Raw genomic sequence first — 56,776 nt, 5'->3', positions numbered from 1 at the left:
CGTCTATTCGTTCAACGAGTCGAAGCTCGTCACCGTGTGGTCGGGCTTCTCGTTTCGCTGGTATGCGGCGCTCGTGCAGGACGACGAGCTGCTGACGGCCGCGTGGCTGTCGCTGAAGATCGGCGTGCTGACCGCGTTCGCGTCGGTGTTCATCGGCACGTGGGCCGGCTTCGTGCTCGCGCGGATGGGGCGCTTTCGCGGCTTCGCGCTGTTCAGCGGGATGATCAACGCGCCGCTCGTGATCCCCGAAGTCATTCAGGGGATCTCGCTGCTGCTGCTGTTCATCGAACTGGCGAAGTGGATCGGCTGGCCGGCCGAGCGCGGCGTGTTCACGATCTGGCTCGGCCACGTGATGCTGTGCATCTCGTACGTCGCGATCATCGTGCAGTCGCGCGTGCGCGAGCTGAACCCGTCGCTGGAAGAGGCCGCGCTCGATCTCGGCGCGACGCCGCTGAAGGTGTTCTTCACGATCACGTTGCCGCTGATCTCGCAGGCGCTGATCGCGGGCTGGCTGCTGTCGTTCACGCTGTCGATCGACGACCTCGTGCTGTCGGCGTTCCTGTCGGGCCCCGGCTCGACGACACTGCCGCTCGTCGTGTTCTCGCGCGTGCGTCTCGGCCTGAATCCGGAGATGAACGCGCTCGCGACGCTGTTCATCGTCGCGGTGACGGCCGGTGTCGTGATCGCGAACTTCGTGATGCTGCGTCAGGAACGCAAGCGGATGGCGGGTTACGCGGGCTGACGGACAGGCCGCGGCCGCGATGAAAAACGCCCGGTGCCGACGAGTCGGGCCGGGCGTTTCGTTTGGCGACGCGTGCGCGGCACCGCCGGTGGCTCATGCGCCGAACGCGGCTTTCGCCAGCAACCCGAGCGCAACGCACACGAGCACGGCCGCGAAGCCGGCCTGCACGTGCCGCGCGGCGAGGCGGCGCGACGCGCCGCGGCCGGCGGCCATGCCGAACGCGGTTGCGACGGTGAACCACAGCGTCACGTCGAGCGGCGCACGTGTGCCCGACACGAGCGTCGCGAGCACGCCGCCCGTGCCGACCAGCGCGATCACCATCAGCGACGTCGCGACCACGCCGTGCATCGATACATTCGTGAACTTGCGCAGCATCGGCACGATCACGAAGCCGCCGCCGACGCCGAGCAACCCCGTCATCAGTCCCGTCATCGCGCCGGTCGACGCCAGCGCCACGACGACCGGCCAGGACCACACCAGCCGGCCCGTATCGGGATTCACGCGGCCGACGCACAGCGGCGACGCGTCGGCGTCGCCGGCCGCCTGCCGCAGCGCCTGCCGCAACAGGCGGCCGGCGACGACCAGCATCGTCAGTGCGAACAGCGTGAGCAGCAGGCGCTGCGGCAACATGTGCGCGAGCCGTACGCCGAGCGTGGTCAGCGGCACGCCGGCCACGGCCATCAGCAGCGCCGCGCGATAGCGCACGAGCCCGCGGCGGAAGCCTTCGAGCGCACCGAGCGCGGCACTGCCTGCTACCGCGACGAGCGCGACGGGCGTGGCCTGCTGCATCGGCCAGCTCATTCCGACGACGAGCGCGGGCACCGCGAGAATGCCGCCGCCGGCGCCGGTCAGCCCGAGCACGGCGCCGACGAAGCCGCCCAGTACGAGGGAAATCAGCATGACGTCATCGCGCTCCGGTCAACGTGCGACGGCGGGCTTCGCGAGCCATTCGCGGCCCTTGAGCATCGCCTTCCAGTAGAGCGGCGGCAGCACGCGTTCCTTGAGCAGCCACGCGAGCCGCGACGGGCGCTTGCCGTCGATCAGCCACGCGGGGAAGGTCGGCGCGACCTTGCCGCCATACAGGAATTCGGCGAGCACGATCTTGCCGCGCTCGACGGTGAGCGGGCATGAGCCGTAGCCGTCGTACGCGGCATCGCCGTGCGCGCGGCCGAGCGACGCGAGCAGGTTGTGCGCGACGACGGGCGCCTGCTTGCGGGCGGCGGCGGCCGTTTTCGCATTGGTCGTGTTGGTGACGTCGCCGAGCGCGTAGACGTCCGGAAACTGCCGGTGCCGCAGCGTCGCCGGATCGACGTCGATCCAGCCGGCCGCGTCGGCGAGCGGGCTCGAACGCACGAAGTCGGGCGCCTTTTGCGGCGGCACGACGTGGATCATGTCGAACCCACGCACGACGGTTTCCTTGCCGCCGTCCGGCAGCGTGCGCGCGAACGTCGCCTGGCGTGCCGGGCCGTCGATCGCGACGAGGTTGTGGCCGAACGACAGCGCGATGTCGTAGCTTTTCACGTATTCCATCAGCGCCGGTACGTAGTCGGCGACGCCGAACAGCGCCGCGCCCGCATTCAGGAATTCGACGTTCGCGGCGTCGAGCCGGCCCGCGCGCCGCCAGTGGTCGCACGACAGGTACATCGCCTTCTGCGGCGCGCCCGCGCACTTGATCGGCATCGGCGGCTGCGTGAACAGCGCATGGCCGCCGCGGAACGCGCGCACGAGTTCCCACGTGTACGGCGCGAGAGCGTAGCGGTAGTTCGACGTGACGCCGTTGCGGCCGAGCGTGTCGGCGAGGCCGTCGATCGCATGCCAGTCGAGCTTGAGTCCCGGGCACACGACGAGCTTGCGGTAGCCGATGCGGCGGCAGCCGTCGAGCACGACCGTGTGCGCGTCGGGCTCGAAGCCCGCGACGGCGGCCTGGATCCGGTGCACGCCTCGCGGCAGCACGTCGGTCATCCGGCGTGCGGTGGTTTCCGGCTGGAACACGCCCGCGCCGACCATCGTCCAGCCCGGCTGGTAGTAGTGGACGTCGGCCGGATCGATCACCGCGATGTCGAGCGACGCGTCGCGCGCGAGCAGGCTCGACGCGACCGCGATGCCGGCCGCGCCCGCGCCGACGATCACGATGTCGTGCCGTGCGCCGACGACGGGTGGCGCGGCTTGCCGCCCGCCCGGTGCGATGCGCGACGCGATTCCGCTCAGGTCGTAGCCGGCCGCGCCGGCCGTCGCGATGATGTCGTTCAGCGGCCGCAGACCCGCCTGCGACAGCGCCCACAGCGTGGCCGAACGCGTGCCGCTGCGGCAGTAGGCGAGCACCGGGCCGTCGAGCGACGCGAGCAGCGCGCCGAACTGCGCGGCCTGGTCGTCGGTGACCTTGCCGGTATCGACCGGCAGGTAAAGCACGTCGATGCCGAGCGGCGCGGCCGCCGCGCGGATTTCGGTGACGGTCGGCTGGTCGGCGCCTTCGCCGTCCGGCCGGTTGCAGACGATCGCGCGGATGCCGGCCGCGTGAAGCGCGGGCAGGTCGGCCGCGGTGATTTGCGGCGAGACCGACAGCGTGTCGGTCAGCTTGCGGATGGAGGTCATGTCGGGGTCTCGGTTGGGGCAGCGCGTGCGGCTCAGATCGCGTCGAGCGGGATCTTCAGGTAGCGCACGCCATTGTTCTCGGGCTCGGGCAGGTGGCCGGCACGCATGTTGACCTGCACGGACGGCAGCATCAGCACGGGCATGTCGAGCGTCGCGTCGCGTGCGGTGCGCATCGCGACGAAATCGTCCTCGGTCACGCCGTCCTTCACGTGCACGTTCGCGCGGCGCTGCTCGGCCACCGTCGTCACGAACTGCACGTCGCGGCCGCCCGGCTGGTAGTCGTGGCACAGGTACAGGCGCGTGTCGGGCGGCAGCGCGAGCACACGCGCGATCGAGCGGTACAGCGTGCGTGCGTCGCCGCCGGGGAAGTCGCAGCGGGCCGTGCCGTAGTCGGGCATGAACAGCGTGTCGCCGACGAATGCCGCGCGCTGCGTCGCGTCGTCGACGCAGTAGGTCATGCACGCGGGCGTGTGGCCCGGCGTGTGCAGCGCGCGGATCGTCAGCGCGCCGAGCGCGTGCGTGTCGCCGTCGTCGACGAGCCGGTCGAACTGGCGGCCGTCTTCCGCGAAGCCGGGACCGGCGTTGAACAGCGTGCCGAACACGTGCTGCACGCGGCGCACGTGCGAACCGATCGCGATCCGGCCGCCGACTCGCGCTTTCAGGTACGGCGCGGCCGACAGGTGGTCGGCATGCACGTGCGTTTCCAGCAGCCACTCGACGGTTGCGCCGAGTTCGGCGACGCGGGCGATCAGCCGGTCGGCGCTGGCCGTGCGCGTGCGGCCGGATGTCGGATCGTAGTCGAGCACGCTGTCGATCAGCGCGCACGCGCGGCTGTCGGTATCGAGCAGGAGATAGCTGACGGTGTGGGTCGCCGGGTCGAAAAAGCCTTCGACCGACAGGGCGGGGGCGTTGCTCACGGGGTGTCCTCGATCGGGTTCTGCATCTGCAATCGCGATCTTTACTTCAAGAAGCGTGCCAGCCAGCGGTGCGGCATCGGCCGATCAGGCAGGGGCTTGATTCGGCTCGGGTTTTCGGTGCGTCGGCGGCCTCGTGATGGTGGCAGCGACACCCGGTGGCGGACGAAGACTGCCACAACTGGCAGTGTCGTGGCAGAATTGGCAGTCCGCCTGGCAGTCCGCCCGGGCGCCTCTTCACCGAGCGAGCCTCCGCATGCATCCGCACGACACCATTCCGATCGTTCCCGCGCCGCGTCGCGACGCGCTGCCGGACGTGCGCGCGCTCGTCGCTTATCTCGAGCAGGACCCGCAGCCGATGATCGTGGTCGATCCCGACTACCGCATCCTCGCGGCGAACGAGGCGTACCGGCGCCAGTTCGGTGTAGCCGGCGTCGAGCACGTGGGCCGGCACTGTTTCCAGGTTTCGCATCACTACGACGTGCCGTGCGACCAGGCCGGCGAGCATTGCCCGATGAAGCAGGCGCTCGAATCGCGCGGGCTGAACCGCGTGCTGCACATCCATCACACGCCGCGCGGCCCCGAGCATGTCGACGTCGAGCTGCGGCCGATCTTCGATGCGGACGGCAACGTGATCGCCTATGTCGAGCGGCTGACGACGGTGCGCAGCGCATCCGCGCAACCGAGCGCGGAGGGGCTCGTCGGCGGCTCCGACGCCTTCAATGCGGCGCTCGGCGCGCTGCAGCGCGTCGCGCCGTCGACGCTGCCGGTGCTGCTGCTCGGCGAATCGGGCACCGGCAAGGAACTGTTCGCCCGCGCCTTGCACGAGGCGAGCGATCGCGCGATGGGGCCGTTCGTCGTCGTCGATTGCTCGGGGATCGCCGAGACGCTGTTCGAGAGCGAACTGTTTGGTTACGAGAAAGGCGCGTTTACGGGCGCGAACCAGCGCAAGCCGGGCCTCGTCGAAACCGCGCAGGGCGGCACGCTGTTTCTCGACGAGATCGGCGACGTGCCGCTGCCGATGCAGGTGAAGTTGCTGCGGCTGATCGAGTCGGGCACGTTCCGGCGCGTCGGCGGCGTCGAGGCGCTGCGCGCCGATTTCCGGCTCGTCGCGGCCACGCACAAGCCGCTGCGCGAGATGATCGACGACGGCCGGTTCCGGCAGGATCTCTACTACCGGATCAACGCGTTTCCGATTCCGCTGCCGGCGTTGCGCGAACGGCAGGGCGACGTCGCGCTGCTGGCCGAGTCGATCCTGCGACGGATCGCGAATGCGCGCGGCAAGGCAGGCGACGCGAATGCGCGGCCGTACAGGCTGACCGAACACGCACGCGCGTGCCTCGACGCGTATGCGTGGCCCGGCAACATCCGCGAGTTGCGCAACGTGCTCGAACGCGCGTGCCTGTTCGCGGACGACGGGACGATCCGGGTCGAGCATCTGCCGGCCGAACTGGTCGCGGCAGCGGCGGCGCCGCAAGATCCCGCGGCGGACGCGCGCGACGTGCCGGACGCGGAACTCGTGCGTATCGCGCGTACGTTCGGCGGCACGCGCAAGGCGCTTGCCGAGCGGCTCGGGATGAGCGAGCGGACGCTGTACCGGCGGATGAAGGCGCTCGGCGTAGGTTCGCGCGAGCGTTGAGCACGCATGTCGCACGCGGCTGGCAACGGTACGCGGGTTTGCCGATAATGACGTATTCCCGTTCCGCCTCTTCGCCGATGAACCGACGCTTCCTTTCGCCTTGCCTGTTTCTTGCGGCCGCCGTCTCGTGCAACCCGGCCCAGGCCGCCGACTATACGTGGACCGATGCGGCCGGCGCGCACGCGGTGACGCTGGCCAGGACCGAGTCCGGCGACGATGTCGAGCTGAAGGTGGCGGCGACGCTCGACGGCCATCCCGACTGGACGGTGCGCGACTACGTGAAGGCCTGTCCGGTCGACGTGATCCTCGACGTCGTACCGAAGTCGATCGAAATGCGCGATCTGCTCGGCAACGGCCGCAAGCAGTTCCTGTTCGCGTACAAGATCGGCTGCCGCGGCGACGTCAGTGCCGATCAGGTCAAGTATTTCCTGGTGGACGCCGGCACGAAATACGTGCTGCGCGGCGAGGAAACCGTGACGGTCAACGGCAAGTTCGTCGACGGCGGCGCGGCGCCCGTGCCGAACGCGGACCTGAAGGCGCAGCCCGTGCTTCTGCGTTACATGACGAAGCGCTGGCGCGGGATCAGCGCACGCAACGACTAGGCCGGCGGCCGATGCGTGCAGGGTGAGCGGGCGGTACACCGCGGCCCGTCCGCCGCCCGCCTCGTCATGCGCTCAGCGCACGGGCGCCAGTTGCGCCATCGCTTCGCGCACGAAACCGAGCAGCGTCTCGTCGGTCCACGAATCCTTCGTCAGCGCCGGCTCGTTCATCAGCGCCGCGCGGAATTTCGCGTGCGTGGCCGGATCGTGGCCCGCGTAGCTGCGGAACAGTTCGAGCCAGCGCTGCGCGAGCGCGCGGCCTTGCGGCGAATCGGGCCGCGTGCCCGCGTCGATCGCGTCGCGCACGTCGGCCATCAGTTGCGGCCATTCCATCGCACGTTCGGCGTAGTGCGCGCGCATGAAGCGGATGTCGTCCGGCGCGAGGTACTTCTCGAAGAGCCGCATCTTCGTTTCCGACGATGCGCGCAGCACGTAGTCGCGCAGCGCGGTCGAGATGCCGATCTTCGACTGCATCGCCGGTTCGTGCTCGTGCATCCGGTTGAGCTTCGCGAGCAACCGCGGATCGTTGTTCGTGTCGCGCACGAGCAGCGCCATCCAGCGTGCGGCGAGCGCACGCACGCGCTCGTCCTCGGCGGGCACGCCCGCGTCGTACAGCGCACGGACCTCGGCGACGAGCGCGATCCATTCCGCGTCGCCCGTCTGGCTCTTCCGGTACATCGGCATGCGCGCGAGTTCTTCCTCGGAGAAATATTTGTCGTACACGGTCATCAACTCCAGTGTGGTGAGCCAATCGGCCAGTTCCGGCTCCGTGCCCGCCGCGAGCTGCGCATGCAGGTTCACGAGCCGCTCGCGCAGCTGCGCTGTCTGCGCCAGCTGACGGTCGAGCAGCGCGATCTGCTTCGCGACGAGCTCGACGAGCGGGGTGCCGGGCTGGTTCAGGTGATCGCCGATTTCGGCGAGCGACAGGCCGAAGCGACGCAGCGCCTGGATCTGGTGGAGCCGGGCGATGTCGTGGCGGTCGTACAGCCGGTAGCCGTTGTCGGCGCGCGCCGAAGGCGTCAGCAAACCGATTGCGTGATAGTGATGAAGCGTGCGGACGGTCAGTCCGCTGCGTTTCGCCAGTTCTCCCACTTTCAGCCGCATTCGTTCCTCCGTTCGGTGCGCACACTGGAGTCTCGAACGTTACGCTACGTGAGGGTCAAGCGGAAGATCGGCATTCGGCGGCCGGACGCGTGCGGGGTCGCCGCACGCGGCCGGCCGAAGGGGCCGGTCATGGCGTCGAAGGGGCGGTATCGGGCGCGGCGGCGTGGGCCTGCTGGCCGGTTGCGGCATCGCCGGCCGTGCTGCCGGTCTTGGCGGATGGGTCGCCGTTGCCGGCCGGCGGCGTGCCCATCGCCTGGTACAGCCGCGCGGTATCCGCGAACCGCGCGCCGGTCGCGCGGATCTCGTCGAGCCGCGCGTTGCGGTACTGCAGCTCGCTCGCGCGCGCGGCCGACGGCGGCAGCGCGCCGAGCCGCACGCGGGCCGCCGCGTCGTCGTATGCGCCGCGCGCGGAAAGGGCGGCACGCGACGACGCATCGAGCGCTTCCGCATCGTGTTCGAGCGCCGCCAGTGAATCGGCGACGTTCTGGAACGCGCCGAGCACGGCCTGCTTGTACTGGTCGACCGCGGCCTCGTAGGTCGCCTTCGCCGCACGGCGCTGCGCGAGCAGCGCGCCGCCGTGGAAGATCGGCTGGCTCAGCGACGCGCCGACGTTCCAGATCGCGCCGGCGCCCGACAGCATCGTCGGCCAGCTGAAGCCGCCTCGTCCCATCGCGGCCGACAGCGACAGCTGCGGGAACATCTGCGCGGTCGCGAGGCCCACTTCGGCCGCGGCTGCCTTCAGCCCCGCATCGGCCGCCTGGATGTCCGGGCGGCTTTTCAGGAGGTCCGACGGCACGACGACGGGCACCTGCTCGGGCAGATGCAGATCGGCGAGCGCGAGATCCGCCGGCGGCCGGTCGGGCGTGCGGCCGACCAGCACCGCGAGCGCATGCCGCGCCGAGTCGCGCTGCTGGCGCAGCGCGGGCAGGCTCGCCGCGAACGTGTCGGCGCTTTGCCGCGCGTTCAGCGCGTCGCTGCGCGACGCCGAGCCGAGCGCATAGCGGCGTTCGGCGTCGTGCGCTTGGTCGTTCGCGAGCGCGACGAGCCGCTCGGTCGTGCCGATCTGCGCGTTGAGCACCGACACGGTGATCGACGCGGTGACGATGTTCGCGGCCAGCGCGCGCCGCGCGGATTCGAGCTGGAACGCGCTGACGTCGACGCGTTTCGCGAGCGCGCGGTTCGCGAAGCGCGACACGCCGAACAGGTCGATCGTATAGCTGGCCTGCAGTTGCCCGACGAACGTGTCGTACAGCAGCGTCGGCGCGCCGAGCGCGGGAATCGGCACGCCGAGCGCGCGCTGGCGTGTCGCCTGGGCGCCTGCGTCGATCGACGGCAGCATCGAGCTGCCGATCTGCCCGCGCAGCTGTTCGCGCGCGGCGTCCAGCGAATGCGACGCCGCGCCGAGCGTCGGGCTGTTGCGCAGCCCTTCGTCGACGAGCGCGTTCAGCGCGTCGGAGCGGTACTGCTTCCACCAGTCGGGCACCGGCTGTGCGCCGACTTCGAACTGTTGTGCGACGCCTTGCGCGGATACGGTCTGCTGTACTTGCGGCACGGTGCCGTAGTGCGCGGGCGACGGCATCGCGGGCGGCTCGCCGCTCGGCGCGAACCACGCGCAGCCCGCGAGCGGGCCGGCGAGGCTCGCCACCGCGAGCACCCGCACGGCTTTCGTTTTCAGGTTCATCGATTCATCCATGGTCAGGCTCCCGACGGCGCGGCCGATGCGCTGCCGCCTGGCGGCGGGCCGTCCTGCGGGTCGCGTTCGTCGCGCTTCACGCGGAACCACGTCGCGTACAGCGCGGGCAGGTAGAACAGCGTCAGCACGGTCGCGCTCGTGATGCCGCCCATCAGCGCGGTCGCCATCGGCCCGAAGAAGTTCGAGCGCAGCAGCGGGATCAGCGCGAGCACGGCGGCCGCGGCCGTCAGCGTGATCGGGCGGAACCGCCGCACGGTCGCGCCGATGATCGCGTCGATGCGGCCGTGGCCCACCGCGATGTCCTGCTCGATCTGGTCGACGAGGATCACCGAGTTGCGCATGATGATCCCGAACATCGCGATCACGCCGAGCATCGCGACGAAGCCGAACGGCTGGCCGAACAGCAGCAGCGTCGCGACCACGCCGATCAGCCCGAGCGGCGCGGTCAGCACCACCATCAGCACGCGCGAGAAGCTCTGCAGCTGGATCATCAGCAGCGTGAACACCGCGATCGCCATCAGCGGCATCTGCGCGTTGATCGACGCCTGCGCCTTCGCGCTTTCCTCGACCGAGCCGCCGATGTTGATCTGATAGCCGACCGGCAACTGCGCGCGCAGCGCGTTCAGCTTCGCGTCGACCGCATGCGTGACGTCGATGCCCTGGGCACCGGCGCGCACGTCCGACTGCACGGTGAGGGTCGGCTGGCGGTCGCGTTCCCACACGACGCCGTATTCGAGCGTCGGCGTGAAGCGGCCGAGCGAGCCGAGCGGCACGGGGCCGTTCGGTGTCGGCAGCGCGAGGCCCGCGAGCTTCGCCGGATCGACGCGATCGGCCTTCGGCGCGCGCAGGTCGACCGCGATCAGCTTGTCGCGCTCGCGATACTGCGTGACGGTCGTGCCGGACAGCGTCATCGCGAGGAAGCTCGATACGTCCTGCGACGTGACGTTCAGCTCGCGCGCCTTCTTCTGGTCGATCTCGAAGCGCACCGAGCGCTCGGCCGGCTCGTCCCAGTCGAACTGCACGTTGACCGTGCGCGCGTCGCCGCGCATCGTCGCCGCGACCTTCTCGGCGATCGAGCGCACCGTCGCGATGCTGTCGCCGCTCACGCGGAACTGCACCGGATAGCCGACCGGCGGGCCGTTCTCGAGCCGCGACAGGCGCCAGCGCACGGCCGGGAAGCGGTCGCGCAGCGTGGTTTCGAGCCAGGTCGCGAGTTTTTCGCGATCCTCGACCGATTTCGCGGTGATCACGAACTGCGCGAAGTTCGGCAGTTGCAGCTGCTGGTCGAGCGGCAGGTAGAAACGCGGCGCGCCGCTGCCGACGAAGTTCACCGAATGGTCGATCTCGGGGCGCTTGTCGATCGCCTTCTCGAGGCGTTCGGTTTCGCGCAGCGTTGCCGCGAACGACGCGCCTTCGGGCAACCGCAGGTCGACCAGCAGCTCGGGCCGGTCGGAGCTCGGGAAGAACTGCTGCGGCACCAGCGAGAAGCCCATCAGCGACACGACGAACAGCGCGCCGGTGATCAGCAGCACGACGAAGCGCCGTTCGATGCACCACGCGATCCAGCCGCGCAGCCGGCGGTAGAAGCGCGTGTCGTAGATGTCGTGTTCGTGATCGTCGGGCAGGTGCGCCTCGTGCGCCTGGCGCTTGCGCTCGGGCAGCAGGTGGTAACCGAGCAGCGGGATCAGCACGACGGCGGCGAACCACGACGCGATCAGCGCGATCGCGGACACCTCGAAGATCGAGCGCGTGTATTCGCCGGTGCTCGATTTCGCGAGCGCGATCGGCAGGAAGCCCGACACGGTCACGAGCGTGCCCGTCAGCATCGGGAACGCGGTGCTCGTGTACGCGAACGCGGCGGCGCGTGCGCGGCTGTAGCCCTGTTCGAGCTTCACGGCCATCATTTCGACCGCGATGATCGCGTCGTCGACGAGCAGCCCGAGCGCGAGCACGAGCGTGCCGAGCGACACCTTGTGCAGCCCGATGTCGAACAGGTACATGAAGAGGGCGGTGACCGCGAGCACGACCGGAATCGAGATCACGACGACCATCCCGGTGCGCAAGCCGAGCGACACGAGACTCACGACCAGCACGATCGCGACGGCTTCGGCGACGGCTTCGAGGAAGTCGTCGACCGAATGCGACACCGCGTGCGGCATGCTCGACACTTCGGTCAGCTTCAGGCCGGCCGGCAGTTGCGCCTGGAGGTCCTTCGATTCCGCGTCGAGCGCCTTGCCGAGCCGGATCACGTCGCCGCCCGGCTGCATCGTCACGCCGATGCCGAGCACGGCCTTGCCGTTCGCGCGCATCTGCGTGACGGCCGGGTCGTCGTAGCCGCGCTTCACCGTCGCGAGATCGCCGAGCCGGAACGTGCGGCCGTTGATGCGGATCACCGTATCGGCGATCGCGTCGACGTTGTCGAACTGGCCGCTCGGCCGCACGAACACGCGATCGTCGGCGGTGGTCAGCACGCCGGTCGACGAGATGTCGTTCTGCGCGTTGATGGCCTGCCCGAGCTGCTGCGGCGAGATGCCGAGGCGCGTGAGCTGCGCGTTGTTCACCTCGATGAAGATCCGCTGGTCGGGATCGCCGAAATAGTCGACCTTGCCGACGCCCGGCACGCGCAGCAGCACGGTGCGCAGCTGATCCGCATAGTCGTGCAGTTGCGCGGGCGTGAAGCCGTCGCCCTCGAGCGTCCAGATGTTGGTGTAGACGTCGCCGAACTCGTCGTTGAAGAACGGGCCCTGCACGCCGGGCGGCAGCGTATAGCCGATGTCGCCCACTTTCTTGCGGATCTGGTACCAGGTCTCGGGCACGTCCTTCACGGGCGCCGAATCCTTCATCGTGAAGAAGATCAGCGATTCGCCGGGGCGCGAATAGCTGCGCAGGAAGTCGATGGCCGGCGTCTCCTGCAGCTTGCGGCCGATCCGGTCGGTCACCTGTTCCTGCACCTGCCGCGCACTCGCGCCGGGCCAGAACGTGCGGATCACCATCACGCGGAACGTGAACGGCGGGTCTTCGGATTGCGCGAGGCGCGTGTAGGCGAGGATGCCCGCGAGCGTCGCGAGCGCGATCAGGTAGACGACGAGCGCCTGGTGGCGCAGTGCCCACGCCGACAGGTTGAAGCGGCCTTCTTCGTGCGGGGTGCTCACGATGCGAAGTCCTCCGGATGCAGCGGGGCGACCGGGCGCACCTTCTCGCCCGCGCTGACCGTATGCACGCCCTGCAGCACGACGCGCTCGCCCGGCTGCAGCCCGTGCGATACCGTCACCGTGCGCTCGTTGAAGCGGGCGACGTCGACGCGGCGCAATTCGAGCGTGTCGTCCTTCGCGCGCACGACCCAGACGGCCGGCTGCGCGCCGTCGTGGAACAGCGCGGTCGCGGGCAGCGTGACCGGCTGCGCGTCGCCGGCGGCCGGCGCGCCGTCGAGTGCGACGTTCGCGGTCATGCCGAGCCGGATCGCCGGGTCGGGTGCGGCGAGCGTGAGCCTTACGCGATAGGTGCGGCTTTGCGGATCGGCGGCCGGCGCGATTTCGCGCACCTTCGCGGCGAACTGGCGCCCCGGCAGCGACGGCAGCGTGACGGTCGCCGCATGGCCGGGCGCGAGCGACGCGAGCGCGGCCTCGGGCACGTCGCTGACGACGTCGACGTCGCCCGACCACGCGAGCTGGTAGACGGGCTGGCCGGCCGACACGTTCTGGCCGGTATCGGCCTGTTCGGCGGTGATGTAGCCCGCATGATCGGCGACGAGCGTCGCATACCGAAGCTGGTTCTTCGCGAGCGCGAGCTGCTGCTGCGCCTGGTCGCGCTGCGCGAGCGCCGACGTGTAGCTGTTCTGGGTCTGTTCGAGCTGCGCGGTCGCGATCAGATGTTCCTGCGCCTGCGCGCGATCGCGGTCGAGCTGCTGCTTCGCGAACGCGAGGCTGTGCGTCGCGGCGTCGAGTTGCGCCTGTGCGCTCGCGGCGTTTTTCTCGACATCGGACGGATCGAGCAGCGCGACGACCTGGCCGACCTTGACCGTGTCGCCGAGGCGCACCTTGCGCTCGATGATCTTGCCGGCGATGCGGAACGACAGCGGGGTCGCGTAGCGCGGCTGGATGTCGCCGGGCAGCGAGCGCGCGGCCGCCGCGGTATCGGCCCGCGCGGGCAGCGCGACGACGGGGCGCGGGGCCGGCGGTGCGGATTCTTTCGGATGACAGGCGGCAAGGACAAGCGTGGCGCCGATCAGCAGCGTGGCGCGGGAACCGGAGCGATTCACGAAACCCCCAGGTGAGGTAGAGCGGAACGAAGCCGGCAAGCGCGCGGGCGCTTGCCCCAAACGGCGCCGGCACGGGCGCGCGGACAGCACTTTCGAAAACTGTGGCGAATTCTAATACACACCTGTATCTGAATGCAAAGATGAATCTGAAAGGGGAATGGTGCTAGACTGCGCGCCATGAAACCACAGCGCTTAACTCGCGAGCAGAGCAGGGACCAGACGCGCGAACGTCTGCTGAAAGCCGCGCATCGCATTTTTCTGAAGAAAGGTTATGTGGCCGCGAGCGTCGAGGACGTCGCGGCGGCGGCCGGCTATACGCGCGGCGCGTTCTATTCGAACTTCCGCAGCAAGTCCGACCTGCTGCTGGAATTGCTGGAGCGCAACCACGCGGAGGTACGGGCCGATTTCGAGGCGATTTTCGAAGGCGGCGGATCGCGCGAGCAGATGGAGTCGATGTCGCTCGCGTATTACCGCACGCTGTTTCGCGACGACGAGTATTCGCTGCTGTGGGGCGAGGCGAAGCTGCAGGCCGCGCGCGACGCGAAGTTCCGCGTGCGCTTCAACCAGTTCCTGCACGGCAAGCGCGTGCAGATGGCCGAGTTCATCGAGCGCTTCGCCGAACGGTCCGGCACGCCGCTGCTGCTGCCGGCGGACACGCTCGCGTTCGGGTTGATGTGCCTGTGCGACGGCGTGCAGTCGTACTACACGGCCGATCCGCAGCACGTGTCGGCCGACGTGGCCGAATCGGTGCTGGCGGGGTTCTTCGCGCGGGTCGTGCTGGGGCGCACGCCGGACTGACCGGCGCGGTTGGGCCGGCTGCGCGCGTCAGCGCTCGCCGGTCATCCGGCGGTAGGCGTCGAGCAGCGAGGTCTTGTAGACGACCCCCGCGAGCGTCGGTTCGGCTTCGCTTTCGATGACCGGCAGCCGTTCGCCCTGGAACGCCATGAAGCGTTCGAGCGCGGTCGCGAGCGGCATGTCGGGCGTGAGCAGCGGAAACGGCGTGTGCGCGTAGTGCGCGGCCGTCTTGTCGGCCGTGTCGCGCTTGTCGAGCAGGTCCGACGTGATGTCCTTCAGCGCGACCGCGCCGCGAAAGCGTCCCGCGTCGTCGGTCACGTACAGATACTTCACCGGGTATTCGAGAAACACGCGCGTCATGTCGGCGACGCTCGCGGTGAGCGGGACGACCGTCTGCGCGGGCTGGATCAGCTCGCGCATCTGCGTGGTGCGCAGCCGCTGCCGCTCCTGTGCATCCTGGTAGTGGTGCTGCGTGATCTCGTACATCGACGTCGTGCCCGTCGCGCGCGCGACGAAGTACGCGAACACGCACGACACCAGCAGCGGCAGCACGACCTGGTAGCTCAGCGTCATCTCGAAGATCATCAGGATCGCCATCAGCGGCGCCTGCGTGGCGCCCGCCATGAACGCCCCCATCCCGACGATCGCATACGCGAAATAGGCCGACGTATGGCCGGGCCACAGCGCGTCCATCGCGAGCCCGAACAGCGAGCCGAACACCGCGCCGACGAACAGCGTCGGCGTGAACACGCCGCCGATCGCGCCCGAGCCGGCCGTCGCGGCCGTCGCGATCACCTTGAACACGAGCACCGCGACGAGCGCCTGCCAGGTCCACGGCGCATGAAGGATGTGGTTCACGACGCTGTAGCCGTTGCCCCAGACGTCCGGAATCCACACCGAGATCACGCCGACGACGAGGCCGCCGAGCGCGAGCCGCACGGGCAGCGGCACGGGCAGCCGCTTGAACTGGTGCTTCGACGCGTCGAGCAGGTGCAGGAACTGCGGCGCGAGCACGCCGCACAGCGCGCCGAGCACGACGAACGGCAGGACCTCGGGGCCCGTGACGGCCGGAAACACCGGCATCTCGTACGGCGGCCGGTAACCGGCGAATTCGCGCATCACGATATTCGCGACGACCGACGCGACCACCATCGGTCCGAAGCTCTCCATCGCGATCGTGCCGAGCACGATTTCCGACACGAAGAACGCGCCCGCGATCGGCGCGTTGTAGGCGGACGTGATGCCGGCGGCGGCCCCGCAAGCGACCAGCAGGCGCAGGCGCGGCGGGTCGAAGTGCGCGAAGCGGCCGACGAGCGACGCGGCGAGCGCCGCGAGCTGCACCATCGGGCCCTCGCGGCCGATCGAGCCGCCGGTGCCGATCGTCAGCAGCGACGACACGCTGCGCCACAGGCTCTGCCGTACCGGCACGACGCCGTTGCCGAGCGCGACGGATTCCATGTAGTCGGTCTTGGCGGCTTGCCTGTCGCCGCGCGTCGCGAGCAGCAGCACGCAGCCGGCGAGGAAGCCGCCCGCCGCCGGCATCCAGAACCGGACGTACCACGGCAGGCTCTTGGCCATCAGCACGAAGCTGCCGCTGTGCCCCGAGATCAGGCGCTGCATCAGGTCGATGCCTTCGCGGAACGCCATCGTGGCGAAGGCGCCGCCGACGCCGACGATGGCCGACCAGATCAGCATCGTGTGGGCGTCCGACAGGCGGAACAGCTTTTGGGCGCGAGTACGCAGCTTCAGCAGGAACGAGAGCACGGCTGAAAGAGGGCGATGGAAAACGACGCGAAGCATAGCACCGCGCCGCGCCGGCGGGACGGTCCCGTCGGGCGCGGCGCGCGAAGTGTCACGGGCGGGCAATTCAGCCAAGCCAGTGCTGCACGGCCCAGGTGATCCCGTAGCCGCCGACGAGCAGCCACACGTACAGGATCAGGCCGGTCATCAGCGCACGCGGGCCGGCGGCGCGGATCTGCGCGACGCGGGTCTCGATGCCGAGCGCGGTCATCGCCATCGTCAGCGCGAAGGTGTCGAGCACGTTCAGCGTATGCGTGACGTCGGTCGGCAGCACGTTCAGCGAATTGACGATCACGAAGCCGAGGAAGCCGAGCGCGAACCAGGGTACCGCCACCTTGCGCTTGCCGTGCGCGCCGCCGGCCGTTGCCCGCGCCGAGCGGGCGAGCCACCAGCCGAGCACCAGCAGCACGGGGACCAGCAGCATCACGCGCGTCATCTTCACGATCGTCGCGACGTGTGCGACCTCCGGGCTGATGTCGCTGGCCGCCCCGACGACCTGCGCGACTTCGTGGATCGTGCCGCCGAAGAACAGGCCGAGGCCGGCCGGATCGAGGTTCAGCAGCCCGGCGTGATACGCGACCGGGTACAGGAACATCGACAGCGTGCCGAACAGCACGACGCTGCCCACGGCCATCGCGCTCTGGTGCGGCTTCGACTGCAGCGTCGATTCGAACGCGAGCACGGCGGCCGCGCCGCAGATCGCGCTGCCGGCGGCGGTCAGCAGCGCGGCGTCGCGGTCGAGCTTCATCAGCTTCATGCCGGCCCAGGTGCCGATCGCGAGCGTGCTGACGACGACCAGCACCGATACCGCGAGGCCCGGCAGGCCGACCTGCGCGATTTCCTGCAGGCTCACGCGCAACCCGAAGAACGCGACCGCGATGCGCAGCAGCTTGCGCGCGGAGAAGTTCACGCCGGCGGCCCAGCTGGCCGGCATGCCGTCGCGCAGCGCATTGCCGTACAGCGCGCCGGCGACGATGCCGACGATCAGCGGCGACAGGCCGAGCCCCGCGATCGCGGGAAGCTCGGACAGGCTCGTGACGGCGGCGGCGAACAGCGCGACGAACAGCACGCCGTTCAACTGTCCGCGCATCGACGGCGCGGCATGGCTGAGAGGGGGAGTCGGAGCAGTGGACATGAGAGCACCGTGATGGAGCGTGTGGCGATGCTGTAATCCTAATTTTGTTATATCGATATGAAAAATTGTGATTTGTGACGTAAACTATCCGGAAAGCCGATAATTCGTCCCCATGACCCCGGATCAACTGATAACGTTCGCCGCCGTCGCCGAACACCTGAACATCAGCCACGCCGCCGTGGCGCTGCATCTGTCGCAGCCGGCCGTGTCGGGCCAGTTGCGGCTGCTGCAGGACGAATTCGGCGAGCCGCTGTACCAGCGCGACGGCCGTGGCATTCGCCTCACGCCGGTCGGCGAGCAGCTCGCGCAGTACGCGAAGGCGCAACGCGACACGTTCGCGCAGGCGCGTGCGTTTCGCGACGCGGTGCGCGGGCTCGAGGCCGGCACGCTGCGCATCGGCGCGAGCACGACGCCCGCGAGCTACCTGCTGCCGTACCTGATCGCGGCGTTCCAGCCGCTTGCGCCGCGCGTGACCATCCAGACGATGAGCGGCAATACGGCCGACGTCGTCGCCGCGCTGCCGTCGCTCGACATCGCGCTGATCGAGGGGCCGCCCGGCGAGGCGCTGCCGCCCGGTACGGCCGTCCATGCGTGGCACGAGGACGAGATCGTCGCGATCGTGCCGGCCGGCCATCCGCTGGCCGCGCCACCCTACGACGCGGGGGTGACGCTCGATGCGCTCGCCGCGCACCCGCTCGTGTTGCGCGAGGAAGGGTCGGCCGTGCGGCAACTCGTCGAGCGCGCGTTCGCGCACGGCGGCGCGCCGATGCGCGTCGCGTTCGAGATCGCCGGGGTCGAGGCCGTGAAGGAGGCCGTGCGCGCGGGGATGGGCGTCGGCTTCGTGTCCGCGATGTCGCTGCGTCACCCGGATGCGGCGCTCGTGCTGCGCTCGCTCGCGCCGGCGCCGCTCACCCGGCATTTCTCCATTCTCGTGCCGCACGGCGGCGCGCCGTCGCGCGTGGCCGCGCAATTCCTCGACATGAGCCTCGCGCAGGACCTCGCCTGAGGCGCCGAAACCGCCTGCCGGGCCCGCGCGGGAACGGGCGTTGCGGGCTGCCGGGCGCGCGTTTGCGTCCCGCCAGGTCTTAGGGATTTCCTCTATGGCGTGGCTCCGGCGCGAGGCGCACCATCCGTCTCAAGCAAATGGAACCGGTTCCATTCCGGTAAAAAAGGGCAAAATGGCAGACATCGTGATCGTGGCGAACGCATTCGGGATGGACCGGGTGCGCCAGGAGGGCCACAGTGCATTCATCGCGACCGTCGCGGCATCCGGCGCGACCGGCTTCGAGGTGCGGCGCGAACTGTTCGCGTCGGACGACGATGCGACGCCCGGCGCGCTGACCGCGCTCGGCGCGCAGATCGCCGGCCACGGGCTGTGGTCGGTGTACTCGACGCCGGCCACGCTGTACACGGAAACGGGTGCGCTCGACGCCGATGCGTTGCACGACGCGCTCGCGGAAGCCGACGCGCTCGGCGCGCGCTTCGTGAAATTCCAGCTCGGCGGTTTCGCCGGCGACGCGCACGCGGCCGACATCGTCGCGCTGTCGCGCGGCGCCAAGGCGCGTGTGGTGGTCGAGAACGGCCAGCTTCCGGTCGGCGGGGCGCTCATGCAGTTCCGCGGGCTGTTCGACGCGCTGGCCGCGGCTGGCGTGCGCGATGCGCTCGGGATGACGTTCGACATCGGCAACTGGCAGTGGCCGGGCGAAGCGCCGCTCGATTGCGCGCAGGTGCTCGCGCCGCATGTCGAATACATTCACTGCAAGGCCGTCGAAGGCGAAGGCGCGCGCCGTTTCGCGGTCGCGCCGGCACCGGACGACGCGCTCGTGACAGGCGTGCTCGCGGCGCTGCCGCCGCACGCGCCGCGCGGCATCGAGTTTCCGTTCGACGCGGCCGATCCGGCGGGCGATGCATGTCGCCGGGTCGCATGGCTCGCGGCCGCGTGACCGCACCAGCATCCCGAGGAGTTCATTCATGAAAGCAGCACTCGATGTCGTGACCTACGGCGAAGCGATGGCGATGTTCGTCGCGGCCGAGCCCGGCCATCTCGCGCAGGCGGGGCAATTCACGAAGCGGATCGCGGGCGCCGACCTGAACGTCGCGATCGGCCTGTCGCGGCTCGGTTTCCGGGTCGGCTGGATGAGCCGCGTGGGCCGCGATTCGTTCGGCGGCTACGTGCTCGACACGCTGGCGCGCGAAGGCATCGACGCGTCGTGCGTGACGGTCGATCCGCGTTACCCGACCGGTTTCCAGCTGAAGTCGCGCAACGACGACGGCAGCGATCCGACCGTCGAATATTTCCGCAAGGGCTCGGCCGCGAGCCATCTGTCGTGCGACGACTACGTGGCCGACTACGTGCTCGGCGCGCGCCACCTGCACCTGACGGGCGTCGCGCCGGCGATCTCCGCGACCTCGTGCGAGCTGGCGTTCCAGCTGGCGCGCGAAATGCGCGCGGCCGGCAAGACGATCTCGTTCGACCCGAACCTGCGCCCGACGCTGTGGCCGTCCGCCGACGTGATGGCGAAAACGCTGAACGCGCTCGCGACGCTCGCCGACTGGGTGCTGCCGGGCCTCGCCGAAGGGCAGCAGCTCACCGGGCACGACACGCCGGCCGACATCGCGGGCTTCTATCTCGCGCAGGGTGCGCGCGGCGTCGTGATCAAGCTCGGCGCCGAAGGCGCGTATTTCCGCACGGCCGACGGCCGCGAGGGCACGGTCGTGGGCGAGCGCGTCGAACGGGTGGTCGACACGGTCGGCGCCGGCGACGGTTTCGCGGTCGGCGTGGTCAGCGCGTTGCTGGAAGGCCGCAGCGTCGAGCAGGCCGTCGCGCGCGGCAACCGGATCGGCGCGCTCGCCATCCAGGTGATCGGCGATTCGGAAGGGTTGCCGACGCGTGAAGCCCTCGACCGGCTCGAAAATGTCAGCAATCGCACCGATCGCTTAGAGGAAACCGTCACCGCGCAATGAGAGGCCGGACACGGCACAATCCGCGGATCCATTTCGTGTGCGACGCACACGCAGTTTTGTTCCAGGCCGACGGGTGCCCAGGCACCCAGTCCGGTCGACATACGGAGACACGCTCATGGCAGCCAATCTTGCAACCCGACGCTGGTGGACGATCATGCCGATCGTGTTCATCACGTACAGCCTCGCTTACCTCGATCGCGCGAACTACGGGTTCGCGGCGGCGGCCGGCATCAACCAGGACCTGGGGGTCAGCAAGGGCCTGTCGTCGCTGATCGGCGCGCTGTTCTTCCTCGGCTACTTCTTCTTCCAGATCCCCGGCGCGATCTATGCGGAGCGCCGCAGCGTGAAGAAGCTCGTGTTCGTCAGCCTGATCCTGTGGGGCGCCTGCGCGGCGCTCACGGGCGTGGTCAGCAACATCCCGTCGCTGATGGCGATCCGCTTCGTGCTCGGTGTCGTCGAAGCGGCCGTGATGCCGGCGATGCTGATCTACATCAGCAACTGGTTCACGAAGAACGAGCGCTCGCGCGCGAACACGTTCCTGATCCTCGGCAACCCGGTCACGGTGCTGTGGATGTCGATCGTGTCGGGTTATCTCGTGCATGAATTCGGCTGGCGCCACATGTTCATCGCCGAAGGCGTGCCGGCCGTCATCTGGGCCGTGTGCTGGTGGTTCCTCGTGCAGGACAAGCCGGCCGATTCGCCGTGGCTCTCGGCACAGGAAAAGCGTGACCTCGACGCCGCGCTCGCGGCCGAGCAGGCGGCGATCAAGCCCGTGCGCAACTATGGCGAGGCATTCCGCTCGCCGGCCGTGATCAAGCTGTGCGCACAGTATTTCTGCTGGAGCATCGGCGTGTACGGCTTCGTGCTGTGGCTGCCGTCGATCGTCAAGAACGGTTCCGAGCTCGGGATGGTCGCGACCGGCTGGCTGTCCGCGCTGCCGTATCTGGCGGCGACGATCGCGATGCTTGCCGCCTCGTGGGCCTCCGACAAGGTCGGCTCGCGTCGCGGCTTCGTGTGGCCGTTCCTGCTGATCGGCGCGGCCGCGTTCGCCGCGTCGTACGCGCTCGGCTCGTCGCATTTCTGGATCTCGTATGCGCTCCTGGTCGTCGCGGGCGCGGCGATGTATGCGCCGTACGGCCCGTTCTTCGCGATCGTGCCGGAACTGCTGCCGAAGAACGTCGCCGGCGGCGCGATGGCGCTGATCAACAGCATGGGCGCGCTCGGCTCGTTCGTCGGCTCGTACTTCGTCGGCTACCTGAACGGTGCGACCGGGTCGCCCGTCGCATCGTATGCGTTCATGAGCGCCGCGCTCGTCGCCGCGGTGATCCTCACGCTGTCCGTCAAACCCCAGGCGCGCGATGCGCATCCGCTCGCCGCGCCGCTGCAAGGAAAATGAAACATGAAGCCCCGTATCGTCGCGTACAAGCCGCTGCCCGATGACGTCCTCGCGTACCTGCGCGAGCATGCGGACGTCGTGCAGGCCGATGGCGCCGATGCGCTTGCCGCCGCACTCGGCGACGCGGACGGCGCGATCGGCGCGAGCCTGAAGGTCACGCCGCAGATGCTCGATCGCGCCCCGCGGCTGAAGGCGTGGTCAACGATCTCGGTCGGCTACGACAACTTCGACGTCGCCGATCTCACGCGCCGCGGCATCGTGCTCGCGCATACGCCCGACGTGCTGACCGAGTCGACCGCCGATACGGTGTTCTCGCTGATCCTGGCGTCCGCGCGGCGCGTGGTCGAACTGGCCGAGTGGGTCAAGGCCGGCCACTGGCATCGCAGCATCCGCCCCGACCTGTACGGGACCGACGTGCAGGGCAAGACGCTCGGCATCGTCGGGCTCGGCCGGATCGGCGGCGCGGTCGCGCGCCGCGCGGCGCTCGGCTTCCGGATGCAGGTGCTGTACGCGAACCGCTCCGCGCATGCGGAAGCCGAGACGCAGTACGGCGCACGGCGCGTGACGCTCGACGCGTTGCTCGCCCAGTCGGATTTCGTGTGCGTGCAGGTGCCGCTGTCGCCGGAGACGCGCCACCTGATCGGCGCACCCGAATTCGCGAAGATGAAGCGCGGCGCGATCCTGATCAACGCGTCGCGCGGGCCCGTCGTCGACGAGGCCGCGCTGGTCGACGCGCTGCGCGCGGGCACGATCCGCGGGGCGGGGCTCGACGTGTTCGAGCAGGAGCCGCTGCCGGCGGATTCGCCGCTGCTGCGGATGAAGAACGTCGTCGCGCTGCCGCATATCGGCTCGGCGACGCACGAGACGCGCCACGCGATGGCGCGCTGCGCCGCGGAAAACCTGGTCGGCGCGCTGGCCGGCACGCTGCGCACGAATCTCGTCAATCCGGACGCGCTCGCGCACGCCTGAGCCGCCGCCGGCACCCGGCCGGGACGGCGCGGGCACGGTTAGAGTCGAGGGTCTTGGTGCGGGCGGGCCGGCTGCGTTATGATCGCCCGCTCTCGTTGCATCGACGCGCCGGCTACACTGCCGGTGGCGTCGCGCGGCGGGGATCCGCGCCAGGTCCGGGCGGCCGATTGCCGATGCACGCGACTGGCGGGCGCTGGTCGACCGCGAAACACGGGGCCGGCGCAGGCGCAGAAGCGCTCAGACAGGGGAGTCCGCCGGGTGGCTTACGTTTCCAACAACAAAGATCCGTCTGCTCACGAAGCGGCGCGGATCGTACGTCGCGAGGCACGACAGTGACCGATTCGCAACCTTCCACGACGCGTCCGGCGACGATCAGCGACGTCGCGCGCGAGGCCGGCACGGGCAAGACCAGCGTGTCGCGCTACCTGAACGGCGAAACCCACGTGCTGTCCGTCGATCTGCGCCAGCGGATCGAGTCGGCGATCGCGCGGCTCAACTACCGGCCGAACCAGATGGCGCGCGGGCTCAAGCGCGGCCGCAACCGGCTGCTCGGCATGCTCGCGGCCGACCTGACCAATCCCTACACCGTCGAAGTGCTGCAGGGCGTCGAGGCCGCGTGCCATGCGCTCGGCTACATGCCGCTCATCTGTCACGCGGCGAACGAGGTCGAGATGGAGCGGCGCTTCCTGCAGCTGCTCACGACCTACCGGGTCGAAGGGCTGATCGTCAACGCGCTCGGCGCGGAGGAGGACGTGCTGCGCCCGTTGCGCGGCGCGGGGATCCCGGCCGTGCTCGTCGATCGGACGGTCGAGGGCTTCGAGGCCGACCTGATCGGCCTCGACAACGCCGACGCGATCGAGATGGCGCTCGCGCACCTGGTCGAACACGGCTTCGACGCGATCCATTTCGTCGTGCAGCCGTTCGAGCGCGTCAGCTCGCGGCGCGTGCGCGAGGCGGCATTCCGCGCGGCGCTCGACGCGCGCGGGCTGCCGGTGCCGCCGACGGTCGTGCTCGACCTGAACGCGCCCGACGCGGCCGCCGCGGCGCTGGCCGACATCGACACCCGCATCGACGCCGCCGCGCGGCGCGGCGTGCGTGCGGCGCTGTTCGCCGCGAACGCGCCGGTCGCGCTCGCGATCGCGCGCCACCTGCGTGCGCGTTTCGGCGCCGCGTGGCAGCAGAAGGCGGCGCTGCTGTCGATCGACGATCCGGAATGGGCCGAGCTGATCGGCATCACGACGATTCGTCAGCCGACCTACGAAATCGGCTACAAGGCCGTCGAATTCGTGCACGAGCGGATCGACGGCGCGGCGGGCGACGTACGCGTCGCGATGCTGCCCGGCGAGCTGTGTGCGCGCGCGTCGACCACAAGCTGAGTATCATGCGGGGCACGCAGCGCGTCAGGTGCGCTGCCCCGAACAAGGAAATACATGACTGTCGCTCCCGTCACGCTGGCGCTGCTGATCGCCGCCACGCTGATCATCGCGCTGCTGCCGCTCGTCCTCTTCCGCATCCTGCGCAAGCCGCTTGCGCTCAATCGCCGCGACACGATCGTCGGCGTCGCCGTCTTCACGCTGTTTGCGATGATCGCCGAGCGCGCGTTTCACGGGCTCGTGCTGAGCCGCACGCCGGAGGACGGCTGGCTGACGCAGCCGCTCGCGTTCGTCGCGTACAGCGCGCTCGCGACGGCCGTATTCGAGGAAGCCGGCCGCTATCTCGGGATGCGTTTCCTGAACCGCCGCTACGGCGAGTCGGCCGGCGACGGCCGCGGGATTGGCTACGGGATCGGTCATGCCGGCGCCGAAGCATGGTTCGTCGGCGTGCTCGTGTGGGGCCAGTGGTCGTATCTCGCGTGGCTCGCGAGCCGCGGCCAGCTCGAGACGCAGTTGTCCGACCTGCCGGTCGACACCGTGGTGCGGCTGCACATGATGCTCGCGACGCTGTCGGCGCAGTCGATCCTGTTGTTGCTGCTCGAACGCTGCGCGGCGTTCACGGTGCAGCTCGCGCTGTCGGTGCTGGTCTGGCGCGGCGTGCGCGCCGGCCGCGCGGGCGTGTTGCCGCTCGCGATCGTGCTGCATGCGCTCGCGGCCGTGCCGACGCTGCTGTACCAGGTGCGCGTGCTGCCGGCCGCGTGGGTCGAGGCCGCGTATTTCGTGCTGGGCGCGGTCCTGGTCGCCGTGCTGGTGAAGACGTGCCGGCCGTCGCGAACGGCAGCCTGACGGGGGAGCGTAATGGATGACTATCTGATCGAATGCCAGAGCGCGGAATTCGACGCGCTCGCGCGCGTGATCTGCGATCTCTTTCCGGAGCAGACGCGCTTTGCCGAAAGCAGCGATGCGCGCGGGCGCTTCCTGTCCGTGCACTGGCTCGCGATGCGTTTCGGCGCGACGCCGAAGCGGATGACGCTCGATATCCGCATCGTGCCGGCGGCGTTCGCGCGCTATCTTGCGCTCAAGCCGATGCAGCGTGCGCGCAGCCATGCGGTGCTGCATGCGTACACGGAAGCGATGCTCGGCTCGCTCGAGGAGCGGCATGCGGCCGGCGAGGCCGTCGAGCGCAACGCGGAACTCGAGCTCGACGAGGACTTTGCGTGAGCGGGTGCGCCGGCATCGTTCCGGCGCGGCGGGTTACGCGTCGCGGTAGACCTGCGCGAAGCGCTGCGCCTGCACGACGCCGTAGTCGCCGGGCGCGTATTGCATGACCCAGTCGCCGGCGACGCCGCGCAGCGTGTCGCCGTTTTCCGAGCGGGCGATCGTGAACGGCTCGTCCATCCGGCGGGCGAGCACGACGGCCGGCCGGTTCCGGTAGGCGCCCGGCGTGCCGTGCGCGAGTGCCGGATCGGCGGGCAGGTATTTGGCGTCGAAGCGTGCGCGCGACACGACCCAGCGATCGCCGGTCGAGCCGGTGATCAGCGCGTCGCCCGCGACGTAGCGGTTCGGACCTTCGAGGCTCATCAGTTCGCCGTCGGCATCCGCGAAAGCCACGGCGACGGTTTCGTCCTTGACGACGCGACGGGCCTGCGGATCGGTACGCAGATCGAGGTGCTTGAGTTCGAGCATGGCGGGAAGGTACGGGAAAGCTGGAAAAGCCGGGAGCTTATCCCGAATTCGGCGCGCCGTGTGGCGCGCCGATCGCCGGCGGAGGCGCGGTGCCGTCCGCCCGGGCGGGGCAGCACGGCGCCGGCGGGGAGGGCGTCAGGGTTGCGCGGGTGCGCTGGCGGCCGGCGCGGCTGCCGCCTTGCCTTCCTTGCCCTTCGCCTTGCCCTTGCCGCGATGCTCGCCGCCGTGGTGCAGCCAGCTGCGGAACGTCGTGTCGGCCAGCGCCTTCTGCTCGGCCGGGAAGCTCTCGTAGAGCGGCGCGAAGGCGTCGGCGAGCTTCTTCGCACCGTCGGCGTTCGCCTGCGACAGTTCCGCATACTGCTTCATGTCGTCGAGTGCGGAGACGTCGTGCTTGGCCATCCGTTCGCTGTAGAGGCGGCCCATCGTTGCGCCGTTGTCGCGCATCGTGTCGGCGAACGTCTTCCACTGCGGTTCCTGCGCCGACGTGATCTTCAACTGGTCGTGCAGGTACTTGATGCGCTGCTCGATGCGCGCTTCGTGGCGTGCCGCGCGCTGCTCGGCGCTCGGGGCCGACGCCGCGGCCGTCGTGGCCGGGGCCTGCGCGGGCGCTTGCGGCTGTGCCGGGGTTTGCGCGAACGCGCTGGCTGCAACGGCGAGCGTAGCGAGGGTGAGCGAGATTTTCTTCATGATTGGCTCTCCGGGGTGGTGTCGTGCGAGCGGGCGCGGCGGTCACTGCCGCAAGCGCGCTTCTCGCGTCGCCGTTATTAGTAGCACGTTGCGTGCGGCGCGGCAGTGAATGCGACACTTGCTTACATCCGATACGAATCGAAATTGAAAGGCCCGGATTCGGGCGATGCCGGTTGGGCACGCGGGCGTTCGGCGCTATCATCGCGTCACCTTCCACTCAGCCGGCGCGTTGCGTGCCGGCCCAGCCTCATGCGTCCACCCCGCCTCGACCAACTCGACGATCTCGACCGGCAACTCGTCGCGCTGCTGCAAGCCGATGCGCGCGCCAGCGTCGCGGATCTCGCGCGCCAGCTCGACGTCGCGCGCACGACGGTCGTCGCACGCATCGCGCGGCTCGAACGCACCAACGTGATTGCCGGGTACAGCGTGCGGCTCGGGCAGGACGTGCTCGACGCGAGCATTTATGCGTACGTCGGCATCATCCTCACGCCGAAGTTCGGCAAGGACGTATTGCGCAAGCTCGACCGGATGCCCGAAGTGCAGCTGCTGTGCGCGGTGAGCGGCGAGTACGACTACGTCGCGTGGCTGCGCGCCGATTCGCCCGAACGGCTCAACGACCTGCTCGACCAGATCGGGACGCTCGAAGGCGTCGAGCGCACGACGACGTCGATCATCCTGTCGCGCAAGATCGATCGCGGGACGATCGGCGGCTGACCTGCCGCACGCGTTGCCGTGCACGACCGTGCCAGCGCGTGCATTGCGCGGGTTTGCGCGGCGTCGCGGGGTTTCGCTTGCCGCCCGCCCGCGGCCATATTCGTCCCGACCGCCGGCGCATTGCCTGATGGGCAGGGTGCCGGCCGTCGCCTGCCTGCGCATCCGGCGCGTCTCTTCCTTCCGAACGCCTTCGTGTCGCCTGCTTCGACCGGCGTGCCGCTCCTGACGCGCGCGGTTCGTGCGTCGGCGCCATGCCATTCCTCGTCTTCGCCTTCGTCCTTCGTTCTTGCGCGTGAAGCCTGCAACGGCCTGCCTGCAGGCGCGCTTATACGCGATTTTTAGATGAATCGGACGTTTCGACGAAATGTATCGTCATAACGTCGAAATTATCGGTCGTTTCGCATCATTCTTCGTCTTGGAACTGATTTTGCGCGTCCCTAAACTGTGTTCATGGCTCGACGCCGTTCACAACACCAACCCATCATCAGGAGATAAGCGCATGAAAATCGCCATCGTCGGCGCAGGTCTGATCGGCCACACCATTGCTCACATGCTGCGTGAAACGGGCGACTACGAAGTCGTCGCGTTCGACCGCGACGCGGATGCGCTCGCGAAGCTGTCGCGCGAAGGCATCGCGACGCAACGCGTCGATTCCGCCGATGCGAATGCGATTCGCGAAGCAGTGAAGGGCTTCGATGCGCTCGTCAATGCGCTGCCTTACTACCTTGCGGTCAACGTTGCCGCCGCCGCGAAGGCTGCCGGCGTCCATTACTTCGACCTGACCGAAGACGTGCGCGCCACCCACGCGATCCGCGAACTGGCCGACGGCTCCGACCGTGCGTTCATGCCGCAGTGCGGCCTCGCGCCGGGCTTCATCGGCATCGCCGCGCACGAACTCGTGAACGGCTTCAGCGAAGTGCGCGACGTGAAGATGCGCGTCGGCGCGCTGCCCGAGTATCCGACCAACGCGCTGAAGTACAACCTGACGTGGAGCGTCGACGGCCTGATCAACGAATACTGCCAGCCGTGCGAAGCGATCCGCGACGGCCGCAAGCAGTGGGTGCAGCCGCTCGAAGGCCTCGAGCACTTCTCGCTGGACGGCACCGAATACGAAGCGTTCAACACGTCGGGCGGCCTCGGCACGCTGTGCGAGACGCTGTCGGGCAAGGTCGAGACGCTCGACTACAAGTCGGTGCGCTATCCGGGCCACCGCGAGCTCGTCCAGTTCCTGCTGGAAGACCTGCGCCTGTCGACCGACCGCGACACGCTGAAGTCGATCATGCGCCGTGCGGTGCCGTCGACGAAGCAGGACGTCGTGCTCGTGTTCGTCACGGTGACGGGCGTGAAGGACGGCCAGCTCGTGCAGGACGTGTTCACGCGCAAGATCTTCGCGAAGGACGTGTGCGGGATGCACATGAGCGCGATCCAGATCACGACGGCCGGCGCGATGTGCGCGGTGCTGGATCTGTTCCGCGAAAAGAAGCTGCCGCAGAGCGGTTTCATCCCGCAGGAAAAGGTGTCGCTGAAGGCGTTCCTGTCGAACCGCTTCGGCAAGCTGTACGACGGCGGCACGATGGAGCGCGTGCACGCGCTCGCCTGACCCTCCGCCAGCCTCGGGCACGAGGGCCGTACGACGCCGGGAGCGCAGCAGCGCTTCCGGCGTTGTCGTTTGTGACGCGCAAGGCGGGAACGGTGCGGTGCGCTCAGGCCGGCAGCGGCGGGACGATCGTCGCAGGTTGCGGCGGCGGCACGATGCGGTACAGCAGCGCGTCGACGTCCGCGTCGGACGGTGCGGTGTTGTCGAACATCACGATGCCGTCGCATTCCTGGCCGGTCGGCACGAAGCGGCGCTGCCGGTATTCGTCCCAGTGCGCGAGCTTGTAGGCATCGTTCGGATTGCCGCGTGCGACGATCCGTGCGTGTGCAACGTCTTCCGACGTGTGGACCCAGACGACCGTCAGCGTGACGTCGGGCGCGATGCCGAGCCACGCGCGATCGAGGATGCGCCGGTCGCGCACTTCGCGCGACAGCGGGCCGACGACGATCGCGCTGATGCCGAGCGCGAGATTGTCGCGGGCCGTATCGAGCAGGCCGTGATATTCGGGATCGCGCAGGTGTTTCAGGTAGAGCGGGCTGTCGCGGTCGTTCGGATCTTCCGTGAGCGCGCCCATCGCGGCCGAGCTGTAGCGGCCGTACAGCGTGTCCTTGTCGAGCAGGCAGAACGCCTCGCCGGTGGCGCGCATCAGCGGCCCGATGAGCCGCTTCGCGAGCGTGGTCTTGCCGGTGCCGGCGTGACCGCAGAAGAACACCAGGTGCGTCACGAAGCCTGGCTCCCCGGCCGCGTGCCCGACGCGTCGTTGCGCCTGTCGCCGCGCGAGAAGACTTCCGCTTCCAGCCACATCGCGTTGATGATGCCGAAGCCGAGCGCCACGCCGATGCCGAGTATCCACGAGAAATACCACATAGGTCTGCCTCCTTGACGGTTGGGCCGCACGGGCGTTGTGCGTTGCGCAACGCAGGTGCCGCGGGCCGGTCGAAGTACCCCGATGCGCGTGCTGCGGCGCACGCAGCCCGATCATGACCAATATCGGCGTGCCGTGCAAGCCGGGCCGTCCGCGCAGCAAACCGGTAAACTGATGCACAAACCGCAACATGACGGACGACATGCTGATCAACTGCGCTGCATACCAGGATGGCCGCAAGCTGGCCGACATCGATATCGACGCCATCAGCGACTACGTGTCGAAGCCCGAGTGCTTCGTGTGGGTCGCGCTGAAGGATCCGACGCCGGAGGAAATCGACCTGATGGGCGAGGAGTTCGGGCTGCACGAGCTCGCGCTCGAGGACGCCCGCAAGGGGCACCAGCGGCCGAAGATCGAGGAGTACGGCGATTCGCTGTTCGCCGTGCTGCATACGGTCGAGCTCGACGAGGACGACGAATTCAAGGTCGGCGAACTGAACGTGTTCGTCGGCCCGAACTACGTGCTGTCGATCCGCAACCATACCGAGCATGATTTCCGCGACGTGCGCAAGCGCTGCGAGCGGGAGCCGCATCTGCTGCGGGAGGGCTCGGCGTTCGTGTTCTACGCGTTGATGGACCAGGTGGTCGACCGCTACTTTCCGATCCTCGAAACGCTCGGTGCGGAGCTCGAGGAACTGGAGGACCGCATCTTCGCGAAAGCGACGCCCGCGTCGTCGCGCGCGATCATCGAGGATCTCTATTCGCTGAAACGCCGGCTCGTGATGCTGTACCAGCACACGGCGCCGCTGATGGAGCCGCTCGCCAAGCTCACCGGCGGGCGCGTGCCGCAGGTGTGCAGCGGGATGGCCGCTTATTTCCGCGACGTGTACGACCATCTGCAGCGGATCGTGAAGACGATCGAAGGACGCCGGGAGATGGTCGTCACGGCGATCCAGGTCAACCTCGGGATGATTTCGCTCGCCGAGAACGAAGTGACGAAGCGGCTCGGCTCGTTCGCCGCGCTGTTCGCGATACCGACGATGATCGCCGGCATCTACGGGATGAATTTCGCGAACATGCCCGAGTTGCACCTGAAATACGGCTTCTACGGCTGCATCGCGGTGATGGTCGTCGCCGATCTCGCGCTGTGGTGGCGTTTCAAGCGGGCAGGGTGGCTGTAGCCGGCTCAGGCCTGGCGTGGCGCGTGCTTGCCGACCACGACGCGCCACGGCCGCACGCGCCACGATTTCACGAGGCCGTTCTGCACGTACGGATCGGCGCGCGCGAACGATTCGGCCGCTTCCGGCGAATCGCCTTCGAACACGAGCACGGCCTGATCGGCCGGGTCCGCCAGCGCACCGGCGAGCATCAGTTCGCCGCGCTCGGTCGCGGCCTGCGCGAGCGCGAGATGCTGCGCGCGGAAGGGTTCGCGCCGCGACAGGTAATCGTCGACGAGTTCGTAGATCAACTGGTAATGCATGATCGCTCCCGGAGTCGGTGGGTGCCGCCGGATCGCGGGCCGGCCGGCTCAGTATAGGGCACCGTACGGCCTTTGGCAGTGCGCTTTGCGCGGCGCGGCGCACAGTTGTCAGGGCGTCGGACGGATCGAAATGCGTGACCGGCTTTCGTCGACATTTTGGAATAAACGCAACTAACGGTCTGGTTTTCAAACCGCCCGGATAGTGAAGGGCGCGTTCGCACCACATCACTGGTGCCTGGAATCGTCTACAGGAAAAGAGGGGGCGGTCACGTCCATTCCGGGCGGGGATTCCACGTGCCGGCGGCGGCTTCCGGGGCCGGCGAAAAGGGATCGGAACCGTGCGCGGGGCCGTCCGGGCGGGCGCTGCGCGTGGGCGTTTCCATTGGCCGGAATGCGACCTATGCTGAACGAATCCGGAGCGAACTCCGTTCGCCCGATTCGCCCAGACGAGGTGAGCCATGCCTGTATCAGCCACCCTGCAGGATTGCCTGCGCCAGAAGTCATCGCGGTACGAAGTCGTGTACCACCCCTATAGCCATACGAGCATGGAGACGGCCGCCGCCGCGCATATCCCCGGCGACCGCCTCGCGAAAACCGTGCTCCTCGAGGACGACGAGGGCTACGTCGCCGCGGTCTTGCCGACCACGCACGCGGTGCGCCTGTCGGATCTCTGGGTGAAGACGGGACGCCATCTCGTGCTTGCCCGGGAGGTCGAATTGCGCGAACTGTTCAAGGACTGCGACATGGGCGCGCTGCCGCCGGTATGCATGGCGTACGGGATGAAGACGTTCCTCGAGGAACGTCTCGCGCAGCAGCCGGAAGTCTATTTCGAGGCCGGCGACCACGAAGCGCTGATCCACATGATGCAGGATGAATTCCTGACGCTGATGGAGACGGCCGAGCGCGCGCATTTCTCGCACAAGATGCAAGGGATGATGCTGTCCTGAGGGAGCCTCGAATGCGGTGATGCGCAGGGCCGGTGCGCAGGCATTCGTCCCGGCGGGGAGGGTGTGTACCTGCTTGATTGTGATGTTCCAGTCAGTTAATTCGACATACGAAGCTATTTCGCGAGGTCTGAATTAAATTCAATTCGACCTTTGTTGTGTCGGATTCCTGTTTATTCCAGCAAGGTTGACTCGTCCCGTCGACGTGTCACGGCATGCGATACCGGCGTGCTTCGATGCGGGCGCCCCGAAGCGCCGGTCGACCGCCTCCCATATTGACGCGTGACGGGGTACGTTCGGCTCGTTGCCCCCAAGGGGGAGGTCATTTCCCGTGCCGCACGGGAAATACACGAAAATCCATGTCGGACGGGTTCGATATACGGATTGGAATATATCCATACAAATCAATTACCAATTCAATAATAAAGACTTGATTTGTGCTTACCGGAATATTATTTGAATAAGCCCTCCAAACTTTGTATTTGGGCATCAAATAAAGTTTGACGGCAAAATTTTTTCCTTGCTATCGTCTGCACCCAAGTGAACGGCGCCATTGACATCACCGCGTAACGAACGGCGAATCGTCATACGAATTGCGAGGGGCGCCAGCTCGGCTGACAATTGCCTGACCGCGCAGGTGGGTGTTTTTCCGGTATAAATCCGGGCCGCATCGGCGCAACGATTTCGTGAAAAAGAATGAATTGGAATTCGAATGTGATTCTTTCAATTCGGATTGCTAATTGAATTTGAAATGAAATGTTCGGGGTGATGCGGTGGCGCTGCCGACCTGGCTGCGCTGCCGGCCGCAACCCGAAACTGGGCGAATCGCTTGGGGGATGGATGGTGGGCATGAAAGTCGAAGAACATCTGGCTACTTCGAACAGCGGGCTGGCCACGCTGGGGCGTCCGAGAGAGTTCGGCAAGAAGCAGCAGAACCCGGTGCGCCGGTTCGGCGGCATCGGGATCGTCCTGGTACTGCATGCAGTGCTGATCTACGCGCTGCTCAACGGCCTCGCGACCAAAGTCGTGCAGGTGATCCAGCATCCGATCGAGACCCGCATCATCGAGCCGGTCAAACCGCCGCCGCCACCGCCGATGCCGGTGGTCAAACTCCCGCCGCCGAAATTCGCACCGCCGCCGCCGCCGTTCGTGCCGCCGCCGGAAGTCCAGGTGCAGGCGCCGCCGCAGGCGACGATCACGCACCAGGCGGCCCCGGTGCCGTCCGCGCCGGCCGTGCAGGCGCCGGTGGTGGCGCCGCCGGCACCGGCCAAGCCGGTCAGCCATGACGTCGGGGTCGTCTGCCCGAATTCGGACGCGCTGCGTGCGTCGATCCAGTATCCGAAGGAAGCGCAGGAAAACAACATCACCGGTGACGTGACGATCGAGTTCGTCGTGGATGCGGAAGGGAACATCACGAACGAGCGCGTCGCGCAGTCCGCGGATCCGATCCTCGATCGAGCCGCGTACAACACTGTGAAACGGTTCAAATGCGTCGCACAGGGCCAGTCGGTGCGGGTCCAGGTGCCGTTCTCGTTCAATCTGAATTGATGCAGTGGGCGGCCCGGCACGCGCCGGGTCGGGGAAAACCGTCTCGAACTTATATAATAAGTTCACCGAAAGAACTGGAGTGGGGTATGACGAAGCGTTCACTGGCCGCGCTGGCGGCAAGCATGTTGATGTCCGTCGCCGTGGTCGACGGGTTCGTTGCGCCGCAGCTCGCCCATGCGCAGGCCAGCGGGGCGGCCGATGCATCGGCGCAGGCCGCGGCGCCGTCGGCCGCGCCGGCCACGGTCCCGGCCGCCGCCGAGCCGGCTCCGCCGCCCGCGCCGGCCACGACGGTGGCGGTCGACAATCCGTACGGGCTCGGCGCGCTGTGGAAGAACGGCGATTTCGTCGCGCGTTTCGTGCTGATCCTGCTGGTGATCATGTCGATGGGAAGCTGGTACATCATGGTCACGAAGTTCCTGGAGCAGTTGCGCGCGAATCGCCGCGCGAAACTGGCCGACGCGCAGCTCTGGACCGCGCCGTCGCTGGCCGAGGGCGCCAGGATGCTCGACGAGGCGTCGCCGTTCCGGTTCATCGCCGAAACCGCGATCGAAGCCGGCGAGCATCACGAAGACGCGCTGCTCGAAGCGGTCGACCGCAACACGTGGATCGACGTATCGGTCGAGCGCTCGATCACGAACGTATCGAACCGGATGCAGGACGGCCTCGCGTTCCTGGCCACGGTGGGGTCGACCGCGCCGTTCGTCGGGCTGTTCGGCACCGTCTGGGGAATCTATCACGCGCTGACGGCGATCGGCATCGCGGGCCAGGCCTCGATCGACAAGGTCGCGGGCCCGGTGGGCGAGGCGCTCATCATGACCGCGATCGGCCTCGCCGTCGCGGTGCCGGCGGTGCTCGGCTACAACTTCCTGGTCCGGCGCAACAAGTCGGTGATGGAGCGGGTCCGCAACTTCGGCGCGCAACTGCACACGGTGCTGCTGGCCGGCAACCGGCGCCCGGTGCGGGCGGCGGCGCCGGCGGCGTCGCTCGCGAACTGACCGGCTGACGGAGGCGCGCGATGGCCATGAACGTCGGGCAGGACGATAGCGACGAGGTGATCGCCAACATCAACACGACGCCGCTCGTCGACGTGATGCTGGTGTTGTTGATCATCTTCCTGATCACGATTCCGGTCGTGACGCACACGATCCAGCTTCAGCTGCCGAAGGAGACGGTGCAGCCGCTGCAGACGACGCCGAAAAGCATCGAGATCGCGGTGAATCGCGACGGCGATTTCTTCTGGGGCGAGCAACTGGTGGACGCGCCGACGCTGCTCGCGAAGCTCAAGGGCGTGTCGCAACAACAGCCGCAGCCGAGCGTCCACGTGCGGGGCGACCAGAACACGCGCTACGAGTTCATCGGGCGAGTGGTCACGATGTGCGAGCGCGCGGGGATCGCGAAGCTGTCATTCATTACGGAGCCGCCGGCGCGCGGCGGTTAGGCGCCAACGCGGATCCACAGGAGTCGACGATGGGGATGAACGTGCCTTCGGGCGGGAGCAATGCGGAACCGGACGTGATGGTGGACATCAACACCACGCCGCTGATCGACGTGATGCTGGTGCTGCTGATCATGCTGATCATCACGATTCCGATCCAGATGCATTCGGTGAAGATGGACCTGCCGGTCGGCAACCCGCCGCCGCCGGCCGCGCCGCCGGAAGTCGTGCAGATCGATATCGACTTCGACGGCACGACGACGTGGAACGGCGCGCCGGTGCCGGACCGTTCGGCGCTCGAGGCGAAACTGTCGCAGGTCGCGGCGGAACCCGTGCAGGCGGAGATCCACCTGCGCCCGAACAAGCTGGTGCCGTACAAGGACGTGGCGGCCGTGCTGGCGTCCGCGCAGCGCGTGGGCGCGACCAAGATCGGCCTGATCGGCAACGAACAGTTCATGCAATGACGAAACGGACGAGCCGATGAACCAGCGACGATGGAAACGGATGGTGGCGGTGACGGCGCTCGGCGCGGCCTGCATGCTCGGCCGGCCGGCGCTGCCGGCGGACGCGCTGCGGCCGGACGTGGCGAAACCGCTCGCGGCTGCGCAGGAGTTGTACCGCGCGCACAAGTATCGCGACGCGCTCGGCAAGATCGCCCAGGCGGCGGCCGTGCCCAACCGGACGCCGTACGAAACGTACATGGTGGAGGAGATGCGCGGCGCGGCGGCGATGGCGGCTGGCGACACGGGCACGGCCGCGCAGGCGTACGAGTCGGTGCTGAACTCGGGGCGGCTGTCGGGCGAGGACGAGCAGCGCACCACGGCCGCGCTGGCCGGCATCTACTTCCAGCAAAAGAACTACCCGCTGGCGATCCGGACCGCACAGCGCTACCTGAAGGCCGGCGGCACGGATCCCGAAATGCGCACGCTGCTCACGCAGTCGTACTACCTGTCGAACGATTGCGCGCCGGTCGTGAGCCAGTTGAAGGCGAGCACCGACGCGCAGGCGAACGGCGGGCACGCGCCGGACGAAGGGCAGTTGCAGATGCTCGCGACGTGCGCGCAGAAAGTGAAGGACGGCAACGCGTATCGCGGGGCACTCGGGCTGCTGGTCGCCTACCATCCGAGTCCCGCGTACTGGGACGAAATGATCGCGGCCATTCGCGGCACGCCCGGGTATCTGTCGTCGCTCGACCTCGACATCTACCGGTTGCGCCGTGCGACGGGCTCGCTTGCGACGGCCGACGCGTACATGGAGATGACCCAACTCGCGCTGGTTGCGGGGTCTCCCGCCGAAGGCAAGCAGGTGATCGACCAGGGGTTCGCGACCGGCGTACTCGGCAAGGACGCGCAGGCGGATCGCGAGAAGCGGCTGCAGGCGCTTGCCGCGAAGCGCGCGCAAACGGGCGGGGACGCCGCGACGCCGGTGACGCCGCTCGACACGGGCATGAATCTCGTCTTTTCGGGCCGGGCGCAGCAGGGTTTGCCGATGATGGAGCAGGCGATCGCCAAGGGCGGCCTCGAGCATCCCGACGCGGCGCGACTGCGGCTCGGCGAGGCGTACTACGTGGCCGGCCAGAAGGCGCGTGCGGTGCAGGTGCTGCGCACGGTCAAGGGAACCGACGGTTCCGGTGACCTGGCCAGGCTGTGGACGGCGGTGGCTTCCCGGTAACGCAACGAAAGAGCGCCGGCACACGACGCGGGCGCAGTCAGTCGGCAAGCGGCGTGCCGCCGCGAGCGTTCCGATGCATGGCGGTCAGGTTCAACGACGAAAAGGGGCAACCTTGTTAGTTAGTAAACCGAATGAAATGAGCGAGACGCGTGCGGGCGGGCCGCGACGGTGCCGCGCCGCGCCGCGCACGGCCCGCCCGCGGCTGCCGTGCGCGGGCCGGTATCGCGCCGGCCCGTGCGCATCGTGGCTTCGGTCAACGATCGCCGACATCAAACCGATTTCGACTGCGAGGCTCCGTCCTTCCATGGTTGTGCCCCCTGATGAGTCGGTGCTCGTCGCCGTGTCGCTCGGCAACAAGATCCGGGCGCTGCGCCAGCGCCTGAAACTCACGCTCGACGAAACGGCCGGCATCGCCGGTATCTCGAAGCCGTTCCTGTCGCAGGTCGAGCGCGGGCGGGCCACGCCGTCGATCACGTCGCTGGTCCGGATCGCGAAAGCGCTGGGCGTGACGATGCAGTACTTCATCGACACGCCGACGGAAGCGCGTTCGGTGTGTCGCGGCAACGCGCTGCGATATTTCCAGTTCGCGAACTCGGCGAGCCTGTTCGCGCGGCTGACGAATCCGGCCGACGACCGCAAGCTCGACGCGATCCTCGTCAGGATGCCGGCGGGGCAGCAGCCGTCCGAGATGACCACGCATGCGGGCGAGGAGTTCGTCTATGTGATGCGCGGGCAGGTCGCGCTGACCCTCGAGGACTGCACGTTCACGCTGAACGAGGGCGATACCGCGCATTACGAGTCGACGATGCCGCATGCGTGGCACAACACGGCCGACGAGGAAGCCGTGATCGTCTGGGTCGGCACGCCGAGGTTGTTCTAGCGGCGCCGGCCACGCTTCGGGCCGCGACGAAGGAGAAGTACCCGATCGAAGGAGGGGCGCGCGTCACGATGCGCCATCCGTCGAACCGGGAGGAAGCAGGCGGTGCGCTCAATGTAGGTAATTAGTATGACGAATCAAAAGAAAAAACGGTCGTGCTGAATGGTGCGGGTGCCCCGAGGCCGATCCGTTCGAGTCATGGCAGTCGAAACAGTGGCAATCGCGGGTTCCGGTACACGGGCACCCAGGACGCGCAAGGAATTCACAAGGTTCCGGCGCACGGCAGGTGGGGTCTTACTACGAGCGAGAGGAAACAAGATGAAGCAGAGAGTGTTGGCGTTGGCCATCAAGAGGATAGTCTGGGCGGAACTCGCGTTGACGGCCGCACTGGCGCCGTCGGCGTTCGCCCAGAGCCAGCCGGCGCCGGGCGCCGTCGCCATCGCGGATGCGGTCGCGAACGGCGCACCCGTGACCGTCGCGCAGGCGGGCGGCACCGCCGGTACCGCCGCTGCGGGGGCCGCGGCCCCCGATGTGGCGTCCGGTGCGGCAGCCGAGGCAACGCCTGCGGCATCCGCCGAGAACGGGCAGGGCAAGGTCGCGCAGATCAAGCGGTTCGAGGTGACCGGCTCGCTGATCCGGCAATCCGACAAGACGGGCTTCCAGCAGGTGCAGACGATCACGCCGAAGGAAATCCAGGCCAGCGGCGCGGTGACGGTGACCGACTTCCTGCGCAATGCGACGGCCAACTCGGCGAACAGTTGGGGCGAAGGGCAATCGGGCAACTTCGCGGCCGGCGCGGCCGGCATCGCGCTGCGCGGCCTGTCGGAGAAATACACGCTCGTGCTGGTCGACGGCCAGCGCGTGGCGCCGTATGCGTTCTTCTCGAACAGCGTCGATTCGTTCTTCGACCTCAACACGTTGCCGCTCAACGACATCGAGCGCATCGAAATCGTGAAGACGGGCGCGGTGTCGCAATACGGGTCGGACGCGATCGGCGGCGTCGTCAACATCATCACGAAGCACAATTTCCGCGGGCTGCAACTCGACGGCAGCATCGGCAGCGCGATCAATGCCGGCAACGGCGACGGCACGACGAAATTCGGCGTGCTCGGCGGCTTCGGCGACCTGAACGCCGACCGCTTCAACGTGACGGCGGCACTCAGCTATTACAAGTCGAACGGCTTCACGCTGGCCGATCGCGATTCGACGCGCAACCAGGACTTCACGGGCAAGCCGGGCGGTTTTTCGCTGCTCGCGCCGTCCTACTGGAACATGCCCGACGGCAGTGCGCAGGCGCTGAACGGCTGCCCGTCCGGCGGGGCGGTTCGCCCGGCCGCGCCGAACTCGCTGTCGGCCGGCCTGCCGGGCACGATCTGCGCGTTCAACACGGCGGAAAGCACGTCGATCCTGCCGATGACCGAACGCCTGAACGCGAAGCTGCACGGCGACTTCAAGATCAACGACACGACGACGGCGTTCGCGGACTTCCTGGAAAGCTACAACACGACCACGACCAATGACGGCCTGTGGAACAACGTGATCGGCAACCCGCAGAACCCGGCGCTCGTCTGGAATCCGCAGACGCAGTTGCTGTCGCCGTTCAACACGGTCGTGCCGGTGACCAACCCGTACAACACGACGGGCGCGGCGACGCCGTTGACCTACGCGTTCCCGAACACGGTCGCGCAGAAGACCTGGGCGAACTACTGGCGCGCGGCGGCCGGCATCAAGGGTTCCTTCACGCTGCCGTACGGCGACTGGGACTGGGCGACGTCGGTCAGCCATTCGCAGAGCACGGTGTCGAACGTGTTCACGAACCAGCTGAACGTCAACGCGCTGAACAACATCTACCAGAACGGCACGCTGAACTTCGCGAACCCGGCCGCGACGCCGAACGCGTTCAACGGGCTGTACCAGGAAGCGAACAACCTCGGCATCTCGAAGCTCGACACGATCGATGCGACGCTGTCGACGCCGAACCTGTTCCATCTGCCGACCGGCGACGTCGGCATCGGTTTCGGCGCACAGTTCACGCACCAGAGCGAAACGCTGACGCCGGGCTCGGAGTACCTGTCCGGCGCGGTGATCTCGCCGGACCTGGAGACGGTGAACGGTGCGCGCAACGTCGCGGCCGTCTATTACCAGATCAACGTGCCGATCCTGGAGAACCTGACGTTCAGCCAGGCGGGCCGCTACGACCACTACACGGACGTGGGCGGCGCCTTCTCGCCGCGCTTTGCGTTGCGCTACCAGCCGATCAAGGCGCTGACGCTGTATACGTCGTACAACCGCGGGTTCCGTGCGCCGACCTTCGTCGAGGACAGCAAGTCGCAGACGCTCGGCATCCAGGTCGATCCGGCCACCGGGCAGAACTACACGTCGATCACGGTCGGTAACCCGAACCTCGCGCCGGAGCGCACGCGCAACTTCAACATCGGCTTCCAGGTCTCGCCGGCCCGCTACACGGACATCGGCTTCGACTGGTACAAGATCCGCATCGACAACGTGATCGGCCAGGGCAAGCCGTCGCAGGTCGTGACCGACCCGACGACCGGCCAGCTGCTGTACAAGGTCATTCCGTACCAGAACCTCGGCTACCTCGACACGAACGGCTTCGAAGGCACGTTCCGCCAGGGGCTGCCGCTCAAGGGCTGGGGCATGCTCACGCTGTCGGGCGACTGGGCGTACATCAACAGCTACAAGATCGGCTTCCCGGGCGGCGCACCGGTGAACGGCGCGGGCAACAACTTCACGATCACGCAGCCGTTCGGCGGCAGCTTCCCGCGCTGGCGCGGCAACACGACGCTGGACTGGAACTATCGCAAGTTCGATGCGGCGCTGACGTGGCAGTTCACGGGCCCGTACGCGCAGAACCTGATGGCGGAGCCGCCGAAAGTCGGTTCGTACAGCCAGTTCAACCTGATGCTGACGTACACGGGCTTCAAGAACTGGACGATCTACGGCGGCATCGACAACATCTTCAACCGCACGCCGCCGTACGACCCGATCTTCGCGAACGGCACGCTGAGCCAGAGCGGGTACGACACGTCGGTGTACTCGTACATCGGCCGGTTCGCGCAGGTCGGCGCGACGTACAAGTTCTGATGGAGGCGGCGATGGATTGACAGGCTTGGACGGGCCGCTCCACGTCCACACCTCCCCTTTGTTTGGAGCGGCCCTTTTTCGCCTGGCGCCACGCGGGCCCGCAATCGCGGCACGCGACGGCGCGGCGTTTCGATCTTGCACCATGAACCACCAGCGGGACGCGGCCGGCACGCGGCGTCCGGCACAGGCATCGACCGTGCGAAGGCTTCGCGCCCGCACGCTTCCGGACAGACTGACCATGAGACTGTTGAAATGGCGAGGGGCACGCGTGTCGCACCGCACGCGTCCGATGCGCGCGCAGGCGCGAATGCGTCGCGGCGTGCGTGCCGCGTTGTTTGCCTGCGCGGTGCTGCTCGTGTCGAGCGGTGCGCTGCCGCGGGACGCGCTCGCGGCGCCGGCGATCTCGCAATACGATCAGCCGAAATATCCGCCGGACTTCACGCATTTCGACTACGCGGATGTAAACGCGCCCGACACCGGCACGCTCGATTTCGAAAACTACGACGAAGCGCAGAGCTACGACTCGCTGAACCCGTTCCTCGTGCGCGGTTCGCCCGCGCCCGACATCAAGAACCTGATGTTCGACACGCTGATGCAGCGCAGCTGGGACGAACTCGCGTCCGAATACGCGCTGATCGCCGACGACGTCGAGGTTGCGCCGGACCGGCTGTCGGCGACGTTCCACCTCAACCCGGCCGCGCGATTCTCGAACGGCGACGCGATCACCGCGGCCGACGTCAAGTACTCGTTCGACACGCTGACGAGCCCGCAGGCGTCGCCGCTCTATAACGCGCAGTTCTCGATCATCAAGCGCGCGGTGGTGGTCGACGGCCACACGATCCGCTTCGAGTTCAAGCATGCGGAGCGCGACGCGGCGCTGATCGCGGGCGACCTGCCGGTGTTCTCGCCGAAATGGGGGCAACGCGCGGACGGCACGCGGCCGCCGTTCGACCAGATCGCGAACGTGCCGCCGATCGCAAGCGGCGCGTACCTGATCGAGCAGCGCAGGAACGACAAGCAGATCCGCTACGTGCGCAACCCGCGCTACTGGGCGGCGAACCTGCCGTCGCGGCGCGGGATGTTCCGCTTCGCGCACGTGACGTTCAAGCTTTACCTGGACCAGTACACGTCGCTCGAAGCGTTCAAGGCCGGCGACATCGATGCGCGCATGGAGTACAGCTCGACGCAGTGGGCACGCAAGTACGTCGGCAAGAATTTCCGTAACGGGATGCTGAGGAAGGGCGAGTTCCCGGACGGCCCCGCGCAGATGCAGGGCTTCCTGATGAACCTGCGCAAGCCGATGTTCCAGGACGTGCGCGTGCGGCATGCGCTCGCGCTGGCGTTCGACTTCGACTGGATGAGCCGGATGATGTTCTACGGACAGTACCGCCGTACCAACAGCTTCTGGGAGGCGAGCCCGTTCGCGGCGTCCGGCATGCCGAGCGCGAAGGAACTCGCGCTGCTCGAGCCGTACCGGTCGACGTTGCCGCCGGCCGTATTCGGCCCGATGATCGCGCAGCCGTCGACGCTGCCGCCCGGCTCGCTGCGCGCGAACCTGAAGCAGGCGCGCGACCTGCTCGAGCAGGCCGGCTGGCACTACCGGGACGGCGCGCTGCGGGATGCGAACGGCACGCCGATGACGATCGAGATCATCGACGACCAGCCCGGCATGGACCGCCTGATCCTGCCGTACACGCAGGCGCTCGCGACGCTCGGCATCCACGCGTACCTGCACGAGATCGACAGCGCCGTCTACCTGAAGCGGCTCGACAATTTCGAGTACGACATGACGACGTACATCTACCTGCCCGTAACGATTCCGGGCGCGGAGCTGACGCGCCGGTTTGGCAGCGCGGCCGCGTCGCAGCCGGGCTCCGAGAACTATCCGGGCGTGAAGTCGAAGGCCGTCGATGCGCTGATCCGCGCGGCGCTCGCGGCCGACACGCTCGACGATCTCGAGACGGCCACGCATGCGCTCGACCGCGTGCTGATCAACCTGTACGTGCTGATCCCGCAGTACTACCTGCCGAACGCGCGGATCGGGTACAAGGCGACGCTCGGTCATCCGGCGGTCGTGCCGAACTCCTATCAGTACGAGGACTGGATCATCGACTACTGGTACGTGAAGAAGCCGGCGGCACAACCCGCACCGGCGGCCTGACGGGGAACGACGATGCTGGCATACATATTCAGGCGGCTGCTGCTGATGATTCCGACGCTGGTCGGGGTCGTGACGATCACGTTCGCGGTCACGCAGTTCGTGCCGGGCGGCCCGGTCGAGCAGGTGCTTGCGCAGTTGCGGCACGGCAGCGCACGCGGGGGCGAGGCGGGCGGAGGCGGGGGCGGCTATCACGGCAGCCAGGGCGTCGACCCGCAGCAGATCGCGCAAATCCGAAAACAGTTCGGTTTCGACAGGCCGCCGCTCGAACGCTACCTGCTGATGCTCAAAAGCTATGCGACGTTCGACCTCGGCCAGTCCTACTTCGCGCACCGCAGCGTGTGGGCGGTGATCCGCTCGAAGCTGCCGGTCTCGATCACGCTCGGGCTATGGACGGTGATCCTCACGTATCTCGTGTCGGTGCCGCTCGGCATCGCGAAGGCGGTGCGCAACGGCTCGCGGTTCGACACCGTGACGAGCGTGCTGGTGCTGACCGGCTACGCGGTGCCGGGTTTCGTGCTCGGCGTGCTGCTGCTGATGCTGTTCGGCGGCGGCACGTTCTGGCAGGTGTTCCCGATGCGCGGGCTCACGTCGGACAACTTCGACGACCTGACGCTGATCGGCAAGACGCTCGACTACCTGTGGCACATCGTGATGCCCGTCACGGCGGCCGTGATCGGCAATTTCGCGATCGTCACGATCCTGACGAAGAACACGTTCCTCGAGGAAATCGGCCGGCAGTACGTGCTGACCGCGCGGGCGAAAGGGGCGCCGGAGCGCGACGTGCTGTGGAAGCACGTGCTGCGCAATGCGGCGATCCCGCTGCTCACCGGGCTGCCCGCGGCCTTCGTCGGCGCATTCCTGAACGGCAACCTGCTGATCGAGACGTTGTTCTCGCTCGACGGAATGGGGCAGCTGTCGTACGACGCGGTGATCCGTCGCGACTATCCGGTCGTGCTCGGCTCGCTGTTCCTGTTCACCCTGATCGGTCTGCTGACCAAGCTTATCGCGGATATCTGCTATGTCCTCGTCGACCCCCGTATCCAGTTCAGCCGCCTGGACCACTGATCCCGCGTGCGCGCCGTCGCCTTCGCCGTGGCGGCGTACCTGGCAGCGCTTTCGCGCGCAGCCGCTCGGTCATGCGAGCCTCGTGATCTTCGTCGTGCTGTTCGCGCTCAGCCTGTGTGCCGATGGCCTGTCGAACGACCGGCCGCTGCTCGTGCGCTACGACGGGCACTATTATTTCCCGATCGTGAAGGACTACCCGGAGACCGAGTTCGGCGGCGACTTTCCCGCGAAGACGAACTACCTCGATCCGTACATCCGCGCGAAGCTCGAGTCGCACGGCAATTTCGCGATCTATCCGCCGAATCGCTATCGCTACGACACGATCGACTACTTCGCGTCGCGGCCGTATCCGGCGCCGCCGTCGGCGAGCAACTGGCTCGGCACCGACCAGTTCGGGCGCGACGTGCTCGCGCGGCTGCTGTACGGTTTTCGGCTGTCGGTGCTGATGGCGTTCGCGCTCACCGTGTCGGGCGTGCTGGTCGGCGTGCTGACGGGGGCGCTGCAGGGCTTCTACGGCGGCCGCACCGACCTGATCGGCCAGCGCCTGATCGAGATCTGGAGCGCGCTGCCGGACCTCTACCTGCTGATCATCTTCGCATCGATCTTCACGCCGTCGCTGTGGCTGCTGTTCATCCTGCTGTCGATGTTCGGCTGGCTCGTGCTGTCCGACTACGTACGCGCCGAATTCCTGCGCAACCGCATGCTCGATTACGTGAAAGCGGCCCGCACGATGGGGCTGACGAATGCGCAGATCATGTGGCGTCACGTGCTGCCGAACAGCCTCACGCCGGTGATCACGTTCCTGCCGTTCCGGATGAGCGCCGCGATCCTGTCGCTGACGAGCCTCGATTTCCTCGGTCTCGGCGTACAGCCGCCGACGCCGAGCCTCGGCGAGCTGCTTCAGGAGGGCAAGAACAACCTCGATGCGTGGTGGATCTCGATCTCCGCATTCGCCGCGCTGGTGGTGACGCTGCTGCTGCTGACGTTCATGGGCGACGCGTTGCGCAACGCGCTCGACACGCGCGCGCGCGGCTCGGCGTTCGGCGGAGGGCGATGATGGCGAACGCGTTGCTGCAGATCGACGGGTTTTCGGCGCGCTTCGGCGCGAAGCCCGCGGTGCGGGACCTGAGCCTGTCGATCGGCCGCGGCGAGCGTGTCGCGCTCGTCGGCGAATCGGGGTCGGGCAAGAGCGTGACGGCGCTGTCGATCCTGCGGCTCGCGCAACAGGCGGCGCTGTCGGGACGGATCCTGTTCGACGGCGAGGACCTGCTCGCGAAGACCGAACAGCAGATGCGCGGGATTCGCGGCGCCGACATCGCGATGGTGTTCCAGGAGCCGATGACCGCGCTGAATCCGCTGTATACGATCGGCAAGCAGATCGCCGAGAGCCTGCGGCTGCACGAGGGGCTGCGGCCCGGCGACGCACGCGAACGCGGGATCGCGCTGCTGCGGCGCACCGGGATTCCGGAGCCGGAGCGGCGCATCGACAGTTTTCCGCATCAGCTGTCGGGCGGGCAGCGCCAGCGGGCGATGATCGCGATGGCGCTGGCCTGCCGGCCGCGGCTGCTGCTGGCGGACGAACCGACGACGGCGCTCGACGTGACGGTGCGCCAGCAGATCGTCGATCTGCTGCTCGAACTGCAGGAGCAGGAAGCCGCCGCGCGCGGCATGGCCGTGCTGCTGATCACGCACGACCTGAACCTGGTGCGGCGCTTCGCGCAGCGCGTGGCCGTGATGGAGCAGGGCGTGCTGGTGGAGACGAACACGACCGATGCGCTGTTCGCCGCGCCGCAGCATGCGTACACGCGCCGGTTGCTCGACAGCGCGCCGCAGCGGGCCGTCGAGCCCGTCGCGGCCGCGGCGCGGACGATCCTCGACGTGCGCGATCTCGCGGTCGACTACCGCATCGCGGTGAAAGGCTGGCGCGGGGCGCTCGGCAAGACGACGTTCCGCGCGGTGCACGACGTGACGCTGTCGCTGAAGCGCGGCGAAACGCTCGGGATCGTCGGCGAGTCCGGCTCGGGGAAATCGACGCTCGCGGCGACGGTGCTCGGTCTGCAGCGGCCGGCGGCCGGCGCGATCGAAATCGACGGCCTGCCGCTCGACACGCTGCGGACCACGGGCGGCAGGCGCGCGCTGTACGGCAGGATGCAGGTGGTGTTCCAGGATCCGTTCGGCTCGCTGTCGCCGCGGATGACGGTCGAGCAGATCGTCGGCGAAGGGCTCGCGGTGCACCGGCCGCAGGTGGCCGGGGACGCGCGGCGCGCGCGGATCGCCGCGCTGCTGCAGGAAGTCGGCCTGCCGGCCGAGTCGATGATGCGCTATCCGCACGAATTCTCCGGCGGCCAGCGCCAGCGGATCGCGATCGCGCGTGCACTGGCGGTCGAGCCGGAACTGCTGGTGCTGGACGAGCCGACCAGCGCGCTCGACGTGTCGATCCAGAAGCAGGTGCTGAATCTGCTGACGAATCTGCAAAAGAAGTACAAACTGAGCTACCTGTTCATTACGCACGATCTCGCGGTCATGCGTGCGATGGCCCACCGGGTCGTCGTGATGAAGGCGGGGCGCGTGGTCGAGGAGGGCGATACGCTCGACGTGCTGCAGGCGCCGTCCCATCCGTATACGCGCGCGCTGCTGGCGTCGTCGATGCTGGCGCCGGTGCGCGGCTCCCGAGAGAGAACCGATGATTGACGTGTACCGGGCGCAGCGCGCCCAGGCCGCCCGCGTGCCGGGCGGCCGAACGCCGGCGGTGCGCTGACGCATGTCGATGCCGTCGTTCTTCATCGATCGTCCGGTGTTTGCGTGGATCGTCGCGCTCGCGGTCGTCGTCGCGGGCGTGCTGGCGATTCCGCAACTGCCGATCGCGCAATATCCGCGCCTTGCGCCGCCGCGCGTCGTGATCACCGCCGCGTATCCGGGCGCGTCGACCGAGACGGTCGACGGCGACGTCGGCAGCATCATCGAGGAAAGCCTCGACGGCGCCGACGGGCTCCTGTACTACGAGACGAGCAGCGACGGTCACGGCAACCTCGAGATCGACGTGACGTTTTCGCCGGGCACCGATCCCGACATCGCGCTCGTCGACGTGAACAACCGGCTGAAGCAGGTCGAGTCGCGGTTGCCGCAGCAGGTCGTCCAGCAGGGGATCGGCGTGTTCAAGGCGGCGAACACGTTCCTGATGCTCGTCACGCTGACGTCGACCGACGGCATGCGCGATTCCGCGCAGCTCGGCGATTACCTGAACCGCTATGTGCTACGCGAACTGAAGCGCGCGCCGGGCGTCGGCGCGGCGGAGCTGTGGGACGCCGACGAGGCGCTGCGGGTTTGGCTCGATCCGCACAAGCTGCGCGAATACGGCCTTGGCGCCGACGACGTGATCGCGGCGATCGGCGCGCAGAACGCGACGGTGACGGCCGGCGCGATCGGCGACGCGCCGTTTCCGGGCGGCCAGCAGCTCACCGCGCAGATCGTCGTCAAGGGGCAGCTCGCGTCGCCGGACGAGTTCGGCCGGATCGTGCTGAAGTCGAAGACGGACGGTTCGGCGGTACGCGTCGCCGACGTCGCGCGCGTCGAGATCGGCCGCGACGACTACTCGTTCTATTCGCGGCTGAACGGCAGGCCGGCCGCGACGGTCGGCATCCAGCTCGGCCCGCGCGGCAACGCGCTCGAAACGTCGAATGCGATTCGTGCGCGGCTCGCCGAGCTGTCGAGGACGTTGCCGCCGGGCGTCGCGATCGAGATCCCGTTCGACGGCGCGCATTTCGTGACGATCGCGATCCGCGAGGTCGTGCTGACGCTGCTCGAGGCGGTCGTGCTGGTGTTCTGCGTGATGTGGCTGTTCCTGCGCGACCTGCGCTACACGCTGGTGCCGACCGTCGTGATTCCGGTCACGCTGATGGGCGCGTTCGTCGCCATGTGGGCGTTCGGGCTGTCGATCAACGTGTTCACGATGTTCGGTCTCGTGCTGGCGATCGGCATCCTCGTCGATGACGCGATCGTCGTCGTCGAGAGCGTGCACCGCGTGATGGAGGAGGGCGTGTCGCCGCGCGATGCCACGCGGCGCGCCATGAAGCGGATCGGCGGGGCGATCGTCGGCGTGACGGCGGTGCTGACCGCCGTGTTCGTGCCGATGGCGTTCTTTTCCGGGACCGTCGGCGGTATCTACCGGCAGTTCGCGGTGGCGATGATCGCGTCGATGCTGGTGTCGTCGTTCATGGCGCTGTCGCTCACGCCCGCGCTGTGCGCGAACCTGCTGAAGCCGGTCGCGCGGCACGACGGCAGGGCCGCCGATGCGCGGCGCCGCGGCATCGGCGCACGGCTGGCCGACCGGTTCGGGGCGGGTTTCGCGCGCGTCGAGGCCGGGTATCGCCGCGTCGCCGTGCTCGCGGTGCGGCGCACCGGCGTCGTCGTCGCGGTCTACGCGGCGCTCGTGATCGCATGCGCGCTGCTGTACTGGATGATGCCGGGCGGTTTCCTGCCGACCGAGGACCAGGGGCAGCTGCAGGTGATGATCCAGTTGCCGGCTGGCGCGACGCAGGCGCGCACGCTCGGGGTCGTCGAGCGTGTCGAGGCGATCTTGCGCGCGGAGCCGGCGATCGCGAACGTGACGAGCGTGGTCGGCTGGAGTTTCGCGGGCAGCGGGCAGAACGTCGGGATGGCGTTCGTCGAGTTGAAGGACTGGGCACGGCGCGACGTCGACGCGATGACGTTGCGCGACCGGCTCAACGGGCGTTTCGGCGAGATTCTCGACGGCGACGTCGAGGCGTCGCTGCCGCCTTCGGTGCGCGGCATCGGGCATGCCGACGGCTTCACGTTCCGGCTCGAGGATCGCGGCGGGGTCGGGCTCGATGCGTTGAAGGCGGCTCGCGAGCAACTGTCCGAACACGCGAAGGCCGATCCGCTGCTGGCTGCCGTGCATTTCGAAGACCTGCCGGACGCGCCGCGCATCGAGCTCGACGTCGATCGCGCGAAAGCGTATGCGCTCGGCGTACCGTTCGAGCGGATCGCGGGGCTCCTGGGCGGCACGTTCGGCTCGAACTACATTAACGATTTTCCGGCGTCGGGCCGGATGCGCCGGGTGATCATCGAGGCCGAGCCGGGCGCCCGCGCGACCGACACGCAACTGATGGCGCTGACCGTGCCGAACCGCACCGGCGACATGGTGCCGCTGTCGGCGATCGCCGCGCCGCACTGGACGATCGGCCCGGTGATGCTGAACCGTTACAACGGCTATCCGTCGCTCGACATCAGCGGCCGGGCGGCGGCCGGCACGAGTTCGGGCGCGGCGATGGCGGAGATGGAGCGGCTCGCCGGCGCGTTGCCGGCCGGAATCGGCTTCGACTGGGTCGATGCGGCGCGCGAGGAACAGGCCGCCGCGCGGCAGACGCCGCTGCTCGTCGGGCTGTCGGTGCTCGCGGTCTTCATGGCGCTCGGCGCGCTGTACGAAAGCTGGACGATTCCGCTGTCCGTGCTGACGATCGTGCCGCTCGGCGTGATCGGCGCGATCGCGGCGGCGTTCGCGCGCGGCATGCCGAACGACGTGTATTTCAAGGTCGGCATGATCACGGTGGTTGGCCTGGCGGCGAAGAACGCGATCCTGATCGTGCAGTACGCACGTGACCTGGCCGCGCGCGGCGTGCCGCTGCGGCAGGCGGTGATCGACGCGGCCGCCGCGCGGTTCAGGCCGATCGTGATGACGTCGATGGCGTTCCTGCTCGGCGTCGTGCCGCTCGTGCTGGCGACGGGCGCGGGCGCCGAAAGCCGGCGGTCGATCGGTACGGGCGCGTTTGGAGGCGTGTTGGCGGCGACGCTGTTCGGGCTCGTGTTTGCGCCGGTCGCGTTTCGTCTGGTGGCGTCCGCCGGCCAGCGCGGCCGGCAGGCTGTCGGGACGCCGCGCGACGCGCGGCGGGCGGAAACGATCGGGGATCTGGAGGTGGATTGAGGATGGGAAGCGGGTCGTTTTCGGTCGGGTCAGCGGTTGGATGGTGCCAATCCGGACGGAAATATCGTATTTGACATAATCATAATTATCGACAGTTTGGATTGTAGTGGCTAGATTGAAATGTCCGCTTTCGTGCCGCGTAAGCTGCCCGGCCGTGCGGCGGAACGGCTGGAATTGACGACACGACAGACTCGCCGGCTGGTCGCCCGGCTATGAGAACACGGGCCTCGTGATCGAGCAAGACGAGCAAGTACGACGACCGCGAGATGGCCTTGTGCAGCAGCGCCTGCGCTTCGAAACGTTCCCCGTGAAGGAGGCGCCGAGTGCAACGAAAAACGAGACCCCCGATCCGCGCGCGCTTCGGCGTGCTGACCGGCAAGAACGGCCGCGGTGCGTCGACGACGCACGAAGTCGAAGTGGCGATGTTGTCGTTGAGCAGGTTCTTGTCGCGCGCGATCGGCGAGCAATTGTCGATCTCGTTCGAGACCGTGCGCGCGCATAAAAAGCATCGCTACGCAAAGCTCGGTGTCGGGTCGCAATCCGCGCTCCTTGCGTTGTTCGACGATCCGGCAAGAGCGGGTGAATCCGCATGATTCACCGCGTGTCGTGATGGCCCGGAAGCCTGCAAGCGCCCTCCTTCAAGCTCCCCAACGGGTATCCAGGTCGAGCCGCAGATCCGTCACGAATGCGCGCCCCGGCTGGCGTGACAGCGTGAAGCCGACGGAACGCGCAAGGCGTCTCATCGCACTGTTCTCGGTCAGCATCGTGCCGACCATCTGCCGCATGCCCGAGCGCCGCGCCAGATCGATCAGGCTCGACAGCAGCACACGGCCGAGCCCTTGCCGCTGCCATACGTCGTCGATCACGATCGCGCATTCGACGACCTCGGTTGCTTCGTCGTCCGTCGCATAACGCGCAACGCCGATCAACCGCTCGCGGCCGCCGGCGCGGATCGTCGCAATCACCGCGCCTTCCCGCCGGCGATCGATGCGGGTCCATCGGATCAACTCGTCTTCGGTCGGCTTGCGCGCGGACATCAACCGCATGTAGCGGCTGCGGCTCGACAGACGGTCGACCAGCTCGCGTTCGATGTCGAGATCGCCGGGCTCGATCGCGCGCAGGAGGATCGGCGTTCCGTCCTTCGCGCCCCAGATGCGCCGAATGCCGAGCGCCGGCGCGTCCTGCCCGGCCCTGACGCAGGCCGCCTGTTCGGGCGCCATCGTATCCATCATGCCCTCCGCCTTTTCCCGCGGGTCGGGCGTGTCGCGACCGGATCGCCGCGTACCCTGCCCTGACCTTGTGCATCGATTATCGGAACGGACGCCCGCCCGATCGATGCCTGGCGGAAGACTTCACAGTTGGCCGCGCGGAAACAATGGGCCGGCAACGCGAAACCGGTGCGCCATGTGCCGGGTGTCATCGCCGTCACTGGCGCGGCAACTACCACTACTGCCAGTACCTCCGCTGTCCGTGCCCCCTTAACCTTGTCGGCATCGCTGGCGCGCCGTCGCAGGCCGCGCCGCTTCGACCGGAGACACGACAGATGCCATTTGACTGGACGCAGGAACAGCACGCGACGCTGGCGCGCTTTCGCGACATCGGCGCGGAGATCGCCGCGGCCGCGGCGCACGACGGCCGCGCGCCCGCCGGATTCGACGAAGCCGGCTGGGCTCGGCTCGGGCACGAGGGACTGTGGGACATGATCGTGCCGGAGACGTACGGCGGCGACGGTCACGGCTGGTGGCATTTTTCCGCGGCGCTCGAAGGGCTTGCATCGTCGATCCGCCGCCCGGCGCTGCTGCTGTCGGTGATCGCGCAGGCCGGCATGGTGCGCGCACTCGAGCGATACGGCACGGCGACGCAGCAGGACCGCTATTTCGGCGCGATCCTGCGCGGCGAACTGAGTGCGACCGCGATCGCCGAACCGGGCACCGGCACCGACGTGCGCAGCATCGCGACGACGCTCGCCGAGCACGGCGACGGCTACCGCCTGACCGGCAGCAAATTCAATATCGCGCACGCGCCGCTCGCGCGTTTCATCCTCGTCGTCACGCGCATCGAAACGCCGGGCCGGCGCAACACCGCGCTCGTGATCGTCGATCGCGACCAGCCGGGCATGACGGTGGCCGCGCCCGACCGCAAGCTCGGCCTCGACGACCTGCCCACCGGCGCGCTGCATTTCGACGATTGCCCGATCACGCGCGGCCAGCTGCTCGGCGAACCGGGCGCGGGGCTCGGCAACCTGATCGACATCATCTCGCTCGGCCGGCTCTACTACGGCCTCGTCGCCGCCCAGGTGACGGCGCCGTACCTGCGCGATGCGATCGGCTACTGCCGCGAACGACGCAGCTTCGACAGCACGATCGATGCACACCAGTACGTGCAGCGCCGCCTCGTCGACCTGCAGATCGGCATCGAGCGCGGCACGTGGCTCGCGCGCGGCGCACTCGCGCAGTTGCTGACGGATCACCCGCAGGCGCTGATGACCTGCTCGATCGCGAAGCTGGTCGGCGCGCAGGATCTCGTCGACAGCGCGCTCGGCCTCGTGCGGCTGTACGGCAGCCTCGGCTACCAGGCCGGGCCGGTGGCCGCGTTCGCGTCGGACGCGCTGGGCTTCATGAGCGTCGGCGGTACCGAGGAAATGCATCGCAAGAACATCTTCAACCAGATGATGCGCGCCGGCTGACGGCCCGCGCCATCGCCCCGCGTACCACGCGACCTACAGGAAACCACGCATGACACCGACGAACCGACGCCCTTCCCGCCTGCGCCGCTCCTGGCTCTTTCTCGCCGGCGCCGATCACGATGCGCTCGTTGACGGCACCGCGAGCGGTGCGGACGTGCTGATCCAGGAACTCGAAACCTTCACGCCGCCCGACCGGCGCCCGGCCGCGCGCGAACTGAGCGAGCGCGTGCTCGCGGGCTGGCGCGATGCCGGCGCGCTGGCGTCCGTGCGCGTGAACCCGCTCGACGCGGGCGGCATCGACGATCTGCGCGCCGCGATGCGCGGCCGTCCGGACATCGTGATGATGTCGTACGTCGCGACGCCCGAGCAGGTCGTCGCGCTCGACGACGCCGTCACGCGCTTTGAACGCGAATACGACATCGCACCCGGTTCGACCGAGCTGGTGCCGAACGTCGAGACGACGCTCGGCCTCGTGAACACGATGGCGATCGCGCGGTCGAGCCCGCGCGTGTCGGCGGTGCTCGTCGCGACCGAGGACATGGTGGCCGACATGGGGGCCGAGCGCACGCGTGCGGGCCGCGAGCTCGACTACGTGCGCTCGCGTTTTCGCGTCGAATGCGCGGCCGTCGGCGTCACCGCGATCGATTGTCCGTACAGCTATGCCGACAACGAAGGCGCGGAACTCGACATGCGCGTGTCGCGCGGCCTCGGGTACCAGGCGAAAGCGATCGTCAACGCGCAGTTCGTGCCGGTCGTCAATCGCGTGCTGACGCCGACGGCCGACGAAGTCGCCCTCGCCCGCCGCGTGATCGACGCGTTCGACACCGCGCGGCGCGCGTCCGGCGGCCGGCGCGTGGCGGCCGCCGTCGTCGACGGTTTCCTCGCGGAAGTCCCCGACTATCTCGCCGCGCATCGGCTGATCGCCCGCGCGACGCAATTCGGCATCGCATGAGGGTCGCCATGGATACGATCGCAACGCGCCTGAAGGCGCTGAAGACCCTCGCGCATGCCGCGCCGCACGTACCGCCCGAAAACTGGGCGGACACGCCGCACGCGCAGTTCGAACGCTGGCTCGACGAAGCCGTGACCGCCGGCGCACTGGAGCCGCAGGTGATGACGCTGTCGACGGTCCACCCGGACGGACGGCCCGATGCACGCTCCGTCGTGCTGCTCAACGTCGACGCGCGCGGCTGGCATTTCGCGGCGAATGCGCGCAGCCCCAAGGGGCGCCAGCTCGCGAACCGGCCGTACGCGGCGATGACGTTCTACTGGCCCGCGATCGCGAGCCAGATCCGGCTGAGCGGCCCGGTCGAGCGGCTGCCGGCCGCCGAAGGCCGCGCCGATTTCGCGGGCCGCCCCGAACGATCGCGCGCGAGCATCCTGGCCGGACGGCAAAGCGAACGGCTCGACGATCCGGACGACCTGACGCGCGCGATCGACGCGCAGCTCGAGCGGCTGGCCGCCGATCCGGCGCTCGTGTCGGACGACTGGCACCTGTACACGCTGGCGCCCGACGAAGCCGAATTCTGGCGGGCCGACAGTGCGCGCCGCTTCGCGCGGCAGGCTTACCGGCGTGCCGGCCAGCATTGGGAGCGGTGCGCGCTATGGCCGTGAAGTCCGTCGAACCGCCGTCGCCGCCGCGCGACGGCCCGCATGACCGCCTGCAAGACGACACGCGGCTCGCGCACGCGGGCCGCGACAGCGCCGCATGGCACGGTTTCGTCAACCCGCCCGTCTACCATGCGTCGACCGTGCTCAGCCCGACGGTGTCGGATCTGCTGAACCGCACGCAGCCGTATATCTACGGCCGCCGCGGCACGCCGACGACGGATGCGCTCGAACGCGCGGTGACGAGCCTCGAAGGCGGCGCCGGTACGGTGCTGTGCCCGTCGGGCCTGTCCGCGTGCACGCTCGCGCTGCTGTCGTGCCTGAAGTCCGGCGATCACCTGCTGATGACCGCATCGGTCTACGGCCCGGTGCGTCATGCGTGCGAAGGCGTACTCGCGCGACTCGGCGTCGAGACGACGTGGTACGACGGCAGCACGCCGGTCGCGGCCGCGTTCCGGTCGAACACGCGTGCGCTGTACGTCGAGGTGCCCGGCTCCTACACGTTCGACATGCACGACGTCCCCGCACTCGTGCGGCTCGCCCATGCGCACGGCGCACGGGTCATCGCGGACAACAGCTGGGCCACGCCGCTCTTCTTGCAGCCGCATGCGCTCGGTATCGACCTGTCGATCCAGGCGGGCACCAAATATCTGGTCGGGCACTCGGACGCCATGCTCGGCACGGTGTCGGCCAACGAACGCGCATGGCCGGCGTTGAAGCAACTGCATGGCGATCTCGGCCTGTGCGCCGGCCCCGACGACGTGTATCTCGCGCTGCGCGGACTGCGCACGCTCGGCGTGCGGCTGCGGCAGCATCAGTGCAACGCGCTCGCGGTCGCGACCTGGCTCTCGACGCGCGCCGAGGTGCAGCACGTGCTGTATCCGGCGCTGCCCGGCGACGACGGGCACGCACTGTGGCGACGCGATTTCCGTGGCGCGTCCGGGTTGTTCTCGGTCGTGCTGCAACCGGCGCCGCCGCACGCGATCGACGCGTTTCTCGACCACCTGGCGCTGTTCGGGCTCGGCTATTCGTGGGGCGGCTACGAGAGCCTCGCGCTCCCGTTCGACCTGGACGCGCACGGCCTCGCGCAACGCTGGCCGCTCGGCAGCCGCGGCGTGCGCCTGCACATCGGACTCGAGGATCCGGACGACCTGATCGCGGATCTTGCCGCCGGTCTCGACCGCTATGCGGCATGCGCGCGATCCGCTGCCCGCGAGGATGCCGCGCGATGCTGACCGTCTGGGGGCGCCGCACGTCGTTCAACGTGCAGAAGGTGCTGTGGCTCATCGGCGAGCTGGGCCTGCCGTATCGGCATATCGCGGCCGGCGGCGAACACGGCACGCTGCAGACGCCCGCGTTCGCGGCGCTGAATCCGACCTGCCGGATCCCGGTGATCGACTGGGACGGCGACGTCGTGTGGGAGTCGCACACGATCCTGCGCTATCTCGCCGCGCGCGTGCCGAACAATCCGTTCTGGTGCCGCGACACGTACGCGCGTTCGCGCGCGGAGCGCTGGATGGACTGGTCGCAGACCACGCTCGAACCCGACGTGATGACCGGGCTGTTCTGGGCACTCGTGCGAACGCCGCCGGAGCGGCGCGACGACGCGATCGTGCTCGACAAGGCCGCGCGCAGCGCGACGCATTACCGGCTGCTCGACCGGCTGCTGTCGACCCAGCCGTTTCTCGGCGGTGCGACGCCGGGCCTGGCCGACATTCCGGCCGGCGCGACGCTGTTCCGCTACTTCTCGCTCGACGTCGAGCGGCCGCCGTTGCCGCACGTCGAGGCCTGGTACGCCCGCCTGTGCCGACGGCCTGCCTACCGCGAACAGGTGATGGTGTCGTTCGACGCGCTGCGCGGCCAGCCGGGCTGACCTTCTATCCGACCACACGACATGACGCACTCCGCACTTCGTCCGATCCTGATCGTACTGCATCGCGAACAGTCGAGCCCCGGCCGGATCGGGCGGCTGCTGGCCGCGCGCGGCCATCCGCTCGACATCCGCCGCCCGCCGCTCGGCGACCCGCTGCCGGCGACGCTTGCCGGGCATGCGGGCGCCGTGGTGTTCGGCGGCCCGATGAGCGCCAACGACGGCGATCGCTGGATCCGCGACGAGATCGACTGGATCGGCGTGCCGCTGCGCGAGTCGGCACCGTTTCTCGGCGTTTGCCTCGGCGCGCAGATGATGATCCGTCATCTGGGCGGCCGCGTGACGGCGCACCGCGACGGGCGCGCGGAAATCGGCTACTGGCCGATCGCCGCGACGCACGCCGGCCGGCGACTCGGTTCATGGCCGTCGCACGTGTACCAGTGGCATCGCGAGGGCTTCGAGCGCGTTGCCGGGCTCGAGATCCTCGCGACCGGCGAGCACTTCGAGAACCAGGCCGTGCGCCACGGGCAGCGCGCGTACGGCGTCCAGTTCCATCCGGAAGTCAGCTTTCCGATGATGCGGCGCTGGAGCACGGCCGCCGCGCACAAGCTGGCGGCGCCCGGCGCGCAGGATCTCGCGACGCAGGCGAGCGAAGGCCGGCGGCACGACCGCGCGACGGCTGCGTGGCTCAGCGCGTTTCTCGACCGCTGGCTCGACGATGCGCCGGCATCAGGTCGGCACCGTCACGTCGGAGATACTGATCAGCCCCCACTCGACCGCGCGCAGCACGGCTTCATGCCGACGTGACACGTTGAACTTGCGGCGGATGTTCATGAAGTGGAAATTGATGCACGACTCGGTCAC

General features: G+C 68.3%; 50 protein-coding genes and 1 pseudogene (2 of these 51 cut by a window edge). 35 read left to right on the top strand and 16 right to left on the bottom strand.

Annotation, left to right across the window (positions count from 1 at the left end):
* Nucleotides 1-742: the 3' portion of an ABC transporter permease subunit gene (locus AC1VVG_RS09185; protein WP_034186812.1), read on the top strand. Its footprint begins 80 nt before the window's first position; only the last 742 of its 822 coding nucleotides appear in the window; its start codon lies off the left edge, out of view; it ends in the stop codon at nt 740-742.
* 93 nt (nt 743-835) lie between these two features.
* Here AC1VVG_RS09185 and AC1VVG_RS09180 read toward each other — a convergent pair whose 3' ends face one another.
* The 3 genes from AC1VVG_RS09180 to AC1VVG_RS09170 are packed head-to-tail and all read right to left on the bottom strand — an operon-like array spanning nt 836 to nt 4,251.
* Nucleotides 836-1,642 carry a sulfite exporter TauE/SafE family protein gene (locus AC1VVG_RS09180; protein ID WP_124669013.1) on the bottom strand — a complete coding sequence of 269 codons (807 nt, stop codon included), beginning with the start codon at nt 1,640-1,642 and terminating at the stop codon, nt 836-838.
* An 18-nt stretch (nt 1,643-1,660) separates the two neighbouring features.
* Complete coding sequence (locus AC1VVG_RS09175) at nt 1,661-3,334, bottom strand: bifunctional protein tyrosine phosphatase family protein/NAD(P)/FAD-dependent oxidoreductase (protein ID WP_482835538.1); 1,674 nt, start codon at nt 3,332-3,334, stop codon at nt 1,661-1,663.
* Between the two features lie 32 nt (nt 3,335-3,366).
* Entirely contained in the window at nt 3,367-4,251 is an 885-nt protein-coding gene (locus tag AC1VVG_RS09170) for an MBL fold metallo-hydrolase (protein WP_482835537.1), read from the bottom strand.
* A gap of 253 nt (nt 4,252-4,504) precedes the next feature.
* Between AC1VVG_RS09170 and AC1VVG_RS09165 the strand changes: the two genes are divergently transcribed.
* Both AC1VVG_RS09165 and AC1VVG_RS09160 read left to right on the top strand, forming a co-directional pair.
* On the top strand, nt 4,505-5,887 hold the full coding sequence (locus AC1VVG_RS09165) for a sigma-54 interaction domain-containing protein (protein WP_034186816.1): 1,383 nt from the start codon (nt 4,505-4,507) through the stop codon (nt 5,885-5,887).
* A gap of 77 nt (nt 5,888-5,964) precedes the next feature.
* Complete coding sequence (locus tag AC1VVG_RS09160; protein ID WP_034186817.1) at nt 5,965-6,489, top strand: M949_RS01915 family surface polysaccharide biosynthesis protein; 525 nt, start codon at nt 5,965-5,967, stop codon at nt 6,487-6,489.
* A 72-nt stretch (nt 6,490-6,561) separates the two neighbouring features.
* Here the strand turns inward: AC1VVG_RS09160 and AC1VVG_RS09155 are convergent, their stop codons facing one another.
* From AC1VVG_RS09155 to AC1VVG_RS09140, 4 genes are all read right to left on the bottom strand, one after another.
* Entirely contained in the window at nt 6,562-7,590 is a 1,029-nt protein-coding gene (locus tag AC1VVG_RS09155; protein ID WP_482835536.1) for a MerR family transcriptional regulator, read from the bottom strand.
* Between the two features lie 127 nt (nt 7,591-7,717).
* The gene (locus tag AC1VVG_RS09150; RefSeq protein WP_482835535.1) at nt 7,718-9,283 is read right to left on the bottom strand and encodes an efflux transporter outer membrane subunit; all 1,566 of its coding nucleotides are present in this window, start codon (nt 9,281-9,283) and stop codon (nt 7,718-7,720) included.
* A gap of 2 nt (nt 9,284-9,285) precedes the next feature.
* Nucleotides 9,286-12,435, bottom strand: a complete 3,150-nt coding sequence (locus AC1VVG_RS09145) for an efflux RND transporter permease subunit (protein WP_034186820.1) — start codon at nt 12,433-12,435, stop codon at nt 9,286-9,288.
* Nucleotides 12,432-13,541 carry an efflux RND transporter periplasmic adaptor subunit gene (locus AC1VVG_RS09140; protein WP_482835534.1) on the bottom strand — a complete coding sequence of 370 codons (1,110 nt, stop codon included), beginning with the start codon at nt 13,539-13,541 and terminating at the stop codon, nt 12,432-12,434. Before AC1VVG_RS09140 ends, AC1VVG_RS09145 begins: the two co-directional genes overlap by 4 nt.
* Before the next feature lie 177 nt (nt 13,542-13,718).
* On the opposite strand from AC1VVG_RS09140, the gene AC1VVG_RS09135 reads away from it, so the two are divergent.
* Entirely contained in the window at nt 13,719-14,339 is a 621-nt protein-coding gene (locus AC1VVG_RS09135; protein WP_034186822.1) for a TetR/AcrR family transcriptional regulator, read from the top strand.
* Between the two features lie 27 nt (nt 14,340-14,366).
* Here AC1VVG_RS09135 and AC1VVG_RS09130 read toward each other — a convergent pair whose 3' ends face one another.
* Nucleotides 14,367-16,100: a ClcB-like voltage-gated chloride channel protein gene (locus AC1VVG_RS09130; RefSeq protein ID WP_197423870.1), complete on the bottom strand. Its 1,734-nt coding sequence runs from the start codon at nt 16,098-16,100 to the stop codon at nt 14,367-14,369.
* Between the two features lie 103 nt (nt 16,101-16,203).
* A complete protein-coding gene (locus tag AC1VVG_RS09125) occupies nt 16,204-17,271 on the bottom strand; it encodes a YeiH family protein (protein ID WP_034186824.1) in 1,068 nt (355 codons plus the stop codon).
* A gap of 112 nt (nt 17,272-17,383) precedes the next feature.
* Between AC1VVG_RS09125 and AC1VVG_RS09120 the strand changes: the two genes are divergently transcribed.
* The 8 genes from AC1VVG_RS09120 to AC1VVG_RS09085 all read left to right on the top strand — a co-directional run bounded on the left by AC1VVG_RS09120 (nt 17,384) and on the right by AC1VVG_RS09085 (nt 25,194).
* A complete protein-coding gene (locus tag AC1VVG_RS09120) occupies nt 17,384-18,277 on the top strand; it encodes a LysR family transcriptional regulator (protein ID WP_482835533.1) in 894 nt (297 codons plus the stop codon).
* A 172-nt stretch (nt 18,278-18,449) separates the two neighbouring features.
* Nucleotides 18,450-19,214, top strand: coding sequence for a sugar phosphate isomerase/epimerase family protein (locus AC1VVG_RS09115; RefSeq protein WP_482835532.1), 765 nt, complete (start codon nt 18,450-18,452; stop codon nt 19,212-19,214).
* A gap of 28 nt (nt 19,215-19,242) precedes the next feature.
* Nucleotides 19,243-20,235 carry a sugar kinase gene (locus AC1VVG_RS09110; RefSeq protein ID WP_034186827.1) on the top strand — a complete coding sequence of 331 codons (993 nt, stop codon included), beginning with the start codon at nt 19,243-19,245 and terminating at the stop codon, nt 20,233-20,235.
* Between the two features lie 115 nt (nt 20,236-20,350).
* Nucleotides 20,351-21,631 carry an MFS transporter gene (locus tag AC1VVG_RS09105; RefSeq protein ID WP_034186828.1) on the top strand — a complete coding sequence of 427 codons (1,281 nt, stop codon included), beginning with the start codon at nt 20,351-20,353 and terminating at the stop codon, nt 21,629-21,631.
* A gap of 3 nt (nt 21,632-21,634) precedes the next feature.
* The gene (locus AC1VVG_RS09100) at nt 21,635-22,600 is read left to right on the top strand and encodes an NAD(P)-dependent oxidoreductase (RefSeq protein WP_482835531.1); all 966 of its coding nucleotides are present in this window, start codon (nt 21,635-21,637) and stop codon (nt 22,598-22,600) included.
* A gap of 332 nt (nt 22,601-22,932) precedes the next feature.
* Nucleotides 22,933-23,976 carry a LacI family DNA-binding transcriptional regulator gene (locus AC1VVG_RS09095; RefSeq protein WP_034186830.1) on the top strand — a complete coding sequence of 348 codons (1,044 nt, stop codon included), beginning with the start codon at nt 22,933-22,935 and terminating at the stop codon, nt 23,974-23,976.
* Nucleotides 23,977-24,030: 54 nt separating this feature from the next.
* On the top strand, nt 24,031-24,819 hold the full coding sequence (locus AC1VVG_RS09090) for a YhfC family intramembrane metalloprotease (RefSeq protein WP_482835530.1): 789 nt from the start codon (nt 24,031-24,033) through the stop codon (nt 24,817-24,819).
* Between the two features lie 12 nt (nt 24,820-24,831).
* Nucleotides 24,832-25,194: a DUF3022 domain-containing protein gene (locus AC1VVG_RS09085; RefSeq protein ID WP_034186832.1), complete on the top strand. Its 363-nt coding sequence runs from the start codon at nt 24,832-24,834 to the stop codon at nt 25,192-25,194.
* A 33-nt stretch (nt 25,195-25,227) separates the two neighbouring features.
* On the opposite strand, the gene AC1VVG_RS09080 is transcribed toward AC1VVG_RS09085, so the two are convergent.
* On the bottom strand, nt 25,228-25,659 hold the full coding sequence (locus tag AC1VVG_RS09080) for a PGDYG domain-containing protein (RefSeq protein WP_034186833.1): 432 nt from the start codon (nt 25,657-25,659) through the stop codon (nt 25,228-25,230).
* Between the two features lie 135 nt (nt 25,660-25,794).
* On the bottom strand, nt 25,795-26,346 hold the full coding sequence (locus tag AC1VVG_RS09075) for a Spy/CpxP family protein refolding chaperone (protein ID WP_034186834.1): 552 nt from the start codon (nt 26,344-26,346) through the stop codon (nt 25,795-25,797).
* Nucleotides 26,347-26,595: 249 nt separating this feature from the next.
* Here AC1VVG_RS09075 and AC1VVG_RS09070 point away from each other — a divergent pair, with 249 nt between their 5' ends.
* Together AC1VVG_RS09070 and AC1VVG_RS09065 are read left to right on the top strand one after the other, a co-directional pair.
* The gene (locus tag AC1VVG_RS09070) at nt 26,596-27,060 is read left to right on the top strand and encodes an Lrp/AsnC family transcriptional regulator (protein ID WP_006481526.1); all 465 of its coding nucleotides are present in this window, start codon (nt 26,596-26,598) and stop codon (nt 27,058-27,060) included.
* A gap of 499 nt (nt 27,061-27,559) precedes the next feature.
* A complete protein-coding gene (locus tag AC1VVG_RS09065; RefSeq protein WP_034186835.1) occupies nt 27,560-28,660 on the top strand; it encodes a saccharopine dehydrogenase family protein in 1,101 nt (366 codons plus the stop codon).
* A 103-nt stretch (nt 28,661-28,763) separates the two neighbouring features.
* Here the strand turns inward: AC1VVG_RS09065 and AC1VVG_RS09060 are convergent, their stop codons facing one another.
* On the bottom strand, nt 28,764-29,381 hold the full coding sequence (locus AC1VVG_RS09060) for a P-loop nucleotide/nucleoside kinase family protein (RefSeq protein ID WP_034186836.1): 618 nt from the start codon (nt 29,379-29,381) through the stop codon (nt 28,764-28,766).
* On the bottom strand, nt 29,378-29,524 hold the full coding sequence (cydX, locus tag AC1VVG_RS09055; protein ID WP_049032060.1) for a cytochrome bd-I oxidase subunit CydX: 147 nt from the start codon (nt 29,522-29,524) through the stop codon (nt 29,378-29,380). The genes AC1VVG_RS09060 and cydX overlap by 4 nt, the downstream gene beginning before the upstream one ends.
* A 200-nt stretch (nt 29,525-29,724) precedes the next feature.
* On the opposite strand from cydX, the gene corA reads away from it, so the two are divergent.
* Complete coding sequence (gene corA, locus AC1VVG_RS09050) at nt 29,725-30,702, top strand: magnesium/cobalt transporter CorA (RefSeq protein WP_034187007.1); 978 nt, start codon at nt 29,725-29,727, stop codon at nt 30,700-30,702.
* A gap of 5 nt (nt 30,703-30,707) precedes the next feature.
* Here corA and AC1VVG_RS09045 read toward each other — a convergent pair whose 3' ends face one another.
* Nucleotides 30,708-31,001 carry a YciI-like protein gene (locus AC1VVG_RS09045; protein ID WP_034186838.1) on the bottom strand — a complete coding sequence of 98 codons (294 nt, stop codon included), beginning with the start codon at nt 30,999-31,001 and terminating at the stop codon, nt 30,708-30,710.
* Between the two features lie 458 nt (nt 31,002-31,459).
* Here AC1VVG_RS09045 and AC1VVG_RS09040 point away from each other — a divergent pair, with 458 nt between their 5' ends.
* The 14 genes and pseudogenes from AC1VVG_RS09040 to AC1VVG_RS08975 form a co-directional block, all read left to right on the top strand.
* Nucleotides 31,460-31,948, top strand: coding sequence for an aminoacyl-tRNA deacylase (locus AC1VVG_RS09040; protein WP_034186839.1), 489 nt, complete (start codon nt 31,460-31,462; stop codon nt 31,946-31,948).
* 846 nt (nt 31,949-32,794) lie between these two features.
* Nucleotides 32,795-33,493 (top strand): energy transducer TonB, encoded by a 699-nt coding sequence (locus AC1VVG_RS09035; RefSeq protein WP_034187008.1) that lies wholly within the window; start codon nt 32,795-32,797, stop codon nt 33,491-33,493.
* Between the two features lie 86 nt (nt 33,494-33,579).
* Nucleotides 33,580-34,488: a MotA/TolQ/ExbB proton channel family protein gene (locus AC1VVG_RS09030; protein WP_034186840.1), complete on the top strand. Its 909-nt coding sequence runs from the start codon at nt 33,580-33,582 to the stop codon at nt 34,486-34,488.
* A gap of 20 nt (nt 34,489-34,508) precedes the next feature.
* On the top strand, nt 34,509-34,931 hold the full coding sequence (locus tag AC1VVG_RS09025) for an ExbD/TolR family protein (RefSeq protein ID WP_048250972.1): 423 nt from the start codon (nt 34,509-34,511) through the stop codon (nt 34,929-34,931).
* A 29-nt stretch (nt 34,932-34,960) separates the two neighbouring features.
* The gene (locus AC1VVG_RS09020; protein ID WP_034186842.1) at nt 34,961-35,392 is read left to right on the top strand and encodes an ExbD/TolR family protein; all 432 of its coding nucleotides are present in this window, start codon (nt 34,961-34,963) and stop codon (nt 35,390-35,392) included.
* A gap of 16 nt (nt 35,393-35,408) precedes the next feature.
* Nucleotides 35,409-36,599 (top strand): tetratricopeptide repeat protein, encoded by a 1,191-nt coding sequence (locus AC1VVG_RS09015; protein ID WP_482835529.1) that lies wholly within the window; start codon nt 35,409-35,411, stop codon nt 36,597-36,599.
* Nucleotides 36,600-36,903: 304 nt separating this feature from the next.
* Nucleotides 36,904-37,479: a helix-turn-helix domain-containing protein gene (locus AC1VVG_RS09010; RefSeq protein ID WP_034186844.1), complete on the top strand. Its 576-nt coding sequence runs from the start codon at nt 36,904-36,906 to the stop codon at nt 37,477-37,479.
* 315 nt (nt 37,480-37,794) lie between these two features.
* Nucleotides 37,795-40,581 (top strand): TonB-dependent receptor, encoded by a 2,787-nt coding sequence (locus tag AC1VVG_RS09005; protein ID WP_482835528.1) that lies wholly within the window; start codon nt 37,795-37,797, stop codon nt 40,579-40,581.
* A 238-nt stretch (nt 40,582-40,819) separates the two neighbouring features.
* On the top strand, nt 40,820-42,742 hold the full coding sequence (locus AC1VVG_RS09000; protein WP_482835527.1) for an extracellular solute-binding protein: 1,923 nt from the start codon (nt 40,820-40,822) through the stop codon (nt 42,740-42,742).
* Nucleotides 42,743-42,754: 12 nt separating this feature from the next.
* Nucleotides 42,755-43,807 (top strand): microcin C ABC transporter permease YejB, encoded by a 1,053-nt coding sequence (locus AC1VVG_RS08995; RefSeq protein WP_034186847.1) that lies wholly within the window; start codon nt 42,755-42,757, stop codon nt 43,805-43,807.
* Entirely contained in the window at nt 43,761-44,864 is a 1,104-nt protein-coding gene (locus AC1VVG_RS08990) for an ABC transporter permease (RefSeq protein WP_059557640.1), read from the top strand. Before AC1VVG_RS08995 ends, AC1VVG_RS08990 begins: the two co-directional genes overlap by 47 nt.
* Nucleotides 44,864-46,498: an ABC transporter ATP-binding protein gene (locus AC1VVG_RS08985; protein WP_482835526.1), complete on the top strand. Its 1,635-nt coding sequence runs from the start codon at nt 44,864-44,866 to the stop codon at nt 46,496-46,498. Before AC1VVG_RS08990 ends, AC1VVG_RS08985 begins: the two co-directional genes overlap by 1 nt.
* A 76-nt stretch (nt 46,499-46,574) precedes the next feature.
* Nucleotides 46,575-49,748, top strand: coding sequence for a multidrug efflux RND transporter permease subunit (locus AC1VVG_RS08980; RefSeq protein WP_482835899.1), 3,174 nt, complete (start codon nt 46,575-46,577; stop codon nt 49,746-49,748).
* A gap of 239 nt (nt 49,749-49,987) precedes the next feature.
* A pseudogene (locus AC1VVG_RS08975) lies at nt 49,988-50,341 on the top strand (helix-turn-helix transcriptional regulator); the annotation flags it as partial.
* 45 nt (nt 50,342-50,386) lie between these two features.
* Here AC1VVG_RS08975 and AC1VVG_RS08970 read toward each other — a convergent pair.
* Entirely contained in the window at nt 50,387-50,980 is a 594-nt protein-coding gene (locus tag AC1VVG_RS08970) for a GNAT family N-acetyltransferase (RefSeq protein WP_482835525.1), read from the bottom strand.
* Between the two features lie 311 nt (nt 50,981-51,291).
* Between AC1VVG_RS08970 and AC1VVG_RS08965 the strand changes: the two genes are divergently transcribed.
* The 6 genes from AC1VVG_RS08965 to AC1VVG_RS08940 are packed head-to-tail and all read left to right on the top strand — an operon-like array spanning nt 51,292 to nt 56,719.
* Nucleotides 51,292-52,434 (top strand): acyl-CoA dehydrogenase family protein, encoded by a 1,143-nt coding sequence (locus AC1VVG_RS08965; RefSeq protein ID WP_034186853.1) that lies wholly within the window; start codon nt 51,292-51,294, stop codon nt 52,432-52,434.
* A gap of 49 nt (nt 52,435-52,483) precedes the next feature.
* Nucleotides 52,484-53,386 (top strand): HpcH/HpaI aldolase/citrate lyase family protein, encoded by a 903-nt coding sequence (locus AC1VVG_RS08960; protein WP_034186854.1) that lies wholly within the window; start codon nt 52,484-52,486, stop codon nt 53,384-53,386.
* A gap of 8 nt (nt 53,387-53,394) precedes the next feature.
* Nucleotides 53,395-54,048 (top strand): pyridoxine/pyridoxamine 5'-phosphate oxidase, encoded by a 654-nt coding sequence (locus tag AC1VVG_RS08955; RefSeq protein WP_185733034.1) that lies wholly within the window; start codon nt 53,395-53,397, stop codon nt 54,046-54,048.
* Nucleotides 54,039-55,277, top strand: coding sequence for a cystathionine beta-lyase (gene metC, locus AC1VVG_RS08950; protein ID WP_482835524.1), 1,239 nt, complete (start codon nt 54,039-54,041; stop codon nt 55,275-55,277). The genes AC1VVG_RS08955 and metC overlap by 10 nt, the downstream gene beginning before the upstream one ends.
* Nucleotides 55,271-55,915 (top strand): glutathione S-transferase family protein, encoded by a 645-nt coding sequence (locus AC1VVG_RS08945; RefSeq protein WP_301741432.1) that lies wholly within the window; start codon nt 55,271-55,273, stop codon nt 55,913-55,915. Before metC ends, AC1VVG_RS08945 begins: the two co-directional genes overlap by 7 nt.
* 21 nt (nt 55,916-55,936) lie before the next feature.
* Nucleotides 55,937-56,719, top strand: a complete 783-nt coding sequence (locus AC1VVG_RS08940) for a glutamine amidotransferase (protein ID WP_124669048.1) — start codon at nt 55,937-55,939, stop codon at nt 56,717-56,719.
* On the opposite strand, the gene AC1VVG_RS08935 is transcribed toward AC1VVG_RS08940, so the two are convergent.
* On the bottom strand, nt 56,642-56,776 hold the 3' portion of the coding sequence (locus AC1VVG_RS08935; RefSeq protein ID WP_059557651.1) for an autoinducer binding domain-containing protein. 600 nt of this gene lie beyond the right edge of the window; the window shows 135 of its 735 coding nt (coding positions 601-735); its start codon lies off the right edge, out of view; it ends in the stop codon at nt 56,642-56,644. The genes AC1VVG_RS08940 and AC1VVG_RS08935 overlap by 78 nt on opposite strands.

The organism is Burkholderia sp. L-4, from assembly GCF_056856535.1.
Note: the sequence above shows the minus strand (reverse complement) of the source record. Positions and strands in the feature narration are given on the sequence as shown.

Bases quoted from the DNA above. Each gene is read 5' to 3' on its own strand.
- AC1VVG_RS09135 (WP_034186822.1), top strand. From the start codon at position 13,719: ATGAAACCACAGCGCTTAACTCGCGAGCAGAGCAGGGACCAGACGCGC.
- cydX (WP_049032060.1), bottom strand. From the start codon at position 29,524: ATGTGGTATTTCTCGTGGATACTCGGCATCGGCGTGGCGCTCGGCTTC.
- AC1VVG_RS09025 (WP_048250972.1), top strand. From the start codon at position 34,509: ATGGCCATGAACGTCGGGCAGGACGATAGCGACGAGGTGATCGCCAAC.
- metC (WP_482835524.1), top strand. From the start codon at position 54,039: ATGGCCGTGAAGTCCGTCGAACCGCCGTCGCCGCCGCGCGACGGCCCG.
- AC1VVG_RS09085 (WP_034186832.1), top strand. From the start codon at position 24,832: ATGGATGACTATCTGATCGAATGCCAGAGCGCGGAATTCGACGCGCTC.
- AC1VVG_RS09035 (WP_034187008.1), top strand. From the start codon at position 32,795: ATGAAAGTCGAAGAACATCTGGCTACTTCGAACAGCGGGCTGGCCACG.
- AC1VVG_RS09110 (WP_034186827.1), top strand. From the start codon at position 19,243: ATGAAAGCAGCACTCGATGTCGTGACCTACGGCGAAGCGATGGCGATG.
- AC1VVG_RS08980 (WP_482835899.1), top strand. From the start codon at position 46,575: ATGCCGTCGTTCTTCATCGATCGTCCGGTGTTTGCGTGGATCGTCGCG.
- AC1VVG_RS09075 (WP_034186834.1), bottom strand. From the start codon at position 26,346: ATGAAGAAAATCTCGCTCACCCTCGCTACGCTCGCCGTTGCAGCCAGC.
- AC1VVG_RS09040 (WP_034186839.1), top strand. From the start codon at position 31,460: ATGCCTGTATCAGCCACCCTGCAGGATTGCCTGCGCCAGAAGTCATCG.
- AC1VVG_RS09030 (WP_034186840.1), top strand. From the start codon at position 33,580: ATGACGAAGCGTTCACTGGCCGCGCTGGCGGCAAGCATGTTGATGTCC.
- AC1VVG_RS08960 (WP_034186854.1), top strand. From the start codon at position 52,484: ATGACACCGACGAACCGACGCCCTTCCCGCCTGCGCCGCTCCTGGCTC.
- AC1VVG_RS09115 (WP_482835532.1), top strand. From the start codon at position 18,450: ATGGCAGACATCGTGATCGTGGCGAACGCATTCGGGATGGACCGGGTG.
- AC1VVG_RS09015 (WP_482835529.1), top strand. From the start codon at position 35,409: ATGAACCAGCGACGATGGAAACGGATGGTGGCGGTGACGGCGCTCGGC.
- AC1VVG_RS09125 (WP_034186824.1), bottom strand. From the start codon at position 17,271: ATGTCCACTGCTCCGACTCCCCCTCTCAGCCATGCCGCGCCGTCGATG.
- AC1VVG_RS09005 (WP_482835528.1), top strand. From the start codon at position 37,795: ATGAAGCAGAGAGTGTTGGCGTTGGCCATCAAGAGGATAGTCTGGGCG.
- AC1VVG_RS09010 (WP_034186844.1), top strand. From the start codon at position 36,904: ATGGTTGTGCCCCCTGATGAGTCGGTGCTCGTCGCCGTGTCGCTCGGC.
- AC1VVG_RS08990 (WP_059557640.1), top strand. From the start codon at position 43,761: ATGTCCTCGTCGACCCCCGTATCCAGTTCAGCCGCCTGGACCACTGAT.
- AC1VVG_RS09155 (WP_482835536.1), bottom strand. From the start codon at position 7,590: ATGCGGCTGAAAGTGGGAGAACTGGCGAAACGCAGCGGACTGACCGTC.
- AC1VVG_RS09120 (WP_482835533.1), top strand. From the start codon at position 17,384: ATGACCCCGGATCAACTGATAACGTTCGCCGCCGTCGCCGAACACCTG.
- AC1VVG_RS09090 (WP_482835530.1), top strand. From the start codon at position 24,031: ATGACTGTCGCTCCCGTCACGCTGGCGCTGCTGATCGCCGCCACGCTG.
- AC1VVG_RS08945 (WP_301741432.1), top strand. From the start codon at position 55,271: ATGCTGACCGTCTGGGGGCGCCGCACGTCGTTCAACGTGCAGAAGGTG.
- AC1VVG_RS09045 (WP_034186838.1), bottom strand. From the start codon at position 31,001: ATGCATTACCAGTTGATCTACGAACTCGTCGACGATTACCTGTCGCGG.
- corA (WP_034187007.1), top strand. From the start codon at position 29,725: ATGCTGATCAACTGCGCTGCATACCAGGATGGCCGCAAGCTGGCCGAC.
- AC1VVG_RS08940 (WP_124669048.1), top strand. From the start codon at position 55,937: ATGACGCACTCCGCACTTCGTCCGATCCTGATCGTACTGCATCGCGAA.
- AC1VVG_RS08970 (WP_482835525.1), bottom strand. From the start codon at position 50,980: ATGATGGATACGATGGCGCCCGAACAGGCGGCCTGCGTCAGGGCCGGG.
- AC1VVG_RS09020 (WP_034186842.1), top strand. From the start codon at position 34,961: ATGGGGATGAACGTGCCTTCGGGCGGGAGCAATGCGGAACCGGACGTG.
- AC1VVG_RS08965 (WP_034186853.1), top strand. From the start codon at position 51,292: ATGCCATTTGACTGGACGCAGGAACAGCACGCGACGCTGGCGCGCTTT.
- AC1VVG_RS09100 (WP_482835531.1), top strand. From the start codon at position 21,635: ATGAAGCCCCGTATCGTCGCGTACAAGCCGCTGCCCGATGACGTCCTC.
- AC1VVG_RS09160 (WP_034186817.1), top strand. From the start codon at position 5,965: ATGAACCGACGCTTCCTTTCGCCTTGCCTGTTTCTTGCGGCCGCCGTC.
- AC1VVG_RS09080 (WP_034186833.1), bottom strand. From the start codon at position 25,659: ATGCTCGAACTCAAGCACCTCGATCTGCGTACCGATCCGCAGGCCCGT.
- AC1VVG_RS08995 (WP_034186847.1), top strand. From the start codon at position 42,755: ATGCTGGCATACATATTCAGGCGGCTGCTGCTGATGATTCCGACGCTG.
- AC1VVG_RS09065 (WP_034186835.1), top strand. From the start codon at position 27,560: ATGAAAATCGCCATCGTCGGCGCAGGTCTGATCGGCCACACCATTGCT.
- AC1VVG_RS08985 (WP_482835526.1), top strand. From the start codon at position 44,864: ATGGCGAACGCGTTGCTGCAGATCGACGGGTTTTCGGCGCGCTTCGGC.
- AC1VVG_RS09000 (WP_482835527.1), top strand. From the start codon at position 40,820: ATGAGACTGTTGAAATGGCGAGGGGCACGCGTGTCGCACCGCACGCGT.
- AC1VVG_RS09150 (WP_482835535.1), bottom strand. From the start codon at position 9,283: ATGGATGAATCGATGAACCTGAAAACGAAAGCCGTGCGGGTGCTCGCG.
- AC1VVG_RS09165 (WP_034186816.1), top strand. From the start codon at position 4,505: ATGCATCCGCACGACACCATTCCGATCGTTCCCGCGCCGCGTCGCGAC.
- AC1VVG_RS08955 (WP_185733034.1), top strand. From the start codon at position 53,395: ATGGATACGATCGCAACGCGCCTGAAGGCGCTGAAGACCCTCGCGCAT.
- AC1VVG_RS09180 (WP_124669013.1), bottom strand. From the start codon at position 1,642: ATGCTGATTTCCCTCGTACTGGGCGGCTTCGTCGGCGCCGTGCTCGGG.
- AC1VVG_RS09105 (WP_034186828.1), top strand. From the start codon at position 20,351: ATGGCAGCCAATCTTGCAACCCGACGCTGGTGGACGATCATGCCGATC.
- AC1VVG_RS09175 (WP_482835538.1), bottom strand. From the start codon at position 3,334: ATGACCTCCATCCGCAAGCTGACCGACACGCTGTCGGTCTCGCCGCAA.
- AC1VVG_RS09070 (WP_006481526.1), top strand. From the start codon at position 26,596: ATGCGTCCACCCCGCCTCGACCAACTCGACGATCTCGACCGGCAACTC.